We start from the raw sequence: 57,671 nt of genomic DNA, 5'->3' as shown, positions 1-57,671 counted from the left end.
GAAGAATACATGAATGACGCACAACGTGCGCATTTCAAAAAGATTTTAGAAGCATGGCGTTTAGACCTTCGTAATGAAGTAGACAGAACAATGAACCATATGCAGGATGAAGCGGCAAACTTCCCTGATCCGGTTGACCGTGCTGCGCAAGAAGAAGAGTTCTCTTTAGAGTTGCGCACCCGTGATAGAGAAAGAAAACTCATCAAGAAAATCGAAAAAACACTTAACTTAATCGAAGAAGATGACTTCGGTTACTGTGAGTCGTGCGGCATTGAGATTGGTATTCGCCGTCTTGAAGCTCGTCCAACTGCCGACCTATGCGTAGACTGTAAAACGCTGGCTGAAATTAAAGAAAAACAGAACGGCCGCGCTTAATTACGGTATATGCATAACGAAGCATTGTCCATTTCAAGGGGCTATCGAGGCCGATTTGCCCCTTCGCCTTCTGGCCCACTACACTTTGGCTCACTCGTTGCCGCCCTCGCAAGTTATCTAGACGCTAAAGTACATCAAGGTGCTTGGCTTGTGCGTATGGAAGACATAGATAAACCCCGTGTCGTGCAAGGTGCTGACAATGTCATCTTAACTGCGCTTGAAAAGTTTGGTTTACATTGGGACGAACAAGTTGAGTACCAAAGTCAACGTCACGCGCTTTATCAAGACATCCTATCACAGCTTAAACCCGATCTTTACGCCTGTAACTGTACGCGTAAAATGATCAAACAAGCGGGTGGGCTGTATCAAGGCCATTGTAAATCACTGACACTGGACTTTAATGATCATGCTATTCGTTTAACGCAAACGCATCCGGTTTATCAATTTACTGATTTACTGCAAGGTCAGGTACATGTGCCTCACGATTTGGCCAACGAAGACTATATTGTCAAACGTCGCGATGGCTTATTTGCCTATCAGTTAGTGGTTGTGGTTGATGATATCGAGCAAAAGATCAGTCGCGTTGTACGCGGTGCCGATTTATTAGAGCCCACAGCAAGACAGATTAGCTTGTTTAAACAACTCGGTCACACAGTGCCAGAGTATGCCCATGTACCTTTGGCTGTTACAGAGCCCGGCTTTAAGCTCTCAAAACAAAACCATGCCCCTGCCATCAATATCGATGATCCGCTCCCTGAATTATTACAAGCGCTAAGCTTTTTAGGGCTTAGCGTCACTGATGATATGAAACTCAGTAATGTTGAAGAAATTTTGGCTTGGGCAAGCACACAGTTTTCTCTTGCCGTTATTCCACAAGTGCTCGAAAAAAGCATCAAACTATAACAGGTCGCAATTCAAGCACACTCACACCAAATAACGACACAATAAACCCATTATTAGATCAGTTTATTTCTACTCCTAGCTTAATTTTTTAGTGACGCTAGTATATTATTAGCCACTTTGATTTTACCTATATAAGCTGAGCTGTGGTTAAGAGATTTACTAATTTATTGATATTGAATTAGTAAACGTTTTTTCAAGTCTGCAGCCGGAAACTTTTAGGGATAACAAGGCGAATTTACGCGTCAATAGCTGGCCTATTGCAAGTAAATTCAACGTAGTTAGCGTTAAAAGTAACCGCTGGAGATAGATTTATTATCCAGAGCTCAGGTTATTTAATAGGTTACCAACAGAGCGTTTTAGGAGACGGGTCATTATTTCCAAGCTAATTAACATGTGCAAAAAGTGGGTCAAGCCAGACTCAGCAGATGCACACCATACAACCTCGGCCACACCCGCTTTAATCACTCGTGCCGAGCATGGTATCTCGCGCAAACAATTTAGCCCGAATGCCATCAAAGTTTTGTATCGCTTGAAAGATGGTGGCTATGACGCTTACCTCGTTGGTGGTTGTATTCGTGATATTTTAATGGGGATCCAGCCAAAAGATTTCGATGTTGTCACCAATGCTACGCCAGAAGAAATAAAAAAATTATTTAGAAATTGTCGCCTTATCGGCCGCAGATTCCGTCTGGCACACATCGTTTTTGGTCGAGAGATTATTGAAGTCGCCACCATGCGTGGTCACCATGAAGCCGATGAGCGCAAAAATGCGACCAGCCAATCAAGTGAACATGGCCAATTGCTCCGTGACAATGTATACGGCAGCATTGAAGAAGACGCTCAACGTCGCGATTTCTCTATAAATGCACTTTATTACTCGATTAATGACTTTAGCATCCATGATTTTGCACGTGGTGTCGAAGCTATTAACGCGCGTAAAATTGAACTGATTGGCGACCCTGAAACCCGTTACCGTGAAGATCCGGTGCGCATGCTTCGCGCTGTTCGCTTTGCAACCAAACTCGACATGGAAATTGCGTCAGGCACGAAAAAACCTATTTATGAGCTTGCTGATTTACTGGGTAATATTCCACCTGCGCGCTTGTTCGAAGAAACACTAAAACTATTTTTAAATGGCAAAGCGGTTGAAAACTACTTACAGCTTCGCGAATTTGGCTTATTCAAACAGCTATTCCCTGCACTAGATGAAATCTTAGAGCAGAGTGAAACCGGCTTTGAAGCGCGTTTTATTGAGCAAATGTTTGCCAATACCGATACGCGTATTAATCAAGATAAAAAAGTCACGCCAGCGTTTGTCTATGCCGCGCTACTTTGGTTCCCGCTGCAACAACGTACTCAACAGATTATTGAACAACAAGGTATGTCAGAATTTGACGCCTTCAATCAGGCGATGAACCTAGTTTTAAGTCAAAACGCCCAGCATGTGTCTGTACCAAAACGCTTTACGTTAGGTGCGCGTGATATATGGCATATTCAAATGCGTTTAGACAAACGCTCAGGTCAACGCGCTTATCGTTTAAGCCTTCAGCCTCGTTTTAAAGCCGCTTATGACTTCTTGCTGCTGCGTGTAGAAAGTGGGGAAGACGCTCAGCAAGCGTTAGCTGATTGGTGGACTGAATACTTAAAATCAGATGTCACCGGTCAAAAAGAGCTGGTCAAAAACTTAGGTCAATCTGATGGCAAAAAGCCGCGTCGCCGTTACCGCAGAAAGCCAAAGAAAAAAACAGGTGATGCATGATCCCTGTTTATATTGGCTTAGGCGCCAACCTTGAAGCACCTGTTGCACAGCTGCACAACGCGGTTAAAGCCCTAAGTACACTTGCTAACTGTGAGCTTGAAAAAGTTTCACAGTTTTATTCATCTAAGCCTATGGGGCCGCAAGACCAGCCTGATTATGTTAATGCCGTCGCATTACTCAATACCAGACTTGCACCAGAAGCTCTGCTTGATGAATTACAACGTATTGAACTTGAACAAGGTCGTCAGCGTAAAGATGAACGCTGGGGCCCAAGAACCCTAGACTTAGATATTTTGCTATTTGGCGAGCAAACCGTAAGCACAAAGCGCTTAACCGTGCCGCACTATGGTCTATGTGAACGTGAGTTTGTGGTATATCCACTATTAGAAATCTCACCTGAACTAAAGCTGCCTAATGGCTGCACACTGGCTGACATTGCTCAGCAAGTGCCACTCAATGGTTTAACGCCATTAGAGTTGAATTAAATTAACCCCAAGAGGAACAACATGGCTAAAGTGACCGTCTCTACACTGGCTAAAATGAAACAAGAAAAACAAAAAATTACCGCATTAACGGCTTATGATGCGAGTTTCTCTCAGCTTTTTCACAACCAAGGTGTTGATGTTGTTTTGGTTGGTGATTCACTGGGTATGGTTTTACAAGGCGGTGACGACACGCTTGCTGTCACCACCGATGATATTGCCTATCACACCAAGTGTGTTCGCGCTGGTTCAAAAGAGCTATTTGTAATAGCTGATATGCCATTTATGAGCTATGCCAACGTAGAGCAGTCTTGTAACAATGCTGCACAATTGATGCGTGCAGGTGCAAACATGGTGAAGTTAGAAGGTGGTGAGTGGTTACACGACAGCATTCGTGCGCTTACTCAGCAAGGCATTCCAGTATGTGGTCATTTAGGCTTAACACCGCAGTCTGTTCACGTATTCGGCGGTTTTAAAATTCAGGGCCGTGAGTCTGAGCAAGCAGATAAAATGGTTGCAGACGCGCAAGCACTAGAAGCTGCTGGCGCACAACTACTCGTCATTGAGTGTATTCCTTCTGCGCTGGCTAAGCGCATCACTGAGTCTGTAAACATTCCTGTGATAGGTATTGGTGCTGGCAAAGACACCGATGGCCAAATCTTAGTGATGCATGACCTTGTGGGTATTTCAGCGGGTTACATTCCTAAGTTTTCGAAAAACTTCTTAGCCGAAACAGGCAACATGCACGATGCCGTTAAAAAATACTGTGATGATGTAAAATCGGGTGCCTTCCCTAGTAGTGAGCACGAGTTTAACTAATGCAGTCAGTCAGTGAAATAAAATCGCTTCGCAGCCAAATTAAGGCTTGGCGTCAACAAGGCTTAAGTATTGCGTTTGTGCCAACCATGGGCAATCTTCATCAAGGCCACTTTTCACTTGTTGAAAAAGCAAAAACGCTTGCGGATAAAGTAGTTGTAAGTATTTTCGTCAATCCAATGCAATTTGGTGCCAACGAAGATTTAGACAGCTACCCGAGAACATTAGACGCCGACAAACAAGGCCTTGCTGAAATTGGTACTGCGCTTGTGTTTACCCCGACCGTTGATGTTATGTATCCAAATGGGTTAGCTGCTCAAAGTTATGTAGACGTACCTGATATTTCTATGGGTTATTGCGGTGGTGCCCGTCCAGGTCATTTCAAAGGCGTAGCAACCGTCGTCACTAAACTGTTCAACATGGTACAACCAGACTTTGCTTGCTTTGGCGAGAAAGACTTTCAACAGCTACAAGTCATTCGCGCCATGGTTCGAGACCTGTCTATGCCAATTGAAATCATTGGTGTACCAACACAGCGAGAAGTATCTGGACTGGCGATGAGCTCTCGTAATGGTTACTTATCTGAGCAAGAGAAAGAAACAGCCAAAGTGTTGTATCAAACGTTGTTAAATGCGGGTCAATCGCTTGAGCAAGGTAATAAAGCATTCGATGCGATTGAGCTAGAAGCGAAACAAGCACTTGAACAAGCTGGTTTGAAACCTGATTACTTTAGCATTGCTGAAAAAGACAATTTAAAACCTGCTACACTTGAAACTAAAGAGTTTGTTATTCTTTCGGCCGCTTTCTTAGGTAAAGTGAGACTGATCGATAACTTACAAGTTTCTGCGTAGAAGGATAATTAAAAATGAAAGCTTTGCTTATTGTCGTCTCTGTATTATTAGTTGGCTGTGGGGCAACCAGTAGTGAACTCAATCAATGTGCACAACAAAATTATCAATGTGAAAGTAACTGTGCGCAACGTCATACAGAAAACACCTTAGGGCATCAGATCTGTAGCAATGAGTGTATTGACGACTACAACAGCTGTAAGGCCGAAACCGAAGCTTTACTCAACAAGCCTTTAAATTAAAAAGGTTGCTACCAATTCTTGTTTAAGCTATTTGATATTATTCAGACACAAAAAAACCGCTGAACGTCAGCGGTTTTTTTATTCTATGCGCCTAAATTATAGAAGACCTAACTTCTTCATTTCAGCAGCAGCAACCTTGCTAGGAAGTGGTACATAACCATCTTTCTCTACGATTTGCTGACCTTCTTGAGAAAGTACCATCTTTAAGAATTCAGCTTCGATTGGTGAAAGCGGCTTGTTAGGGTGCTTGTTCACGTAAACATATAGGAAACGTGATAGTGGGTATTTGCCTTTAGAAACGTTATCTAAAGTTGCATCTACGAACTTATCACCTTTTTTCGCTAGTGGTACAGTACGAACACCCGAAGTCTTATAACCAATACCTGAGTAACCAATAGCATTCACTGAAGAAGAGATAGACTGTACTACTGATGCAGAACCTGGTTGCTCGTTTACGTTGTTTCGGAAGTCACCTTTACATAGTGCTTTCTTTTTGAAGTAACCATAAGTGCCCGATACAGAGTTACGACCATAAAGCTGTACGTCTTTACCCGCCCAGTCACCGTTTAGGCCAACATCACCCCAACGGTTGATTTCACCGTCAGCACCACACTTACGTGTTGAAGAGAAGATTGCATCAACTTGATCAATACGTAGACCTTTGATTGGGTTATCTTTGTGTACAAATACCGCTAATGCATCGATTGCTACACGCACTTCAGTTGGCTTGTAACCGTAGCGCTTTTCGAACGCTTCGATTTCTTTTGATTTCATCTTACGGCTCATAGGACCGAAATTTGCCGTTGCTTCAGTTAAGGCCGGTGGCGCAGTTGAAGAACCCGCTGCTTGAATTTGGATATTTACGTTAGGGTAAATACGCTTATATTCTTCAGCCCAAAAAGTCATCATGTTTGCAAGCGTATCAGAACCTACAGATGAGAAGTTACCTGAGATGCCACTTGTTTTATTGTACATAGGTAGCTTTTCATCTAAAGCTGATGCTGGTGTTGATAAAAGAGTTGTTACCGCTACACCCATTGCAGCTACTAAACTTTTAAATTTCATTTGGGTTTCTCCAGTTGTTCGTCCCAATTAGTTAACGAGGTTCATTTTGCAGCGATTAAATGACAGTTAAATTACTTAAAAATGACACTTTTATGACCACTGTTTTATTTATTGTCATAATCAGCAATGCGTGTTTTTGGAAAAGCAAAAGAAAAACAAGAACCTTTACCTACTTCACTGCTGATATCTAAATGTGACTCATGACGCGTTAATACATGTTTAGTGATGGCTAAGCCTAAACCTGAGCCGCCGGTTTTACGACTTCTTGCCTTATCAACTCGATAAAAGCGCTCAGTCAATCGATTGATATGCTCAGGGGCTATACCATCACCATTATCAGTCACAGAGAAATACGCCTGCTCATCTTTTAATTGCCATTGCACATGAATATTGCCGTTTGGTTTAGTGTAGTGAACCGCATTGAACACCAAATTCGAAAACGCGCTGCGTAATTCATCCGGTGCACCGACAATATCAAGATCAGAGTCAACATCGAAACTGATCTCATGTCCTTTTTCTTTATTGAGTGAATTCGCTTCGGTCGCAATCAGTGCCAGCATATCAGGCACTCTAACCGGTTTGTCATTATCGTATTTACGTGCCCCTTCTATACGAGAAAGTGACAGTAATTGATTGACCAAACTGTCCATGCGATGGCATTGCTCAATCATGGTTTGATGTGCTTTTGCCCACATTGACGGTGGTGGCAGATTCTCTTCGTCCATCATTTCTAGGTAGCCAGTCACCACCGTAAGCGGCGTACGAAGCTCATGAGATACGTTGGCAACAAAATCTTTGCGCATCTGCTCTAACTGCTTCAGCCGAGAAATGTCGCGAACCACCATCATAAGCTGACCCGCATAAGGCATTACCCTAAACTCAAGGGTTTGCTCTTGATTATGCGATACCTCAAGTTCTAATGGCTCATCGAACTTTTGCTTGTTCATGTATTTAGCAAATTTTGGATCCCGCACTAGGTTATCTAAGCGCTGACCATGATCGGTTGGCCACTGTAGTCCTAACACTTTTAGTGCAAGCTGATTACACCAAATAATGCTTAAGTCTGTTTGTAGAACCACTACAGCATCAGGGACCGCTTCAGCACCTTCACGAAAACGACGGATCAGCTCAGCCAATTCATTGCGCTTTTTACGGTTACGATGTTGGAGGTGGTAGATCCCTTCGAAGATCTGCTCCCACGCGCCCTCACCCTCCGGCGGATTAAAGCTACGTTGGTTGAGCAACCAATCACTGAGTCGATAGAGTTGGTGATAATGCCAAAGTAACAGTGCGAGCGCGCCTAAAAACAGCAAGATGAAAGGTGCGCCAATTAAAACGCCCACTAAAGCCAGTGGTATAAAATACAAAAACAGGCGTTTAACTAACGCCTGTTTATTTATTACTCGATACATAAATACAGTGTATCCAAAGCTGAGTGCTTACATTTTACTTGAAAAACGGTAACCAGCACCGCGAACAGTTTGCACTAGTCTATCATGACCTAATGGTGCAATTGCCTTACGCAAACGTCGAATATGCACATCAACAGTGCGATCTTCAACATACACGTTAGTGCCCCAAACATGATCTAATAATTGCTCACGGCTGTAAACACGTTCAGGGTGTGTCATAAAGAAGTGTAATAAACGGAACTCTGTTGGACCCATGTCTAACTCATTACCCGCCGATGTGACTCGGTGTGAAATAGGATCTAAACGCAAGCCGTGCACCTCAATGGCTTCTTCAAGTGAGGTTGGAGACACACGACGAATAACCGCCTTAATACGTGCCATTAATTCTTTAGGAGAGAAAGGTTTAGTCACATAATCGTCTGCACCAACCTCAAGTCCTTTTACTTTATCTTCTTCTTCACCGCGTGCAGTTAACATGATGATTGGGATCTGGCGAGTAAAATCGCTTTGCTTAAACTTTTTCGCAATTTGAATACCGCTGCCGCCCGGAAGCATCCAGTCTAATAAGACCATATCAGGGTATGGCTCTACCATTGCAGCCATAGCCGAATCATAATCTTCAGCTTCTATTGCCTGAAATCCATTTTGCTCCAATACGAAAACCAACATTTCTCTGATTGGTGCTTCATCATCAACTACAAGTACTTTACGTGACATTCCCACAGTTCTCTTCGATTTACCCAAGTTGGTTTCATTATTATGACTTAGTATGACAGTTTTATGAAAAAATAATCCGATCTTAAAAAGAAATATTTATCAGGTCATATAAATGACAAAATACATTATTCCATAAAGAACAATAATTTATGGAAATTGACCTAATGAGCTCTCCTCTATTTTCGATATATTTAATCACGGCTATTTTTACAGTTGTTTACTTAACACCAAACTGAGCTGATCGGATCACGCAAATACGTACTGATTAAATAGAGATCAAATTTTGACTAAGTAGTGCACGGAGAGATCAGTTTTATACCAAGAGTAGTTGTATTAAGGATCTCAATTTGGATCTTGTTACACAGTTTTGGGGCTGTTTTGAGTGCAAATCACTCGTTAAGTTAGTAAGAAATCGATCCCAGATCGCATAAGTTGGTAAGATCATGATCCTCAACATCGGGAATTCAGATCTGAATTAGTAAAATACTGATCCAAAAAAGCCCCAATACTGGGGCTTAATATAAAATCAGCTAGACTTGGTTATTACTTGATCTGTGGATCAAGCTCGCCTGATAAATACTTCAAGTGCATGTCGTCTAGTGAGATTGGTTTGATCTTCGCTGCATTACCCGCAGTGCCAAACGCTTCATAACGCGCCACACAAATCTCAGTCATCGCTTTCGTCGCTTCAGCTAAGAATTTACGTGGGTCAAAGTTAGACGGGTTATGCGCTAGGTGACGACGGATAGCACCCGTTGATGCTAATCGTAAGTCTGTATCAATGTTTACCTTACGCACACCGTACTTGATGCCTTCTACGATTTGATCGACTGGTACACCGTAAGTTTCAGGGATCTCACCACCAAACTCATTGATTACTGCTAACCACTCTTGCGGTACAGAAGAAGAACCATGCATAACTAAGTGAGTATCAGGGATACGAGCGTGGATCTCTTTGATGCGGTTGATTGCTAAGATGTCACCTGTTGGTGGACGTGTGAACTTGTAAGCACCGTGTGATGTACCACACGCGATTGCTAACGCATCAACGCCTGTTTTCTTTACGAAGTCAGCCGCTTCTTCAGGATCAGTTAATAGTTGGTCTTCAGTTAATTTACCTTCTGCGCCAATGCCATCTTCTTCGCCAGCTTCACCTGTTTCTAGTGAACCAAGTACACCTAACTCACCCTCAACAGAAACACCACATGCATGCGCCATTTCAACTGTACGACGTGTAACGTCTACGTTGTATTCATATGAAGAAGGTGTTTTACCATCTTCCATTAAAGAACCATCCATCATCACTGATGAGAAACCTAATTGGATAGAACGCTGACATACACCTGGAGATGTACCGTGGTCTTGGTGCATAACAACAGGGATATGTGGCCACTCTTCAACAGCCGCTAAAATCATATGACGAATGAAAGGTGCGCCTGCATAAGCACGTGCGCCTGCAGAGCCTTGAACGATCACTGGGCTGTTTGTTTTATCAGCCGCTTCCATGATGGCACGCATCTGCTCTTGGTTGTTAACGTTGAACGCTGGAACGCCGTAACCATGCTCTGCTGCATGATCAAGAAGTTGACGCATACTGATTAAAGCCATTTTGCTTTCTCCAATAGTCGATAGCCTTTGCTATCTAGTTTGAACGGATATATCGAAAGTAGCCTTTCGCTTGTTGCTACTGATTTTTTATTTACCTTAATCTGAGTGAGAGTGATTAAGATAAAAAGGCCAGCAAAAGCTGGCCTGAAAAACTGTTACGCGTTTGCTCTTTTCTCAAGCATAGCAACAGCTGGTAGTTTTTTCCCTTCTAAGAACTCTAAGAAAGCACCACCGCCCGTTGAAATGTAAGAAATTTCATCTGCCACGCCATATTTGTCGATTGCTGCTAGCGTGTCGCCGCCACCCGCAATTGAGAAGGCATTAGACTTTGCAATTGCATTGGCAATCGCTTCTGTACCATTACCAAACTGGTCAAATTCGAAAACGCCAACTGGGCCATTCCACACAACCGTGCCTGCATTTTCAATGATTTTAGCTAGAGTTTGCGCTGTATCAGGACCGATATCGAAGATCATGTCTTCATCAGATACTTCAGTCACATCTTTGATAGTCGCCACTGCTGATTCAGAGAACTCAGTACCTACAACGACATCTGTTGGTACTGGAATGTCACCATCGTTTGCACGCGCTGCTGATGTTAATTTGTTTGCTTCGTCGATTAAATCAGCTTCGAAAAGCGACTTACCAACAGGGTGACCTGCTGCCGCAACGAAAGTGTTCGCGATACCGCCACCAGCAACTAGCTGGTCAACCACAGTTGATAATGAATCAAGTACAGTTAGTTTAGTCGATACTTTAGAACCACCTACAATCGCCACAAGTGGACGTGCCGGGTTATCAAGTGCTTTACCTAGTGCATCAAGTTCAGCCGCTAACAGTGGGCCAGCACAAGCAACTTCTGCAAATAAGCCAACGCCATGCGTAGACGCTTGAGCACGGTGAGCCGTTCCGAAAGCATCCATCACGTATACGTCACATAATGCAGCAAGCTGTTGAGCTAGTGCTTCGTCGTCTTTCTTTTCACCGATATTAAAGCGTACGTTTTCAAATACAACCACTTCATTGTCGGCAACTTCAACGCCATTTAGGTAATCTTTTTCTAAACGTACGTTTTGTTCTAACGCTTCGTTTAGGTAGTCAACCACTGGCTGAAGTGAGAATTCTTCATTGTATTCGCCCTCAGTTGGACGACCAAGGTGAGACATCACCATCACTTTTGCACCTTTTTCAAGTGCAAGTTTAATAGTCGGAAGTGAAGCGCGAATACGCGCATCAGACGTTACTTTGCCGTCTTTTACTGGCACGTTTAAATCTTCACGAATTAAAACACGCTTGCCTGATAAATCTAGATCCGCCATTTTGATGACTGACATTGATGTCTCCTTTAAGAACGATACTGGGTAATAGCTTTGTTGTTATTTAGCGGCCATCATGGCCTCAGCGGTGTCGAGCATACGGTTCGCAAACCCCCACTCGTTATCACACCATACTAAAAGTTTTACTAACCTTTTATGACTTACGCGTGTTTGCGTGCCGTCAATGATACAAGAATGTGCATCATGGTTAAAATCTACCGACACCAAAGGCTCTTCGGTATAACTTAGAATATTTTCTAATCGGCCTTGTGTATTAGCCTGAATTGCTTGATTTATTTTATCTAAATCAACGTCTTGATTTAGCGTAACACTTAAATCCATGGCCGTCACATTTATCGTCGGAACACGTACAGCGATGGCTTCAAAGCGACCTTCAAATTTAGGCAAGATACGCTCAATACCACGGGCTAATTTAGTGTCGACTGGAATAATTGACTGACTCGCTGCACGAGTACGGCGCAAATCACTGTGATACGCATCGATCACCTGCTGGTCATGCATAGACGCATGAATAGTCGTAATAGCACCTGATTCAATGCCGAAGGCATCATCAAGCACTTTGATCACAGGTACAATACAGTTGGTTGTACAAGAACCATTAGAAACAATAGTGTGTTCAGCTTTAAGCTCTTCTTCGTTAATGCCATACACTATGGTTGCATCAACATCTGCATCGGCAGGTTGAGAGAATAACACTTTTTTAGCACCTGCATTTAGATGTTTTTTAGCGTCTAAACGACTGTGGAACACACCAGTACACTCAAGTACCACATCAACTTCTAGAGCCTGCCAAGGTAAATGAGCCGGATCTGACTCACTAAATAGTTGGATTTTATCGCCATTTACTTCTAAGAAAGGCGCATCATGCGAAACCGAGTAAGCAAAACGACCGTGAGAGGTATCATATTTAAGTAAATGCGCAACGGCTTTGGGATCGGCTAATTCATTAATAGCCACGATTTCAATATCTTGACGGCGACCTGATTCGTACAATGCACGCACAACATTGCGTCCAATACGACCAAACCCATTTATTGCCAGTTTTATTGCCATTAAGTTGTGGACCTAGCTAAATGCAGAGACAGGAAATTAATACAGTTCCTCAAAATAGCTCACTTAATTTAGAGGATTGGTATAACTTCCTAAAAGATGGGGCTATTGTAATCGACATAGGCAAATTATGTATACACTTGCGCGAAAAAAAATCTTACATCAAGGCCGAAAGTTTAAGTGGCTTACCCGCCCCAATTTTATTTATTAAGACTAACAACAACTCGGCAGTTGCTAAGGCATCGGTTAGTGCATTATGCACCTCATAGTCTGGTAGTTGATAACGAGTGCGACAATTAGCCAAAGTCAGGCTGTCCTGATGTAATTCGGTGTTTTGCTTTAACTGACGCCTTTTCTCAATTTGCATCGTGTCAACAATGGCCAAAGGGAGTGCCTCTAAACCTAACGCTTTGCTATTTAATCGGATAAATCCCCAGTCTAAATAAGCGTTGTGGCACACTAATACCTTATCGTGCAAAGCGTCACATAGTTCAGTCATTAACGCCTCAAGAGATACCCCTTCATTAAGCGTTTGCTCATCGATACCATGATAAACCGGACTCTGATCTAGCTGCTTCACATCACTATTGATTATGTGCATCGCGCTTTTTAATTGAATTCTGTCACTGCACATAGTTACCCAAGCCGCTGATACAATTTCATGTACTTTAGGATCAAGCCCTGTGAGTTCAAGATCTAAAACTACAAACTCCACTTCATCGAGTGACTTGCCTTTGGCTTTTAAATAGCGAAATGCTTTTTGTACTAACTTCTGCATTTACAAGCTGCCTCTGGCAAACTTAAACGCACAGGCTTGTTGCGCTTGCTTAATTAAATAAAACGCTTCTTTCAATTGATGCTTCTCAAGAGAAGTTAACATTTCAGGGTCGATACAGTTGCCCGGCAAGCCCTCTTTATTCAATTGGGTTTTGAGTCGCAATTGCGTCAGGTAGCGCCAACAATCTTTGAGGTTATAAATATCTTTAGCGCTTATGAGATTAAATTTAGTCAGCGCATCCAGACGTTCAAGGGTATTGGCCCGCCTTACTCCCGCTTTTAGTGCATAGAGCCTTGCAATATCATTGATGATCACAACACCGCGCTTTTTCAGATCTAAATACTTATGCTTAGACTCACTCTTCTCAAGTTTAAATTGCTGGAACAAACCAATCGGTACAGAGTTCGCGTTAATATCTGTGGCCATGGCCGCAAAGAAGAGTTCATTTTTGCTAATTCTTTCAAGCGACACACATAAGTCACTGTATAGCTCATTCGAACCATCAATAAAGCGCAAATCAAAAAAGATCTTACAGTTCAACATCGCCTGCGGCGTGGGTGATTTGATCCACTTAAAAAATCGCTCTGACCACTCATTTAAGGTGCCGCAACACTCAGGGTTGCTTGCCATAATATTACCTGGGCAACGCTTAATACCGCATTCAACGAGTTGTTCACAAACAAACTCACCCATTCCTTTGAAGTAAGCTCTTTGCGCTTCGGTTAAATTGTTCGGTAGTAATAAGCCATTGTCTTGATCTGAATGCAAAGTTTGCTCTTCACGGGCTTGTGAACCAAAGCAAATAAAACTAAACGCACATGGCGCTGTACCATGCTCTTGCTGATAAATGCGAATTAATCGACTGGTCAATGCATCGGTCAGACCACTTAATAGCTTGCCCATGACCGAGATATCATCAATGTTATGAGAAAAGCTCTTTAATAATGCAGGGATCTCTTGCGCATACAGGCGTAACTGCTGAACCGATGTCGCTTTATAAATGCGACCAATAAGTTGTACCGGATCGCTTTTTTGCTGACGTAACAAATCTGTACTGGTCAACATACCGAGAGGCGTGTAATTTTCATCGAGCACAGGCAAATGATGTATGTTGTGTTTAAGCATTAAATGCAAAGCAGAAAATACTCGATTGTTTTCGAAAATGAATTTTGGCTTAGCCGTCATCACCTGATTAATTGCCATATTAGGATCAACATCCTTGGCCAGAACCCGATTACGCAAGTCTCTATCTGTGAGCACACCGATAAGACTCTCTTGCTCTGTGACCATAATGGAAGAGACCCCATGCTCACTCATTTTCACCGCGGCATCACGAATTGATGCATCCGGCCCGAGTGTTATCGCCTTTCTGGTCAATAGCTCACTGATTTTTTTCTCAGACCAGTTATCACTTTTTTGCTGATAATGAGAAGACAGCAAGCGATTAGCATGAGCGCGCACAAAGTGTTGTTCGAATGCCTTATATTCACGACGTAAGTAATCAAAGCTAGTTTGATTTAAGATATAAATTAAGCCGGGGGTCGACACTTCGATGCGATTTTGTATGGCATCGCCGGTTAATAAAGACGGAAAGCCAAAATAGTCACCTTCTGCGATTTGCGTGATCACTTCTTCTTTGGCATTGACCAGATCATATTGACCTGAGCGGACTAAGTATAAATTTGGCTCAGTAGATTTTAGCCACTGTGACTGATTGTCTTTGTTTAAATAAACAATTTCTAAATGGGACACAAAATAGTGGGTCGCCGCTTCTGGTAATTGGCTAAATGGCGCCTGTAAGGCAACAAATTTTGCGACTTCAGCAACTTCTGGGGTCATGCTCTACTCCTAAGTCACCCGCCTATAAACAACTACAATAAAAGAAAGAAATGTTAGTGTTTACGCTTAGGTATGAATCGTTTTAGCAAAATGCAGCTATCAAACCGAATTTTTTAGAAATGTAAAAACAGCACTTTGCTAAAACGAATAAAAGCCCAGCCTTGTCGGCTGAGCTTTGTGCTTATTCGCTCAAATATTAGTGGGCGTGTGCCTCACCTGAGCCTTTAGGGTTACGAATACTATCAACCATGTCTTGCACTTCTTTTGGTGTTTCAGCAGTTAGTTTAAGAACAACCGCAGCAACGATGAAGTTAACTAGCATACCGATGATACCAATACCTTCTGGAGAGATACCGAATAACCAGTTTGCTGGTGCATTAAGCTCAGGACTAATAAACTTGAAGTAAATGATATAAGCCGCTGTGAAGCCAATACCTGTGATCATACCTGCAATCGCACCTTCTTTATTCATCTTCTTAGAGAAGATACCCATGATAATTGCTGGGAAGAAGCTCGCTGCTGCTAGGCCGAATGCAAATGCCACAACTGAAGCCACGAATCCTGGCGGGTTGATACCGAAGTAGGCTGAGATTGCAATCGCTGTCATCGCCGCCAAACGCGCTGCGAGTAACTCTTGCTTATCACTGATATCTGGTTTTAGTGTACGCTTAAGTAAATCATGCGATACCGAGGTTGAAATTACCAGTAGTAGACCCGCTGTGGTTGATAGTGCTGCTGCAATACCACCCGCTGCGACCAATGCGATAACCCAAGCAGGCAGATTCGCAATCTCTGGGTTTGCCAGTACCATAATGTCTCGGTCAATGTTCACTTCGTTAGCACTGTTTGGATCTGAGATCTTACCTGCAGAGTAATTCATTCTACCGTCACCATTCTTATCTTCGAAGGTGATAAGGCCAGTTCTTTCCCAGTTTTTAACCCAAGTTGGTGCTTCTTCGTAAAGTGTTCCGTTACCATCTTTACCATTAATCGTATCAATCATGTTTACACGCGCAAATGATGCAACCGCAGGGGCTGTCGTATAAACAATCGCGATGAATACAAGCGTCCATGCTGCTGAGATGCGTGTATCTTTTACTTTCGGTACTGTGAAGAAACGAACGATTACATGAGGCAGACCCGCTGTACCGACCATAAGAGCGGCAGTGATAGCGAATACATCGATCATACTCTTAGAGCCTTCGGTATATTGCGAGAAGCCAAGCTCGGTACTCAGTCCATCAAGTTTATCGAGCATATACACACCCGAGCCATCGGCTAGAGTTGCACCGAAGCCTGTTTGCGGTAGTAAGTGGCCAGTCATCATTAGAGAAATAAATACAGCTGGTACTAAATACGCAAATACTAATACACAATACTGAGCAACCTGCGTATACGTGATACCTTTCATACCACCTAATACAGCATAGAAGAATACGATAACCATACCGATGTAAACACCGGTCTCAATGTCTACTTCTAAGAAACGAGAGAATACAACACCTACACCACGCATCTGACCGGCAATGTAAGTGAAACAGATAAAGATTGCACACAAGATAGCTACTACACGGGCAACTTGAGAGTAATAACGATCTCCTATGAAATCTGGTACCGTAAATTTACCAAACTTACGAAGATAAGGTGCTAAACAAAGCGCCAGTAGTACATAACCACCAGTCCAACCCATTAGGTAAACACCACCGTCGTAACCAGCGAAAGAAATAATACCCGCCATTGAAATGAATGATGCTGCACTCATCCAGTCTGCGGCTGTTGCCATGCCGTTTGCCACAGGTGGTACACCACCGCCAGCAACATAGAATTCTTTTGTTGAACCCGCACGAGCCCAAATTGCGATGCCGACATAGAGCGCAAAGCTCAAGCCAACAATAATAAAGGTAAGAATCTTAACATCCATCTTCGTGCTCCTTATTCATCTACGCCGTATTTTTTATCAAGCGTATCCATTTTGAACACGTAGACAAAAATCAAAGCCACAAAGGTGTAAATTGCGCCTTGCTGTGAAAACCAAAAACCTAATTTGAATCCAAAGAAGCGGATCTCATTAAGTACATCTACCAGTAAAATGCCAAAACCAAATGACACTACAAACCATATTGTTAATAGCTTAAACATGAGGCTCAGATTTTCTGACCAATATGCTTTTGCTTGTTCTTCGTCTTTAAAAGCCATTTTTGTTGTCCCCTATCACTTGCCAATGAATTGGCTGTGTTGGTGTTAATCGTCACTATCTACATTAGCAACGCCCTTACAAGTTGGAATTGCTACCTTAGTCGTAACAACAAGTTAACGTTTACGTAAACTGCAGATTGACACACTTAAAACATCAGGTTTAACTATATTTAACAAACACTTAGCAAATTAAACGTTCGCATTTTGAGCAAAAAAGGCATTTTTGGGATGGTATGAGACATTAGTCTAATTTAGCCAGAGCAATAAATACAAAATCTATAATAAACAGTAAGTTAAACATTGAATTGCGATACAAAAAGGATTACAAAAAAAGCAAATGTGATAAGGTTATTTGGTCGACAATAAAAAAGATAAGACTATGAGCGCTGCACTGATATTTGTTTCTCTTTGTTATATAGGGGTTTTATTTTGGCTGGCAAACTGGGGAGATAAAACCACCCCCCGTGCGCTAAAGTTTAGCCATCATCCTTTTGTATACGCATTGGCACTCGGCATTTACTGTACATCATGGACTTACTATGGCGCCGTGGGTACTGCTGCGGCGAGTAGTTGGCATTATTTGCCTATTTTATTAGGGCCCGCTTTATTATTTTTATTCGGACAAGGTTTTTTAAGAAAACTGGTATTAGTCAGTAAAAAACAAAATATCACCACCATTGCCGATTTTATCTCTGCCCGCTACGGCAAACGACAAACCACAGCCGTCATGGTTACCATGATAGCTTTGTTGGCGACCATTCCTTATATCGCGCTGCAACTAAAAGCGCTGAGTTCTAGCTTTTTATTACTGCAACAAGATGAGCAACTCTCTGGTACTGTTTTAGCGCTTACTGGTACTTTGATCATCGCCCTGTTTGCTATATTTTTTGGTACACGAAAAGTCGACGTTACCGAATACCGTTCAGGCTTAATGCTGGCCATTGCGTTTGAATCTATTATTAAACTGTTAGCACTTGTTGCAGTGGCAGCTCTGGCATTAGTCGCACTTTATAATCAGCCAAAACATAGCTTAAATTTACTCACCCATTGGCAAGACTTTAACTTTAGTAGCTTCAATTTTATTGGCCAGAGCCTGATCGCGGCTGCGGCTATTATCTGCCTGCCCAGACAGTTTCATGTGACTGTCGTAGACAACCAAGATAGAAAGCACTTACTTACAGCTAGATGGGCTTTTCCTTTATACCTTATGTTAACTGCAGCGATGATCATCCCGATTGCGACTGCTGCTATTCATCCGAATATTGGCTCTCATTTGGCGGCAGACAGTTTTGTACTGGCACTGCCTATTTCAACCGGCCACCCAATTCTCACGACCTTTGTCTTTATCGGTGGGCTATCTTCGGCAACTGCGATGATCGTTGTAGCAACACTCACACTCAGTACGATGTTGTCGAATGATGTGGTATTGCCATTGGTACTAAAACGCCGTTTTCACCGCGCCCCTGCGTTGGGTAATTACAAATCTTCCATTCTCTTGATCCGCCGCTTTATCATCGCCGCCATTTTATTATTGGCTTATTTATACCAACAACACTTTGGCCATGGGGAATCACTGGCAAGTATGGGTCTTGTGGCGTTTTCATTAGTAACCCAATTATTACCTGCCATAGTCGGTGGTTTATATTGGCGTAAGGGTCATGCTTATGGTGTGTATGCTGGCTTATTAGCTGGATTCATCTGTTGGACACTGTTTTTAATGATGCCCATGGTTGATATGGGTTTTTCTCTCAACTTTGAAGCAAGACAAACGCTCATCACCCAGGGCACTTTAATTGCCTTATTTGCAAACATCAGTTGCTACATTAGCTTCTCATTAGGTGCCCATGAGCGTTTAATCGATAAAATACAAGCCGCAGCCTTTGTCAATCCACGTGAAGAAGCGGCTTTGATTAAACGCATGAACAAAAACGTCAAAGCAACCGTGTATGACTTTAAAGTGCTATTACAGACTTTCTTAGGTGTTCAGCGTTCACAACAACTGCTTGGTCATTATACGTTATTGCATGATATTGATGACAATAACGCCTATCCAGATCCTGAGTTTATCGCCTATTGTGAACGAGCCCTCACCGGGGTTTTGGGAGCCTCGTCTGCGCAAGCGCTTATTCATACCGTTGCCTCTGGCAAGCAAATGGCATTTGAAGAAGTCGTTAACTTCTTTGATGAAACTACCCAAGCGCTTCAATTTAACCAAAACTTACTCTACACCTCGCTCGAAAACCTCTCTCATGGTATTTCTGTTGTAGATAAAGACCTTAACCTCGTTGCTTGGAACAAACGTTATGCTGAGATGTTTAATTATCCTGAGGGCTTTTTAGAAGTAGGCCAACCAATAGAAGAAGTCATTCGTTTTAACGCAGAGCGTGGCGAATGTGGCCCAGGTGAAATAGTTCGCCTTGTTGAAAAACGTGTTCAACATTTAAGAAATGGCACACCACACCACTTTATTCGCCACCGTCGTGATGGCCAGGTGTTTGAAATGACGGGTAACCCACTACCTGAAGGCGGATTCGTGACTAGTTTTAGCGATGTCACCATGCACATCGCCACACAAAACGCTCTAGAAGAAATTAACATGGATCTAGAAAACCGCATCGAAGCGCGTACTCAAGAGATCCGAAATATAAATAAAGACTTAGAAGCACAAATAGACTCGAGAATTGAAACCGAGCACGCCTTAATCGCTGCGAAAAAAGAAGCTGAAAAAGCCAATGACAGTAAAACCCGCTTCTTAGCACTCGCCAGCCATGATATTTTGCAGCCACTCAACGCTGCCAGATTATACTCTGCTGCTATTGATGCCAATCATCTTTCACATCAAGATAAAAGTAACTTTGATAAGCTCAACGACTCGCTCGATTCTACCGTTCACCTGATGTCATCTTTACTTGATATTGCCAAACTAGAACAAGGGGCCATGCAGCCAACCCCAAGACATTTTAGTATCGATGATATTCTCTGCCCACTTGCCAATGAGTACGCGATTTTATCGAGCGAAAAAGGCCTTAAATTGAAAGTCAGAAGCAATCAAAATATTGTTCATAGCGATACCACATACTTGCGCCGCGTGATCCAAAATTTAGTGTCGAATGCCGTAAAATACACAGACTCAGGCAAAGTATTGATTGCTACTCGAAAGCGTAAACATGGCTTATTGGTCGAGGTGTATGATACGGGCCCAGGGATCAGTGAATACGAACAAGCAAAGATATTTAACGACTTCTACCGCATACACTCAAATGACAATAAAGGCGTTGGTTTGGGTTTAGGGGTCGTAAAACGTCTATGTGACCTGTTGTCCATTGTTTTAGAGGTGAAGTCTATCCCCGGTAAAGGGAGCCGTTTTAGTGTATTAATCCCACATGGTGATGCTAATTTAGTGGCGAGGAAAACCCTCACAACTTCCAGCATGCCACTTGGAGATAATAACGCTAAGCTCAATGTCATCGCCGTTGACGACGACCCTAAAAACCTAGAGGCCATGTCGAGTTTATTAGCTAAGTGGCAAACTAACTACGATCTATTTAATGATGTTGATTCGGTACTTGCACATGCTAAATCAAATAAAGCCCCTGATTTAATCCTCATGGACTATCAGTTGGGTACTGAATGTGACGGCATCACTTTAATCAAAACTTTGAGAGAAATATGGCAATCACAGGTGCCCGCAGTGCTTATTACCGCTGTACGCGACCAAGAAGTTAAAGCTGAAGTAAAGGCTTTGAACATTCATTATCTATCAAAACCGGTAAAACCGGCAAAATTGAAAGCGTTAATGAATTTTGGCCGTTAATAAGCATGAGTTAGCTATTTTCATTCCTCTGTAATAAAGCTAGAGTGACTATTCGACTTTGCAGAGGAATGAGGAAATGCAAACAATACTAACCACACAATGTGATGACGATGTTGGTCTGATCGCGAAAATTACCGGGCTCTGTTACGAGCATAACCTTAATATCACCCGTAACAATGAATTTGTTGATAAAGAAGCTAAACGCTTTTTTATGCGCACCGAGTTAACCGGAGAACCCAGTGAGGCTTTTCTTGAGCAATTAAAAAGTCAGTTGCCTTCTGGGGCCAGAGTTGAGCTCTTTGACGAGTCAAAAAGAAAGGTGGTTTTACTGGCCACAAAAGAAGCGCACTGCCTTGGTGGTGTGCTACTTAAACAATACGAGCAAGCGCTTAACATCGAAGTACTGGCTGTCATTGCCAATTATCCAGATTTAGAAAAGCTGGTGTCTGGCTTTGATATCCCTTTTCATTGTATTTCACATGAAGGGTTAAGCCGTGCAGAACACGATAAGCTCGTTGGGGATGCTATTGCACAGTATCAACCTGATATTATTGGTCTTGCCAAATATATGCGTATTTTGTCGCCTGAGTTTGTTGCACGCTTTGAGAACAAAGTGATTAATATCCATCATTCTTTTTTGCCAGCGTTTATTGGCGCAAAACCTTATCATCAAGCATTTGAACGCGGCGTAAAAATAGTCGGTGCGACCGCACACTTTGTGAATAATGAACTCGATGAAGGGCCTATCATTGCGCAGAATGTGACGCCTGTGACCCACATACACAATGCTGAAGCCATGGCAAAGATTGGCCGAGATATCGAGAAGACTGTGTTCTGTAATGCCTTACAGCTCGCTACTGAGCACAAGTTGTTTATCAACGGCAATCGGACTGTGGTATTTAGCTAACCAAATACTCAGATTAGCTAGAATATTGAAGAGCTTGTTACATCTCAGTATTGTCCACTGTGACAAGCTTTTTTGGGCTGTGCACCAAGACACTCCTTGCCTAGTGCATTAAAAATCTTCTATCGCATAGCCGCTATATTTAACTCACTGCTTCTACGGGTTCTAATTGTAGTTTTGAAGCAATCAGTACAGCTTGAGTACGGTTATAAACGCCTAACTTTCTAAAAATAGCAGTAATATGTGCCTTTACTGTCGCTTCAGAAATATGTAATTCATAGGCAATTTGCTTATTCAGTAAACCTTCGTGTAGGTACTGTAAAACTTTATATTGTTGTGGCGTGAGTGAAGCAACTTGTTGTGCGAGCTCTCTGTCTTCATTTTCAACATTGGCTACTTTATCTTTTATATTTTCTGGTAACCAAGTTTCTCCTTCGAGCACGGTTTCGATACCTTGCGCGATATCTTGTGTTGAGGAAGCTTTCGGAATGAAACCCATGGCGCCGTAGGCCATTACCTTAGAAATGATGCTGAGATCTTCACTGCCTGATACAACCACAATAGGCAGACTTGGGTAATCTTCACGAATACGGATAAGACCGTATAAATCACCGCTGCCGGGCATATGTAGATCAAGTAAAAGTAAATCTAACTCGTCTTGCTCTGATAACACAGCAAGGGTACTGTCAAAACTTTCAGACTCGAAAACGGTTAAATCTTCAAACTGACTTTGCAATGCGCCTTTTAAAGCTTCCCTAAATAAAGGGTGATCATCCGCAATTAAAAACTGATTCATGCTTTTCTCCTAAAAATTCGGCTGTCATCTGAAAGAGGACAGCCGATATAGTACGATTAGAATTTAATGAAATTCAAGTTTTTAGCGTTCTATTAACGATTTAAACGATTTTCTATTAATTCATCTACTACAGTAGGATCGGCCAGTGTTGACGTATCACCTAGCTGTTGGTGCTCATTTGCGGCGATCTTACGTAAAATGCGGCGCATAATCTTACCAGAACGTGTCTTAGGTAGACCCGGTGACCATTGGATCATATCGGGAGAAGCAATTGGGCTTAACTCTTTACGAACCCAGTTACGTACTTCTTTGGTTAACTCATCGCTTACTAGCACACCTTCATTCGGTGTAATGTAGACATAAATACCTTGGCCTTTAATGTCATGCGGGTAACCAACTACGGCAGCTTCTGCTACTGCTTCGTGCGCAACTAGGGCACTTTCGATTTCAGCAGTACCTAGGCGGTGGCCTGATACGTTTAGTACGTCATCCACACGACCTGTGATCCAGTAATAACCATCTTCATCACGACGACAACCATCACCAGTGAAGTAAACGCCCGGATAAGCTGAGAAGTAAGTTTGTTCGAAACGCTCATGGTCACCATACACGGTACGTGCTTGTGACGGCCAGCTATCAAGAATAACTAGGTTACCTTCTGCTGCGCCTTGAAGTGTTTCACCTGCAGCATCAAATAGAGCCGGAGCAATACCAAAGAATGGACGTGTTGCCGAGCCTGGCTTCATGTCTGTCGCACCAGGTAGTGGCGTGATCATGATGCCACCGGTTTCAGTTTGCCACCAAGTATCTACGATTGGGCATTTGCTGTTACCAATGCGCTCGTGATACCAAGTCCACGCTTCAGGGTTGATTGGCTCACCTACTGAACCCATGATACGCAGTGAATCACGCTTTGAACTCGCTGTTGGCTCATCGCCTTTCGCCATTAGAGCACGAATAGCCGTTGGCGCAGTATAAAGAATGGTTACATTGTGCTTATCAACCACCTCACCAATACGACCTGCGCTTGGGTAAGTTGGTACACCTTCGAATACAACCTGAGTACAACCATTAGCTAACGGGCCGTATGCCATGTAGCTGTGACCGGTGATCCAACCCACATCGGCTGTACACCAGTAAATATCGTCTTCTTTAATATCGAACACATATTCATGGGTCATCGATGAATAAACTAGGTAACCACCGGTTGTATGTACAACACCTTTTGGTGTGCCAGTCGAACCAGAAGTATAAAGAATGAATAATGGGTCTTCGGCATTCATTGGCGTTGGTTCACATTCAGCTGGTACATCAGCTGTTAACTCATGCCACCATACGTCATGACTTTGCCAATCAACTTCACCACCCGTTAGTTGATGCACAACAACATGCTCAACTGTGGTTACGCCATCTTGAGAAACCGCTTCGTCAACATTGGCTTTAAGCGGAACTGTATTACCACCGCGACGACCTTCATCAGATGTGATAACCACTTTTGCGCCAGAATCTTTAATACGATCTGCAATTGCTGATGGTGAGAAACCACCGAATACCACTGAGTGGATAGCACCAATACGGGCACAAGCTTGCATTGCATAAATAGCAAATGGCGTCATCGGCATATAAATCGCAACGCGATCGCCCTTTTCAACACCTAGCTTTTTAAGGCCGTTGGCAAGTTTTGCTACTTCGTCATGAAGCTGTTGGAACGTAATATTTTCGCTATGCTCTGGGCTGTCGCCTTCCCAAATTAGTGCAACTTTATCTGCCTTGTCTTTAAGGTGACGGTCGATACAGTTATAAGAAGCGTTTAGCTCACCATCTTCATACCAATTGATGCTGATGTGACCTTTATCGAAAGAGGTGTTTTTAACTTTTGTATAAGGGGTTGACCAATCAAGGCGTTTACCGTGTTCAGCCCAAAATGCTTCAGGGTTGTCGATAGACTGTTGATATAAAGTTTCATACTGGTCGTTATTAACTAATGCATTGTTCTTGATAGCTTCAGGAACCGGATAAATGCTTTGTGACATAGTCATCTCCATATTAATTTACTTGCCCTTGGGCTTTCATCAAGGATCACTCAGGCGTTGCAGTTTAAGAATTAGACCTTAGTTGTATAAAGGTTAAAAAACAAACACAGATCATTTTTTGCAATAAAGTGCCTAAAATAGAACCAAACAGTACAACCCTATATTAAATAAATGAAAAATACAGCGTAAAATACGATTAACCACTATTTTTATAGACGAAATACTGCCACGAATTATTAATGGTCTGTGAACTGTTTGTTTATTATTCCACCTTAGTCGTATAGACCAAAGGCTAATTGAGCAAAAAGCGACCATCAACAACAGTGGGTATGAACTCTTATTCATGACAGCGTCGTTGCAATTTACAACGTAGCTTTAAGGAACATCAACTATGACAACTAAAAGTGTAGCAATTAAAACCCTTACAGCACTAGCAGTATCAAGCGCTCTAAGCCTACCCGCTCTAGCAGGTACCATCGAAGACACCAAAGTAAGCTATGGCGGTTACGTTAAGCTCGACGCTATCTGGAGTGACTTTTCTGACGGCACCTTAGGCGCACAACACATTGGCCGTGACTTCTATGTACCTGGTACAACACCTGTATCTGCTTCTAGCAGTGAAGATGCGGTATTTGACATGCATGCCCGTCAATCTCGTTTTAACTTTGGCACCGCCACTAAACTTGAAGATGGTAGCACCATTAAAACGAAAATCGAGCTAGACTTTATTGCCTCAACGGGTGGTAATGAGCGAGTGAGTAACTCTTACTCTCCGCGTATTCGTCAAGCATTTGTTACCTATAAAGGCTGGTTGTTTGGTCAAGCTTGGTCAAACTTCCAAAATGTCGGTGCACTACCTGAAACACTTGACTTTGTAGGCCCTGCGGAAGGTACAGTATTCGTTCGTCAAGCAATGGCGAAATATACCAGCGGTAACTTCTCATTCTCAGTAGAAAATCCAGAAAGTACAGTCACCACAGCTGATTCTGGCCGTGTTGTAACAGACGATGCATCTATGCCTGATTTCACAGCGCGTTATACACACAAAGCAGATTGGGGTAATTTTGTACTTACCGCGTTAGCCCGTCAGCTCACGTACAAAATTGGCGCGGCTGATGAAAGCGAAACATCATTCGGTGTGAGTGCATCAGGTCGTGTGAACTTTGGTAAAAATAACCTGAAGTTTATGCTCACTCAAGGTGCTGGCCTTGGCCGTTATGTGGGTCTAAACGTTGCCAATGGTGCCGTTTATGATGGCTCTAACCTTCATACCATCGACTCTACATCAGGTTTTGTTGCTTATCAGCATCACTGGAATGACAAATTCCGCTCAACTTTCTTATATTCATTCTTCGAAGCGGATAATGTAACTGATGTACTAGGTGCGGGCTATAACCCAACTAAATCAAGCATGAGCTACAGTGCTAACTTACTTTACTCTCCAGTTAAAAAGCTGACTTTTGGTGCTGAATATAAAGTAGGTACTCGTGAGACTGAAAGTGGTGTGGATGGTGATTTAAACCGTATTCAAATGTCTGTGAAATACGTGTTCTAAACTCCCGACTTGTCCATAGCTAGCTTTCTAAATAGGAAAGCTAGCAAACTATGGGCTAAATTTTTTAGCGGCATTATGCCGCTTTATTTTTTCTTTTTACTTTGTTTTTTTACATCGAAAACACAAATTACTCTTCGACTAGCTGCTCACTTCTGAAAAAGCCATTTTCATCAGACAATAAATCAACCAGTTCAGGCAACACTTCATCCATGGTCTTTTTTAGTGTCCAAGGCGGGTTGATAACCATCATACCTGAAGCCGTCATTCCATGAACATCAGTATCGGCACTGGTTGCAAGCTCAAATAATTGAATGTTTCTAACGCCTGACTCTTTTAAAGTTTGCTCCATTAAATCAATACGCTCTCTATCTACAACCGGATACCAAATCATATAGGTGCCAGAGCTAAATTTTTTATGCGCCTTAATTATCATCTTAACGGCATGCTGATAGTCGGTTTTAATTTCATAAGGTGGGTCCATTAACACGCAAGCTCTTCTTGAAGCAGGTGGCACTAAACCTTGTAAACCTTTAAAACCATCTTCGCCTTTTACACGGAGAGATTTTTTATGCTGAGTGTTTTTCTCAAGTAAAGTTAGATCTTGTGGGTGCAATTCAAAGAACCAACCTTTGTCTTGGCGACGTAAAAACTGCTCTGCCACTTTTGGTGAGCCTGGGTAAAACGATAATGACGCTTCGTTCATACCTTTAACCAGTTCGACAAAATCTATAATTGCTTGGTTTTGGCCTTGGTAGTGCCAAAGCTTACCAATGCCATCTAGATATTCTTGTGTCTTTTGCGAATCGGCGCCTGCTAATTCAAAAAAGCCAGCACCAGAATGCGTATCAATGTAATCAAACGGCTTGTCTTTTTTAGTCATATATTCCAGCACTTGTGCCAGAACAAGATGTTTGATGATGTCAGCAGGATTACCCGCATGAAATGAATGTCGATAACTCAGCATAATTGCGCCCAAAAGTGTTTACCTGAGCACTTACTCAGGTTTGAAGATAACAGTTTGTATTATCGCCTAATTACCCTCAGATATAAACGACACTGCTCAGAGAAATATAAAATTAAGAAGAGCTCAACTTTTTAAAATAGTATTTATTACATGTATTCGAGCTGAATTTACCTAAATATGACCAAATAATGACAAAATGCACCGCAAAGCTAGGTATTTGCTAGCATCCTTAGTCAGTTTGTTTTACATTTGTACCATATATAACAGTCAATAGAGCGCCTTTATGAACAACGAAACTCTCCCAAAACTCGAACAATTGATTGATGAACTGATCAACCAAAATAATCGTTTAAATAACGAACTTTCAGAGCTTAAAGCTCAAAATGAAAAACTAGTTGATGAAAATGAAACTCTTCAGCTAGAAGTACTTGAAAGTGAAGAAAAGCAAAAAGAGACAAGCCAAACTTTATCTGGCCTGTTGAGCAAGCTACAGAGTGCAACTCAGGCTAGCTAATGTCGCAAAAAACCAATCAAGTTGAAGTGAGCCTGCTTGGCAAAACACATCAATTTGCCTGTACTGAGGGGCAAGAAGCCGCGCTCCTCGATGCTGCAGCCTTGCTTAATAGTACGGTAGAAGAAATGAAGCAGCGCAGTTCTATACGCACTGAGCACAACGCATTACTGATGGCCGCATTGCACCTGTGTCACGACTTACAAGCACAGAAAACTGCACAAGAAAACTTAATCACAAAACTTTCTTCTCATCTAGCAAGCAGCGAAGAGTAATTCACTTTCATCAAATCGCATAATCGGTTAAATTACGTGCAATATTGAATAGCATGGTAAACCTCTACTTTGATTATGCGATTTTACTTCGCCCTATTTTTTATTTTCGCTTCATTTTCAGCCCCAGCAACACAATGGCTAAAGGTCGATGAAAAGACTTTTCTAATCGCACCGCCTACCAGTGCTCGCTATCTGACTAGCAATCAGGCGGTTTTAATAGGTCAAAAATGTGCAGCCATCATTGATGCCCATGGAGACTTTAGCGCACTTGAGCACTTTGCAAACGAAGTAAGAAAACGTATACCTAAGCCTATTTGCTATTTATTCAGCACCAGCAGTGATGAAGAACAAATCTTAGGGATGACGCTGCTAGCGAATGAATTTCCTGATGCGACATGGCATGCACCACGTCATGTTTCAATGCATTTCAATGAATACCAAAGCGCCTTAAAAGATAAACTTTCGCGATTTGAAAAAAGCCTACAACTCAGTCAATCTCGATTAGAAACACACTCTAATGCTCAAATGCAACAACGGCTAAATAAAGCTAAGGCGCGTATTGAGAAGTGGCAAAGTACAGCATTTTCTTCTCCTACTTTATTAAAGGCTGCTCAAGTGACTCTAGATTTAGGTGAGCATTCTCTTGTCGTAGCAGAAATCGAAGGGGCGACACAAGGCGGCCTAAGTATTTTAAGTCATCATAATTCAGGGTTGTTTGTTGGCTTAACAGCGAACCCTATTCCCTATGTGCAGAACAGTGATTTAGAGGCTTGGCTAGCAACAATCAAAAAACTACGAAACTCTGAAAAAGTGACTTGGTTACTACCAGCACAAGGTAAGCCATATAAACTCAAAGCGTTACAAAAACCAATTTCCTTCTTAGAGGCCGCAATCAACAGCGACTCGATGGTGATGCCAGAAGCATTACTGGCAATGTACAAAACGGATGAGCTCACACAAACTCGGTTAAGATTAATGTATGAGCTGGCTAAAAACAAACAGGTGCAAAAAATGCAAAAGCAAGGGACAGTGCTATAATCTGACAGGGAGCATGGGTATGAATATACATTTAAGACGCATTTTATTGTGTATTGGGTTGCTAGTACTAACAGCATGCCAAAGTACCTCTATACCTCATCAAAACGCCCCAGCTGAACCTCATGAAATTGCGGCGCTGTTTAACCAATCTACGCCTGAATATAAACCCTATCAAGCAGATAAAAAAACACCAGAAGACATACACTCCAGTATTACACCTGAAGTTAGACCTATTGTTTACGACGATCTTTGGCAAGAAATAATTGCCAGTTTAGCCTTTGACATAGTGCCGACACCTCGCTTGCAAAAACGCATTGACTGGTATTTGAAACAGCCCGATTACTTGTTAAAAGTGAATAAGCGTGCAAAACCTTATCTGTTTCATATTGCCGAAAAGATAAAGCAAAAAGGCTTACCCATGGATATGGTGTTACTGCCTTTTGTTGAGAGTGACTTTCGCCCTAAGGTGCATTCTAGTCAAAGTGCTGTGGGCATTTGGCAGCTAATGGATAGCACCGCCTATCACTTTGGCGTAACAACCGATGAGTGGTACGACGGCAGACAAGACGTGTTAGCCTCAACCGATGCCGCCCTAGATTATTTAGTTTACCTTTACCAACGCTTTAACGGTGATTGGTTACATGCGCTCGCAGCCTATAACACCGGAGAGGGCCGAGTAAAAAAAGCGATTCGAAAAAGTAAAAAGCAAGGCAAGCAAGGTTATTTTTGGCAACTCAAACTCCCTTCTGAGACCGCCGATTACGTACCTAAACTACTCGCTTTAAGCTATTTGCTTCAGGCCAAGCACCCAAATTTCAAGGTACCTAAGCTGCCTAACTATGCTTTAACCAGTGAAGTCGACTTTGCCCAGCGTTTTGATTTTTCAGTACTTGCCTCACTCACAGGGGTTAGTAAAAAACAACTCCACCAGCTAAACCCCGGCTACCTGCAACACCAAAGTGCCCCAGAAGGTCCTCATAAAGTATTGTTACCCCTGACCGAAAAACAACTTTGGCAAAGTGACTTTTTTCAAAACTACTTTAGCCAAACCTATACCGTGGTTAAAAATGATACCTTTTATGGTTTAGCGCGTCGCTTTAATACTACGGTCAATGCACTTATGGCACTCAATAATAAGCAAACGAGTCTTTTAAAAGTTGGTGAAGTACTAAAAATAAAAAAAGCACAGCCACTCGACAACTTAATGCTTGAATATCAAGTAAGCCCTTATCTGGCCCAAGAAGAAAAACAGCCAGTGTTAACCATGGAACATGAATACATCATTCAAAATGGCGATTCTCTTTGGGAGATCAGCAAAAAATTCAATGTACCCGTAAAAGATTTACTGACATGGAATAACCTAAAAAGCACTAGCTTGCTAAAACCTGGTAAAAAGCTATTACTGCATTTACCCAGACCTGCACAAACACCTAAAAAGCCTGAACCGAAAAAGTTTCTTTCTGAGCTAGAGCAACTCGTAAAGCCGAATACTTCTCCTTAACACTCGCACTAAATGCTTTGCTCACGTAAAATGTGCGCCAAACTGAGATAAGAGAGAAAAACATGCAAATTACTAAAGATACAGCTGTTGAGTTTCACTACACGTTAAGTGAAGCAGGTGAGCAAATTGAAACAAGCACAAATGCTGAGCCATTAACTTACCTTCACGGTACTGAAGGCATGCTACCAGGTCTAGAAGCAGCGCTTGAAGGCAAAGCCGCAGGCGACAAATTCAGTGTGACACTTGAGCCTAAAGACAGCTATGGTGAGTATCAAGAAGGCTTAATTCAACGTATTCCTATTAAACACTTACAGGGACTTGGCAACAACAAAGTATGGAAGCCGGGCATGAGTGCCATTGTTGAATCAAATCAAGGTCGCCATCAAGTAAGCATTGTAAAAGTTGGCCGTTTTAACGCAGACTGTGATTTAAACCACCCTTTTGCAGGTAAAACACTGACATTTGATGTTGAAGTGGTATCTGTACGTGAAGCGACGGCTGAAGAGTTATCTCACGGTCATGTTCACGGCGAAGGCGGCTGCGGTCACTAATTTCAGGTTATTATTATGAATAAAGTTGCCATCGTAACAGGTGGCAGCTTTGGCATCGGCCTCGCCGTTGTTGAAAAGCTGCTATCAGAAAACTACCAAGTCTTTAACCTCGATATTGCCCCTTCTGAGGTTGGCAGTTTCGTAGAGTGTGACGTTAGTTGTGTCGAAACAGTCAAGCGTTGTATAGCTGAAATTATTATGCAAACAGGTCGTGTTGACGCCCTAGTTTCGAATGCTGGCAAACATTTAAGCGCCACCATCGAAGATACCGACGAAGCCACGTTAGACGCGCTATTTAACTTGAATGTCAAAGGCGCTTACGCAGCCATTCAAGCTGTTTTACCCAGCATGAAAGCACAAAATAATGGCGCGATTGTGTTAATGGCATCCGACCAAGCCATCATAGGTAAACCGAACTCGTTTGCGTATAACCTGACTAAGTCGTCATTGGCTTCAATGGCAAAAACCACGGCGCTTGATTACGCTAAGTTCAATATTCGCGCCAATGCAGTGTGTCCAGGCACAATAGAAACCCCGCTATTCCATCATGCCATTGATAAGTACTGTGCCAAAAGTGGTGCTGACAAAGCAGAAATCGTGGCTGAAGAAGCGCAACTACAACCATTAGGTCGATTGGGCCAAGCCCATGAAGTTGCGGCTCTCACTGCATTTTTACTGTCTGATGATGCTAGTTTTATCACAGGAAGCTTACAAAGCATCGACGGGGGCTACACTGCACAATGATGCAGATAATTGATCCACACTTACACTTTTTTGACTTAAGTTTGGGTCAATATCATTGGCTCACTCAAGGTGCAGGTCCTAACTGGCCAAATCTAGAGCGAATAAAACAAAACCACCACTATGCTGATTTAGCCAATACTGAATTTTCAGTACACAGCTTCGTGCACATAGAGGCTGGGTTTAATAATGCAAAGCCAAGTGCTGAGCTTGCATGGCTTGCGAGTAGTACGCCTGAACACGTCCCTTTTAAGGCCATCAGCTATATTCAAATAGACTGTGAACCTGATATCTTTAAACAACAGTTAACTGAGTTACTATCAGCACCTAACTTTATTGGTATTCGTGATATTACCGAAGGCCAAGATTATCTTAGGTTATTGTCTGATAACACCAAAACAAACTTGAAAACGCTCGCTGAACACGGCTTAGTCTTTGAAGCGCAATTTGAGCTTTGCCATCTTGATGCTGTAAAAGCATTGCTCAAAAGTGCCACACTGCATCCTAATTTTAAGATTGTTATTAATCACGCTGGCTTTATTGATAACCTGCATGATTACACAAGCGCACTCTCATTATTAAGAGATACAAATAACATCTTTATTAAGTTTTCTGGTCAGGAACACTGCGCAGATGCTTTAGACTCAAAAGCTAAATTAACGCTCTTATTAGAATACTTTGGCGAAGATAGAGTGATGTTTGCTTCTAACTATCCCGTTTGTTTAATGCGAGAGTGTTATTTAAAAGTGTGGCAAGGTTATAAACTGTTAGTGAACGACTCAACGCTTTGGCACAAACTCAGTTTTGCGAATGCCGAGCGATTTTATTTCGGCTAACCAAAATCAAGCTACACTATGTTGGCAGTTTATTTTGACGCTCTGATCCTAACTAAGTCATAGGCCTTTAAACTAGGCACAATGGCTTGTAAGCGCGCTTCTGTTTCATCTAGTGAGTTTAAGCACTCACAGTATTCTTCGGCTTTATCTTCAAGCTGTTTCGCTTTCTTTTTTAGAGATTTATCGATTTCTTTGGAGATGATCTCCATACGCTGGCCCATGTCTGTAATGCGATCTTCAATATTACCTTCGCGAGATTTAAAGGCATCTCCGAGTGACACTAGAATTGAGCCTAGTGAGCCATGAATTGCAGAATGGATCTTTTGACTGATCTCTTGAGTAAAGAAGTCGTCAATTTTAGACAGTGACTGAGGCGCGATAAAAAAGAAGTCATCTCCGCGTTTGAACTTGTCCATCAGCGCACGTTCGACATATTGCAGCTGAGTCTTTAATACTTCCGGCTCCTTGTCTGACATACCTTCGACAATTTGTTCAATGGCACTTAAACCTAGGTTTACACCATCTGTAGCAAGACTCACAAGCTCTGGAACCGTATCGCGTATGCCCAGTGCGTATTCTTTCAAGACCTTGGTTTCTTCATCACTGAGTTGAATATAGTAGCCTTTAATAAGCAACTGTTCGTCGTTATTGATTTGCACACGAGTTTGGCCTTTATCGACGATGCGGATCACTGAATCAGTGATGATCAGGCCATGATCAAGCTCAACATCACATTTATCACTGGCCCAAACTGAGCCAGTAAACAGCGTTGTTATTAACAGTGATTTAAACAAGTGTCGCAAAATAAAGCCCCATCAAATTAAGGCGCACAGATTAGCAAATTCTCTTATGAAGCTAAATCTATTTTGCGTAACGCACCAGCCTTAATCGACCAGTCTGCGTTTTTTTGAGATACCTGTTCTTGCCATCAGAGACTTGGAACGTCCAGGCATATTGAGGCTCAAGCGTCACCGTCGTGCTAGACCAGTAATCTCCCTCTTCACCACTGATTAATTCGTTACTAAAGAGAAATACACCTAGCTCAAGTTGAGGCAATGCAGGCGATGCACAACTGTGATCAATAATACTTGCAAGCTCTTTAATGTTAGGCACATGCCAGTCTGTAAAGCCTGCATGACTATTATCGTTAGCCTCTAATAGTGCTTGTTGCCAAGTAAGTTTCTGTGTACTGCCAATACAGGTTTTATTATCAGAATTATAATTAAGCCCAACTTCGCATTGTTGCCACATGAGACCCGTGCTTCTGTCTAATACGACACCTTCAGCCTCATCAATTTCAAAACGATCGCCTGGCTCAATAAAGCCAACCGGATTGGTGGCTTCACTAATGCATACTTGAGCTGAAGCACTTATGCTCATAAATAAGACCGGCAGTAATAAAGTGTATTTAGTTACCATTATTCGACACCTCTCTGACTAGTCGGATATAAGCCTTGGTAGACTGTTCTAATTCAACCGTTTCACCTGTCAGCATATCAAAAGCATACGCTTCAATTAGGTTAGAATTATTGGTTGCACCTTCAATACTTACCTGTGAAGTCCAGTAAAAGCTGTTGCTATTCCATTGAGAGTTAGCTATAGCAGGAAAGTAATTAGGGTCTAACACATAAGAGCTTCCTGATACTTCACCATAATTAAAGATGCCCATCAGCTCAGTGAAAGTCGGTAAGCGCCAGTTTCGACCTCCACAATAGTTTGTCGCGTTTACATCATCAATATACTGTTGTGTATCACAATAATTATTATTAGGGCATGTTGATACATTCGTCCCTCGCGTACCGTTCGGGTAATTCGTTAAAAACCAGGTATAGGTATTTCGTGTATCGCGCAGTGGTGTATTTGGAGGAGTCGCAGTGTTTGGCTGTTTTACCTCCCAAATCAGCCCTGTGTTGTTGTCTTTAACACAGCTAAAATTACTGGTTGAACTATCGATAATAGGTCTTGCATTCTCATCTAGCTTAGTAAAATCGAAAGATGCAAGGCCGGCACCTGTTTTTCCCTCATTCTGCACAAAGCTATCTCGGCCTTGCTCAGCGTCTTGCCTAGGGAAAACATCACTTTCACAGTCTATAACAGTTTCACTGTCAAAACAGCGTTGTTGACCCGTGTCGTTTAAGTTTTCGCCCACAGCCCGTCTTTGCACACTTACTTCCATACTGTCTTTGTCGGTAAAGCCGCCGGGCTCAGTCACCGTCACTTGAAACTTTAACTGCGAAGCGACATCGACATCTGGCGCGGTAAAAGTGGTTTGGCATAGGCTTGGGTCTGAAATTAAGTCGTCAAGCTGTGTATTAAGGCGCTCTAGTTGCTCCCATAAACAGCTATATTCTCCGGTAGATGATAAGCTTCCCGATGCATCTAACTGCCCTTTATCAAACTCAATCACTTTGATGTCTTCACCTGCATCAGCAAATACCACTTGCGCATTTTTGTATAAGGTCAGAGAAAACTCTGTACTACTCTGACCACCTTCATCATCGGTGAGTGTAAGTTTAAAACGAGCGGTTTCATTAGCTGATAATAGCGGATGTATAAAGCTGAGTGTCACTTGATCGTTGCGTTCAAACGTGAGCGTAGGGCCACTCACTTGTTGCCAAACATACTCAATGATTTTGCCGTTTTCATCAGGATCCGTTGATGATTCAGCACTGAGTGTTACTTCATCTTTGTATTGTAAAACATCCCTATCAGGTGCAATTTTCTCAATAAGAGGGAGAGGAAGTTGGTTTCTAGAACCTATAGCGATAGTCACCGTATCAGAAACTAATACACCACTTGGTGATAGGTACTCAACTTTAATCGTGGCTGAGGTGTCTGTTTTTACATCTGGTGCTGCAAGTTTTAGCTCTTTACCTTCTTGCGGAAACCCCTCCAAGGCGGGACCTTCCATCACTTGCCAAGTATATGTACCGCCAGCAGGTGAGCCTATGGCTGAAAGCGTAAACTCAGCTTTTTCTTCAACACTGAAGTCACTGCCAGCGTTAACACTGGCATTTTCAACGGTATCATTGGAGTCGGAGCTTCCACCGCCACACCCTAAAAGTAAAAAACTCGCTACAACACTTAGAGATGCTCGACGCAACATAGACGCTCCTAATAGAATTAGAGATAGCTATCTTGATGTATACGCACAAATAATTTTGTTCCGATTTTACTGTAATCGACTTTGTATTCGCGACCATCAAGCGCTTGGATAAACAACAAACGTTTTACTTCCCCAAAAACATCCGCACTTGCGACTTGAACAACTTCCAAATAACGCTCTTTACCTTCGCGTCGGTTTCTTGGCAGCTCTTCTTTAAATGGAATTAATCCATTTGCCGTTACTTTAATTTTCGGGTGTGCCTCACCATTTACAATTACTAGGTCGAGCTTCTTCTCTTTATGAATAATGGTATTACGACCACTTTTAATAAAGGCTCTATCTGTACTCATGAATCGTTCCTGTTACTTCTTGCAACGGTGGCCTGTTTATCTAGCAATTCTTGGACCACCATTTCTGGATTTAATTTCCAGTGGTTCAATAGGTTTGAAAAATCCCATATATCCCTGTCTAACACATTTGCAGGCAACAGCAAATGATAACCCGTCAACGTGTGTAAATGTTGCATCCGATTTGCGAACATGGCGATTAAACCGGTATAAGTTTGACCCGAGCCCGCTTGGAACTCACTTGGTTCAACAAGCCATTTTGATGGGCAGGAGCCGGATTTGCAATGCATTTTAACAGCTTGTAAAAAAATATGCCGCTGTTCAATTAATAATTTGCACGCTAATCGCGGGTGTAAGTCGTTTAAGAAGCTTGCTTCATCTTTGAGCTTTATCCCAACAGCATTCAATTCAACTTGTTCAAAGCCATCGCTTGCTATGGGAACCCCAATAGATGATATGTTAGATTTACCGACGCTCCACTCACCAACTTTATGATAGTAGGTAATTTTTCTATGATCCAATTGAAAACTATAGAAAGGCTCACGGCTTTTCAAAAAGCCTAAAATCACCGCCATAATCGCGGTAGCCACAAATACGATCTCGATAATGTTAATGGGCGTTGCCCTAAGTGTCACAAACAACATAACAATAGCGATGGCAACACCACCCACCAGCATAAACTCGATACTAAATCGGTTTGCAGAAGCCCTTAAAAAAACATGTTTCGTTGATTCAGCCATTGTAGAAACCAAAATAAAAGATGAACATCAAAACTGTCCAAACAACAAGTTTTCTAATTTTCTCACATCGTGGACACTTTTTATCTGGTTTCATCTTTACATCCATAAAATATAATCGGTACAAGCACATAACTAAGATTTAATTTTCGTTCAACACACAAATTAATACGACCATAATCATTTTTCGATCGTATAAAGCTTGTAAACTGAGCTCATCATTAGCAGTGGTCGAACAACATGTATAACAAGCAGTCAGGTAAAGTTCTTTTTCCCGTTTTAATTTTAATTCTAATCGCAATTAGTGGTTATTTTTATTTACCAGTAAGTCACAGTAAAACTGGACCTTCGTCTCGTCCTGCAACCCAAGTTGCTGCGCATACCGTCAATACTGACATAAAAAGTATCAATATTGATGCTGTAGGTACAGCACGAGCAAACCAAGCTATCAACATCATCAGTGCACAAAGTGATTATGTAGAAACGCTTACTTTCAAAGATGGGGAATTTGTAAAAGTGGGGCAAGTGCTTGCCACCCTTCGCGACAAACAAGAACGCTTAACCGTCAAAGAGCTGAAAATTAATTTAAAAGAGCAACAGCGTCAGCTAAAGCGCTTACAGGAACTTGCTCGATCTCAATCAGCAGCGCAGTCTCAATTAGAAGAGCAAGCTTCTGAGGTAGATGCTCTGCAAACAAAACTCGCCAATGCTGAGTCAAAACTGCAGGAGATGGTTATAAAAGCTCCATTTTCAGGTGTTTTAGGCAAGCGTTTAGTCGATATAGGTAGCTTCGTAAATAGTAACACCCCCTTCACCACTTTAGATGATATCAGCGTTATCAAGGTTGATTTTCAGGTGCCTGAAAAATATTTGGCTCAATTGACCCAAGGTATGCTCGTCTCTGCAATTTCAGACGCTTACCCTAATGCACCGTTTACAGGTGAAGTGACGCATATTGAACCGCGTATCAACCAAGCGACACGCAGTGTATCTGTCACTGCGAGTTTTGAAAATGATGCCAACCTTTTACGCCCAGGTATGCTAATGCAAGTAGCACTGGAGCTAGGTCGTATTGAAGCGCTCATGGTGCCAGAGAAAAGCATTATTCCACGCCAAGATAACCATTTTGTGTATATCATCGATGCTGAAAATAAAGCACAGCAAGTCAAAGTCGAGTTACTTGAACGTTTTCATGGCTGGGTCGCCATTAAAAGTGGTTTAGAAGCGGGTCAGCAAGTGATCACCGAAGGCACCATTAAAATTCGTCCTGGCTCTTCAGTAACGACACAGGGGTGATCGAGTGAGAATTACAGATACTGCGGTAAAACGCCCCGTTTTTGCAATTGTAATCAACCTACTGTTACTTACATTCGGCATCGTGGCATTCACCATGTTGCCACTTCGAGAGTATCCAGATATTGAAACGCCAATCGTCAGTGTTTCTACAAGCTATACTGGCGCTTCAAGTGAAGTGGTAGAAACCAAGATAACGCAAGTGCTCGAAAATCGTATTTCAGGTATTGAAGGCATAAAAAGCATTACTTCATCCTCTCGCAATGGCCGATCAAACATCACCATTGAGTTCAATATTGACCGAGATATTGATGCGGCAGCAAATGACGTTCGCGAGCGGGTTTCACGTGCACTAGATAGGCTTCCAGAACAAGTTCGCCCGCCAGAGGTATCCAAGTCTAATTCAGATGAGAGCCCAATTGCTTGGTTTGTTCTCAACAGTACCTCCATGAACACACTAGAATTGTCTGACTACGCTCAGCGCTATATTGTTGATCGCCTTGCGGTGGTTGATGGTGTTTCTAACGTGCGCATTGGTGGTGAACGCCAATATGCCATGAAGATTTGGCTAGACAGAAAAGCCATGGCGGCGCGCGGCATTACGTCAAGCGATATAGAGCAGGTTTTACGCCGTGAAAACGTGGAACTCCCTGCAGGTGAAATTGAATCTTTTGATAGAGATTTTTCTGTACGTATCACCCGTAGCTACAAAACCCAAGAAGACTTCAATAACCTTGTCATTAAACGAGGCGAGCAAGGCTACTTAATTCGCCTTGGAGAAGTGGCTGATGTATTACTCGAAGCCGCTGACAACGAAAGTACCTTCCGCGGAAATGGCAAAAACATGGTCGGTATGGGTATTGTAAAGCAAGCCAAAGCCAACACCCTCGAAGTAGTCGATAATGCCCGTAAGGAACTAGAGAAAATTAAACGCAATCTGCCTGAAGGCACGACTATTCAGGATAGCTATGATTCTTCTATCTTCATCCGCGAATCAATTACCGAAGTTTATCGTACGCTTGCAATTGCTATGGGCCTAGTTGTCATTGTTATTTTTATCTTCTTAGGTAATATTCGTGCGACTTTAATCCCAGCAATCACTGTGCCCGTTGCACTTATCGCTACCTTTATGTTCTTACTCTCAATGGGTTATTCAATCAACTTACTCACTCTATTGGCTCTGGTATTAGCCATAGGTTTAGTCGTGGACGATGCCATTGTTATGCTCGAGAACATTTATCGCCGTATCGAGCTTGGTGAGCCGCCACTTTTAGCGGCATTTAGAGGCGCACGTGAGGTCGGTTTTGCCATCATAGCAACAACACTTGTACTCGTTTCTGTGTTTGTGCCCTTGGTGTTTATGGATGGCCGAATTGGCGCACTCTTTACTGAGTTTGCCATGGCAACCAGTGCCGCTGTGGTGTTTTCTAGTGTTACTGCATTAACTCTCTCTCCTGCTTTATGCTCTAAAGTACTTAAGCCTAGTAGTAGTGAAAGTCGCTTTACCCAGTGGATGGATAAACAATTTACTAAGCTCGAAAATGGTTACCGTAAAGTACTACAAGATAACTTAAACAGACGCTTCAGCTTGTTGGCTGTATTGGTTTTAGCAGGTTTTGCGACTTATACCCTCATGAAACAAATTCCATCTGAACTTACACCAAGAGAAGACCGCGGTACTTTCTTTGTGATGATGAATGGTCCTCAAGGCGCGAGTTACGAAAACAACGCTGAAAATATGGCAAAGATTGAAGAACGACTACTGCCATATGTAGAAGCGGGTGAGCTCAGCCGTGTGCTAGTGCGTGTTCCGGGTTGGGGTGGTCGTGGTGGTGTTGCCATCGTAGGTATGCCAGATTGGGACGAGCGTAAACGTTCAACTTGGCAGGTAATGGGAGAGATCAGTGGCAAGATGCGCGAAGTCACCGATGTGCGTGCTTTTGCCATTATGCGCCGAGGCATTGGCGGCGGCGGTCAGTCACGTCCTATCGAGTTTGTACTGCAAGGTAACGATTACGAAGAGCTAGTCGAATGGCGAGATAAAATCTTAGCCAAAGCTCGCCAGAACAAAGGGCTTGTGCGTTTAGATCATGATTACAAAGAAACCTTCCCACAGTTTTTGGTCAGCATTGATAAATTAAAAGCCGCAGACTTAGGTGTGTCGGTAAGTGATATTGGTCGCACCCTTGAAACCATGCTAGGTCAACGCCGCGTTACTACCTTTATTGACCGCGGTGAAGAATACGATGTGATTTTGAAAGGTACTAAAGCAGATTTTGCAGCACCTAATGACATTGCTGATATCTTTGTAAAGTCGCGTACAGGAGAATTGATCCCGCTAGATAGCTTAATCAGTGTGACTGAAGAAGCCACAGCCTCACGTTTAAATCGCTACAACCGTATGCGTGCTATCACCATCACTGCAAACCTTGCGGATGGGTATACCTTAGCTGAAGCATTAGATTTCTTAAACACGGTTGCTGCAGAAGAAAACCACATTGACGGCGCAGTTGATTACAAAGGTGAATCTAAGCTGTTTTATGAAGGTGAGTCGGCCATGACTTACGTATTCATACTCGCTTTAACTGTTACTTTCTTAGTCCTTGCCGCTCAGTTTGAAAGCTTTGTACACCCACTGGTGATCATGCTAACGGTACCGCTTGGGCTGGTTGGCGCTATGTACGGGTTATTTATCACCGACAGCAGCCTTAATATATACAGCCAAATCGGTATTGTGATGCTGATTGGTTTGAGTGCTAAAAATGGTATTCTCATTGTTGAGTTTGCTAACCAGTTACGCGACAAAGGCATCGAATTTGAGCAAGCTTTAGTTGATGCAGCCGTGCAACGCCTGCGCCCTATTATCATGACGTCACTGACGACGGTAATGAGTGCGATCCCGCTGGTATTTGCGACAGGCCCAGGCTCAGAAAGTCGCATGGTTATTGGTGTGGTTATTTTTGCAGGTGTAAGCGTGGCAACTATACTGACGCTATTTATTATTCCTTGCGCTTATTCATTACTGGCGCGTAAGACTCAATCACCTGAGTTCTTAAGCCAAAAAATTGCTGAACAAGCACGCGCTTTAGAGGAGAAAAATCATGGCTAACATTGCAACGGCAACCTTTGCCGGTGGCTGTTTCTGGTGTATTGATGCGGCGTTTCGCCGCGTCAAAGGCGTTCATAAAGTTGAATCTGGCTACATGGGGGGTCAAACCGATGATCCTACCTACAAAGATATCTGTACGGGCATGACCGGCCATGCTGAAGTGGTTCAGCTCAGCTTTGATGCTGATGTTATTAGCTACAGCCAGCTATTAGATATGTTCTTTACCTTGCACGACCCAACTCAATTAAACCGTCAAGGTAATGACGTGGGCACGCAATATCGTAGTGCAGTTTTCTATCACGATGACGCACAAGCTGAACTGACTGAGCAAGCCATCAAACAGTTGCAACCTCATTTAGCCGAGAAAATTGTCACTGAAGTAACGCCTGCGGTAACTTTCTACTCAGCTGAGCAGTATCACCAAGATTACTTTAACGAAAACCCAAATCAGGGTTATTGTAGTGTGGTTGTAGCCCCTAAAGTGGCAAAGTTTAGTCAAAAATATGCACACCTACTCGATGAGTAAATTTGCCTCTAATAAATAACAAAAAAGGAGCGTTAAGCTCCTTTTTTAATATCTACAATCCAGATAGGTATTAACTATCTTTATTACGACTCTCTTTAGAGAAAGCACGTAACTTACGCTTTTGCGATAAGGTCATCTTGTTGCTGCGACCTGCATATGGGTTATCACCTTCTTTAAATTCAATCTTAATCGGTGTGCCCATAACGCCAAGCGCTTTACGGTAGTAATTCATTAAGTAACGCTTGTAGCTGTCAGGTAAGTCATGTACCTGGTTACCGTGAATAACAATACGTGGCGGGTTGTAGCCACCTGCGTGCGCATACTTTAACTTCACACGACGACCACGTACTAGCGGCGGCTGGTGATCTGCTTGCGCCATGTCCATGATACGACGCAGCATTGCTGTACTAATACGCTTAGTCGCAGACTCATAGGCTTCGTCTACAGACTCAAATAAGTGACCTACACCCGTACCGTGTAGTGCCGAGATAAAGTGTAAACGAGCAAAATCGATGAAACCTAAACGACGGTCTAACTCAGTTTTGATACGCTCTTTCACATACTCGTCTAAGCCATCCCACTTATTGATGGCAATAACCAGTGAACGACCTGCATTTAACGTAAAGCCTAATAAGCTTAAGTCTTGATCAGAAATACCTTCACGCGCATCAACCACCAATAACACTACATTGGCATCTTCAATGGCTTTAAGCGTTTTGATCACTGAGAACTTTTCGACTACATCGCTGACTTTTTTACGCTTACGTACACCTGCTGTGTCGATCAGGACGTATTCTTTGTCATTGCGTGTCATCGGGATATATACAGAGTCACGTGTCGTGCCCGGCATATCGTAAACAATCACACGCTCTTCACCTAGAATACGGTTAGTAAGCGTAGATTTACCAACGTTAGGACGACCAATAATAGCTAATTTAACAGGCTTATCTTCAAAACCTGTTTTACCGTCTTCCAGCTTCTCGCCATCTTCACCTTCAAGATAAAGCTCAGCTAAGCTTTCGTCATCTTGCTCAAGTTCTTCAGCTTCGGCTGCAAGTTCTGCGATAACAGGCTGTAAAGTGTGATCTAATAACTGAGTAACACCACGACCATGCGCTGCCGCAATTTGGTGAACATCACCCAATGATAATTGATAAAACTCAGCACAATGAGAGTCTGCGTCAATGCCATCGGTTTTATTAGCAACGATAAAGCATTTTTTCTCTTGTTTACGTAAATGCTGCGCAATAGCCTGATCGGCTGCGTTCATACCTGCACGGGCATCTACTAAGAATAAAACAATATCCGCTTCTTCAATGGCCAGCAGAGATTGCTCTGCCATTTCGGTTTCAATCCCTTCTTCGCTTCCATCGATACCACCCGTATCAACAACGATAAACTCATAGCCATCATAATTCGCTTGGCCATATTTACGGTCGCGCGTTAGGCCAGGAAAGTCCGCTACTAACGCATCACGAGTGCGTGTTAAACGGTTAAAAAGAGTGGATTTACCCACATTAGGTCGCCCAACAAGAGCGATCACCGGAAGCATAGACTACCTCATCAATAAACAACAAAAGGCTTCGCAATGCGAAGCCTTGAAAAAATGCATTAATAAATTAATGGTTATGGAATTTTAACCGCGCTAACTTCACCGTCTCGGGTTATCACAATTAATTTATCTTCTGCTACAACAGGCTCTACATAAAAGCCTGAGCTATCAAAACTTTCTCGAGAAACTAGATCACCAGTTTGCTTATCTAACCAGTGCAAGTTACCTTCTTGATCACCTACAGCTAAATAATTACCAGCAACAGCCGGTGCTGTTAGATACCAGCCACGAAGACCTGACTGACTCCAGCGCTCAATACCTGAGTCTTTGTCTAACGCGTAAATAATGCCGTCACTGTCGACGACATAAATCACATTGGCTTCAATGCTCAAGTCGCGGTAACTGCTGTACTCACGTTTCCAAACTACATTACCACTGCGTACATCAACCGCTGCTAAGTTACCATTATAGGCGATAGCGTAAGCAAATGCGCCTACAACGATAGGTTTAGTATCAACATCCACTAAGCGCTCAAATTCAGAGGCACCTTTTGCAGTGGCAACTTCTGCGCTCCATGCCGAGTAACCATTTTCAGCGATTAAAACCGTTAACTTACCGCTTTCTTCACCGAACAACACACCACCATTTGCAGAGGTTGGAGAGCTCAAACCACGAAGCGTTAATGGAGGTACTTCTTGTTCATGGCGCCAGCGCTCTTCGCCTGTATCTGGGTGAAGTGCCAATAGTTTACCAGAGCCCAGATTTACATAAACAAGACCATCACCTGCTGCTGGAGACGATAATGCTTCACCCGGTACGGCTTTACGCCAAACGATCTCACCGCTTTCACGATCAAGTGCAATCACCTCACCATGCTCCGAGCCTATGTATAGTTTGCCATAAGCCTGTAAAATACCGCCCGACAATTTAGCACTGTCGTTGTCTGCCCAAGGCCAGAAATTGACGTTTTTACGAACATCTGTTTCCCATAGGGTCTTACCAGACTCAGTTGAAATTGCTTCGACTTCACCATTTCTCGCTGCCACAAATACAGTGTCTTTGTAGACAACAGGCGTTAAACGAGAGAAGTAATGCTCTACGCCATCACCCACACCGTTCGTCCAGTCAACTTGCGTTTCGAATTGGTTTACAATTTCAGGTAAAACAATTTCTTCTTCATCATCGTTCGATGAACAACCTAGCAAAGACGCCATACACAACGCCAATGTGGCCATACTTAGCTTTTTCATCGGAACTACTCCTAAGCTGCTGGCTGGGCTGTGGCTAAATTGTCCAACTTAATCTGTAGTAGGCTGTTATTGCCTTCTGTTGACTCAGCAAGCGCAGCTTCATATTCAGAGCGAGCGCTGTCTTTGTCGCCTTTTGCAAGGTATACATCACCTTTTACTTCCGCAACCTGTGCTTTAAAAGCCTCAGGTGTTGTTTGTGATAATGTTTTTAGCGCCGCATCATATTGTGTAAGCTGTGCTTGTACACGCGCTAAACGTAAGATGGCAGTGGCTTTTAGTTCTGGGTTTTGAACATTGTCTTGTAACCAAGTTAGTTTAGTCACCGCTGTTTCAAACTCTCCCTTTTCAACCGCTTCTTTAGCCGCAACAAATGCCGCCAACGCCGCATAATTTGAGTCACCATTTTCAGTAATGAATGAGTCAGACTTAGTCAGAACTTCACCACCTTCAACTAACTCGTTGTAAGCGTTTGAAGCAGCTTCAGCAGAGGTGATCTTGCTTTGGTTATAATATTTCCAACCGTATAAGCCACCAAGACCAATGACGATACCTAACGCAAGTGAAACGCCGTTTTCACGGAAAAATCGTTTTATTGCTTCTGCTTGTTGTTCTTCTGTTGAGTAAATTTCCATACAGTCCTCTTATACTGCTAAGTCTGCTAACAGTGTTTTTACCTCTTCTAGGCTCACTGTGACTTGTTCTTTTTCTTCTCGCAGATATTTCACGGTTACCTTGCCTTCAGCAAGTTCGCTTTCACCTAAAATTAGCGCAACTAGCGCGTCGCTCTTATCTGCACGTTTTAATTGTTTCTTGAAGTTACCGCCACCACAGTGCACTTGCACTCGTAGGCCTGTAACATCTGAACGTAATTGCTCTGCAATCACTGGCGCTTGAATACTTGCGGCATCGCCCATAGCTGCAACATACACGTCTGCATTACGGCGAATTTCACCCACGCTTTCTAACGCTTGAAGTAATAGAACTAAACGTTCCATACCCATTGCAAAACCAACCGCTGGGGTTGCTTTACCACCTAGCTGTTCAACCAGGCCGTCGTAACGACCACCAGCACATACCGTGCCTTGTGCACCTAGACTTTCCGTTACCCACTCAAATACAGTGCGGTTGTAGTAGTCTAAGCCACGTACTAGCTTTTCATTAACTTGGTATTCGACGCCTGCTGCGTCTAAACGTTCACATAAATTTGCAAAATGTGCTTTTGATTCTTCATCTAAGTGCTCAGATAGCTTAGGCGCATCTACTAAGATAGCCTGTACATCTGGATTTTTGCTGTCTAGCACACGCAGTGGATTTGAGTACATACGACGCTTAGAGTCTTCGTCTAATTTATCGATGTGCTGCTCTAAAAACGCCACCAGTGCATCACGGTACTCTGCACGCGCTTCATTTGAACCTAGAGAGTTCAGCTCGAGACGAACATGATCTGAAATACCAAATGCTTTCCACAAGCGCGCAGTAAGTAAAATCACTTCAGCATCGATATCAGCAGTCGCAATACCAAACGCTTCAAGGCCAAATTGGTGGAATTGACGGTAACGACCTTTTTGTGGACGCTCGTGACGGAACATAGGACCCATGTACCAAAGACGCTGCTCTTGGTTATACAATAAGCCGCCTTGGTTACCCGCACGTACACACACTGCCGTACCTTCAGGGCGCAGTGTTAAGCTATCGCCGTTACGATCTTCAAAGGTGTACATTTCTTTTTCAACGATATCGGTTACTTCACCAATAGAGCGTTTAAATAAGTCGGTAGATTCAACAATTGGGAAACGGATCTCTTGATAACCATAAGACGCCACCGTATCACGTAATACTGCTTCTACTTTCTGCCAAACTTGCGTATCACCTGGCAGACAATCGTTCATACCACGAACTGCCTGAATTTGTTTTGCCACTGAAAATCCTAAATCAATCTATTTGCTAAATGCGAGTGCCACACACAGTGCGCATTGTGGGTAAAGGAGTCAAGTATTATACCCAGCTCGCGTAAAACGTAAACGACAGAGCAAAAGATCTGCAGGATATTCTTTGCTCTGTCGGTAATTTTTAAAAATTATTCGACGATTTTGATGTCTATCGCCGGCTGTGCTTGCTTCTTAGCAACGAAATCGCGTACCTGCTCTTCAAGCTGCTCGACGATATTGTCGTTATCAATACGCATCTTTTGACGCTCACCATTGATATACAAACCAGAACGGCGGTTTGCACCAGCAAGACCGATGTCACTGATCAGTGCTTCACCAGGGCCATTCACAACACAGCCAATCACTGACACTGAAATTGGCTCAATGATGTCTTCAAGGCGCTCTTCAAGTTGATTCATGGTGTTGACCACATCGAATTCTTGACGAGAGCAGCTCGGGCAGGCAATAAAGTTGATACCACGAGAACGAATACGCAGTGATTTTAAAATATCAAAGCCCACTTTGATCTCTTGTACCGGATCGGCTGCTAACGAGACACGAAGGGTATCACCGATACCTTCAGCTAGTAACATACCTAGACCAACCGCTGATTTAACTGAGCCAGAGCGGAAGCCGCCCGCCTCTGTGATACCAAGGTGAAGAGGTTGATCAATTTCTTTTGCCAGTAAACGATACGCACCAACCGCTAAGAATACATCTGACGCTTTTACAGAGACTTTGAACTGGTCAAAGTTCAAACGCTGTAAGATTTCAACATGGCGCATCGCTGATTCAAGTAAAGCTTCAGGCGTTGGTTCACCATACTTTTCTTGTAAATCACGCTCTAAAGAGCCGCCATTCACACCGATACGAATTGGAATATTACGTTCACCCGCAGCATCTACCACGGCACGAATACGATCTTCACTGCCAATGTTTCCAGGATTAATACGTAAACAATCTGCGCCGTACTGCGCCACTTTTAGTGCGATACGGTAGTCAAAGTGAATATCGGTAACAAGTGGAATATCAACTTGCTCTTTAATGCTCTTGAAAGCTTCGGCTGCATCCATAGTTGGCACTGATACACGAACGATATCTGCTCCAGCATCTTGAATGGCGCGGATCTGCGCAACGGTCGCATCGATGTCCATGGTATTGGTGTTCGTCATTGACTGTACGGCAATTGGTGCGCCATCACCAATAGGCACGTCACCTACATAAATACGGGTCGACTTTCTACGTTTAATTGGAGATTCTGAAAACATGACGGTTACTCTGTTAAGGGTAATTTAAATTTAGCTGAACGATTGCGTGGCAATGATGATAAATCAACTGATTGACCATCTAGCTCTACATCAACCTGCTGATGACGGCCTAACACCACAGAAAACGGTGCAACGCCCTGCACTGTCATGGTGTATCCGGCTTTTTTAACGCCAAAAGCAATACGCTCTGATGAGGCATCAAAGATCTCTACCCAAGAATCGTCTTTGAAATGCATCACAATCGTATTTAAATCTGGTGTACTGCTTGTCTCTTCGACTGTTGCTTGTTCGGCTTCTACTACATCTAAAACTGGTTTGTCAGATTCGGCTTTTTCCATGGCAGGCTCAACCGCATCCTCAGCGATTAATACAACATCAGAAGGCGCATCGCTTTCTTCGCTGTTTTCTGTAACCGGCGCTTCGCTTTCAGGTACAGCGCTCTGTACTTCAGGCACGATAACATCATTTTCATTCGATGTGGTTTGCCAATACATAAAACCTGACGATCCTAACACTATGGCCAAGATCACATAGCTAACGAGCATTAAACGGCTATCATTGGCCTCTTTTTCTGTGCGACGTGAAAAGCTTTGCATACTTTTATTTTCAGCCACGCTTTCAGGTGCCTGAAACAGTGCCAAAGTTTGCGCTTGATCTAATTGCAATAGCGTACAGTAAGCCTTGATGTAGCCTTTAACGAAGGTGATTGGACCAAGTGACGTATAATCATCTTGCTCAAGTTTGGTGATATGCTTTGGGCTTAGCTTTAACCTATCCGCCACGGCTTCAATGGTTAAATTCGCATCTTTTCTTGCGCTTGCTAGTACTTGCCCCAAAGACGCTTGTTGCTCAGTTGATTCTGGGCTCATTTCATTCATAAAGTATAACTACTCGGATCTACAATCAGTAAACTATGTCCAGCCGCTAGTTCAACGTCTGGTGTTAATTTGTTCCATCGCATCAAGTCACCAATCTGTAATTGGTAATCGGTGGCGATATTATACAAGCTATCCCCATCTCGAATGACGTGGGTGGTAAGCGGATTATTTAAATATACCTGCTGACCAATCTGTAAACGGTCTGATTCTTTCAGCTTGTTCCATTTTAACAGACTTGCCATTTTGACATCATATTTAACCGATAAACTAAATAAGTTTTCACCCAACCCAACTTTATGCACTGGCACATTTGGTAGATTCACTTCTGGATTTAACAAAGGTGCATCAACTGATAAAGGTTTAGCTGTAAGAACTGGGGCATTATTCTCTGCTATTTCTCTGAACCTAACCTGACTTGGATCTGGCTGATAGAACTGCACTTGACCTTGGGCTGGTTGCACCGCTGCTTTCTCACCAAAAGACACCACTCTAACTTGATTTTTTGGCGTTTCAATAAGCTGAGTAGTCGCTTGGTTTTTCTCTTCAACCACAGGGGCGTTTGTCGTGTTTGTAGGCTGATTTGACTGAGATTGCAGTTTAACCACTGAAGCGGTTTGTAAACCGCCACGCAATGACACGGCCTCACTTGTAGTTGTTCTATTTGTGCTTATGACAGCAGTAGGCTGAGCTATTTCACTATTGTGATTACTTTCTCGTTTAGGGGCTTTCTTGCGGGTAATTTTTATCTTAGGCTGAGCGTTATAAACCGTCGGTGACTGCTCAGTGATTTCTGCCACCTTGGCTTTTCTATATTGCTCACGCAATGCATCAAATTCGCTATTGTTGTATTCTTCTTTAATAATCGCTTGCGCTTGATAAGATTGCGGATAAGTCTGCACTAAGGTTGTGGCGATTTTCTGAGACTGTTCTAAATGCCCCATCTCTTGATGTAGCAAGTACTCTAAAAACAAACTGCGCGATGAAATGAAGCCATTTTCAGTGTAACGTTCTAACACACGCAATGCCTGATGCAAGTCACTCTTGGCATAATATAAACCTGCTAGAGAAATTAAAGCACTTTTACTCTGGCCATCGTGTTGAACTGCACTATTTAAATAATCGAGGGCTAACTCAAACTTATCTTGCTTCACCGCACATAAAGCCAAATTTTCATAACTTTGCGACACACGTAAATAGCCGCGAGTATCTATCGCTTTTAATAATTGTGCCCTCGCTTCATCGTACTCGCCGATACGGCATAAAAACGTACCGTAGTTGTTCAGAGTATTTGGATCGTTTGGTACTAGCTTGAGTGCGGTTTGATAAGACGCTTTAGCCTGTTGGAACTCTTTTACTTGCTCGAAGTAATAAGCCAGCGTGTAGTGTACTTCAGGTAATTTAGGGGCAAATTTAGCTGCACGCTCAAGATTAAACTTAGCTTGCGTATTATTGCCCGCTTTTAGATATTCTAATGCCAAACTAATACGCGTTCTTGCTGCTTCTAGGTTATTCATTTCTGAATTCACCACAGGGCTATTTTTAGTGACGCTGTGTGTTTCTGTTACACAGCCACTTAAGCCTAATAACGCAAATGGAATTACCCAATAAGAACGCATGTATCACCTTGATAGTATGAAATAATAAGGACCTATATTACCTAAAAGCCCCTATCTTTCATCTATTTTATGTAAATAACTTCAGCAATAAATGATTGCCGAATGTTCTTTAACCTGAGCTTTGGTTAAGAGGTTTACCAACATATTAATATTGAATAGGTTAACTTTTCAGTCTGCAGCTGCTACTTTCAACGCTCAGGTTAATTACTCACATTCACAGCAATGGCGTTATCTTCGCGCTGCTGTTTTTTCATAATACGTTTGGTACGGTCAACTACATCGCCAACTAGCTGGCCACAAGCTGCATCAATATCATCACCACGGGTACGACGAACAATACAAGTTAAACCAGCGGCCTGGAGTACTTTTGAGAAGCGATCGATACGGCTGTTGCTTGAACGACCATATTCATTACCCGGGAATGGGTTGAATGGGATCAGGTTAATCTTAGACGGTGTACCTTTTAGTACTTTAACCAGCTCATGCGCTTGATCTGTACTGTCGTTTACGCCTTGTAGCATAACGTACTCGATGGTGATGTCTTTATTGGCTTTTGAACCATCAATATAACGACGACATGCCGCTAAGAACTCTTCAATTGGGTACTTTTTATTAATTGGTACTAACACATCACGTAGGTCATTGGTTGGCGCGTGAAGAGAAATAGCTAGTGCCACGTCAATTTTCTCTTTAAGAATATCAAGCGCAGGCACAACGCCTGAAGTACTGAGTGTTACACGACGCTTAGATAAACCAAACGCCCAGTCATCCATCATCAGTTCCATCGCAGGAACGACATTGTTGATGTTAAGTAATGGCTCACCCATCCCCATCATAACCACGTTAGTGATCGGGCGCTTAGTGCTGTCACCATTGTGTAGGCCAATATCTGTCGCCACTCGCCATACCTGACCGATGATCTCAGATACTTTTAAGTTACGGTTGAAGCCCTGCTGCGCAGTTGAGCAAAATGTACACTCAAGTGCACAGCCCACTTGTGAAGAGACACACAGTGTTGCGCGGTCTTTTTCTGGGATCCAAACAGTTTCTACTTCTTGGCCGCCTTCTAAGATCATTGCGTATTTAATGGTGCCATCACTGGCAACTTGCTTAACTGAAATTTCAGGCGCTTTAATTTCGCACTGTGCTTGTAACTTAGCACGTAGCTTTTTATTGATGTTGCTCATATCGTCGAAGTTATCGATGCCGAAGTGATAAATCCACTTCATTACCTGATCAGCGCGGAACGGTTTTTCGCCAAATGTAGCGAACAACTCACGCATCCCCTCGCGATTCAAATCAAGTAAATTAATTTTTTTCTCTGTAGTGGCCATGAAGCAACCTCGATAAAGTGACGGTACGAAATTAAAAAGACGACGTATTGTATAAAAACCAACCAACACACTCAAACATTGTTGATGATTTTGCAAAAATAGTTATTAAAACTGACTTTGCAAAAGCAGCAAGGACTAAAAAAGGGCCCGAGAGCCCTTCTTTACTCTGCTCGATTCGCGATTAGCGAGTACGAGGACAGATTTCTTCTTCAGCGAAGAAGTAAGCGATTTCGCGAGCAGCTGACTCAGGTGCGTCAGAACCGTGTACCGCGTTCTCGTCGATGCTGTCAGCGTAGTCAGCACGTAAAGTACCAGCTAGTGCTTCTGCAGGGTTAGTAGCACCCATAATTTCACGGTTCTTAAGAACTGCGTTTTCACCTTCAAGAACTTGAACCATTACTGGACCAGAAGTCATGAAAGAAACTAGTGCACCAAAGAAAGGACGCTCTTTGTGCTCTGCGTAGAAACCTTCAGCTTTCTCTTGAGAAAGGTGAACCATTTTAGAAGCAACGATCTTAAGACCAGCAGATTCGAAACGGTTGTAGATTGCACCGATGTGGTTTTTAGCTACCGCATCAGGCTTGATGATTGAAAAAGTACGCTCTAAAGCCATCTTCTTAGCTCCAATAATAATTGTTGAATATTAACGGGCGCGAATTATACGCGTTTTAGCGCTAAAAACCTACTAGATCTTGATCCTTTAAAAATTTCGAATAGATCAGATTTCAGCGAAAAACCATGATCTGCGTCAAACATGACAATTTCATTAACCTTTATACTGCGCCGCTTTTTAATTTCACCTGAAATTTTACCGTCACTTTTGACCGAAACAGCTGACCAGCACTCAGTTCAATGTAAGAGGTTTTTACTATGTTTGTTCCAGAGCTTTTATCCCCTGCAGGTAGTTTAAAAAATATGCGTTATGCATTCGCATATGGTGCCGATGCCGTGTATGCAGGCCAACCACGTTACAGCTTACGCGTGCGTAACAATGAATTTGATTTAGCCAATTTAGAATTGGGGATTAACGAAGCCCATGCACTCAATAAAAAGCTCTATGTGGTTTCAAACATCGCGCCACACAATAAAAAAGTACAAACCTACTTAAAAGACATTGAGCCTGTCATTGCCATGAAGCCCGATGCGCTCATTATGTCTGATCCGGGTTTAATCATGCTAGTGCGTGATAAGTGGCCTGATATGCCGATTCACCTTTCAGTGCAAGCCAATGCGGTTAACTATGCTTCTGTTCAGTTTTGGGCGAAACAAGGTATTGAGCGGGTAATTTTATCGCGCGAATTATCGCTTGAAGAGATCGCTGAAATTCGTGAGCTGTGCCCACAAACCGAACTAGAAGTATTCGTTCACGGTGCATTATGCATGGCCTACTCTGGTCGCTGCTTATTGTCAGGTTACATCAATAAGCGCGATCCAAACCAAGGCACCTGTACCAATGCATGCCGTTGGGAATATGACGTTAAGCCAGGTAAAGAAACTGAAACCGGCGATGTCGTGCATAAATTCGACCCTCAATCTGTGATCCCTACACTGGGCGAAGGCGCACCAACGAAAGAAGTTTTCATGCTAGAAGAGCAAGGTCGTCCGGGCGAATACATGCCTGCATTTGAAGACGAACATGGTACGTATATCATGAACTCGAAAGACTTGCGTGCGGTCCAGTATGTCGACCAACTGACAAAAATGGGCGTGCACAGCTTGAAGATCGAAGGTCGTACTAAGTCTTTTTATTATGTAGCACGCACAGCACAAGTTTACCGCAAGGCAATTGATGACGCAGTGGCGGGTAAACCATTCGATCCTAACCTAATGCGTACCCTTGAGAACTTAGCACACCGTGGTTATACCGAGGGCTTTTTAAAGCGCCACGCTCACCAAGATTACCAAAACTATGAATATGGCCACTCTGTTTCTGACAAACAGCAGTTTGTGGGTGAAGTATTAGGTCGCTTAGACAATGGCTTGGTTGAGATTGATGTTAAGAATAAATTCTGTACGGGCCACAGTCTTGAGCTCATGACACCGCAAGGCAACATCAGCTTCAACCTTGAGCACATGGAAAACAAAAAAGGCGAGAAAATTGATGATGCAAAAGGCTCTGGTCACATTGTAAAAATTCCATTGCCTGAAAACATCGATTTAGATCACGCTATTTTGATGCGTAACCTGAACGATCAAGAAGATACGCGTAACCCATTTAAAAAGGCCTAAATCATGGCGCTGTTGATCAATTCAAAATGCATCAACTGTGATATGTGCGATCCTGAATGTCCCAATGAGGCCATTTATATGGGTGAGAAAATTTATGAGATTGATCCAAATAAATGCACTGAGTGTGTCGGCCATTACGACACGCCCACGTGCGTAAGTGTTTGCCCGATCGATTGCATAAAGCCCGATCCCAGTCACAAAGAAGATTTAGATGCCTTGGCTGAGAAGTTTTTGCGGCTCACAGGTCAAGATAAATAAAAACGGAACCCCAAAAATAATAATGGCGCCCAATGGGCGCCATTATTATTTCTTCGATAAATTATAACGAAGCAATAGATTAGCGAAGTGCTTTTTCAACTTGATCGAAATGCGCAATCACTTCGACAATTTCAAGTTCAGCGTCTTCATAGGCCGATTCAAACTGCATACCTTGCGAGGCCATTGCTTGCACAGTTGCAGGGTGAACCAATAAATCTTTTGCGTGGTAGCACACTGGCGAGTCGTATTTAGGTAACTTACCGTCTTTATGGTAACCAGATTCAATTTCTTCTAGTGGCAACGTTGGAATAACATCAGCAGCTTTGTCTAATGCCGAAAGGTAGCTGTCACATGCAGGATGTTTAGCCGTGAATTCAGCTAATAATTGACGAGAGGTCGCAACAAGTTGCTGTGAGCTTTGCTCAAGTTTTTGAGACGCTTCGTTGGCTCTGATCTCACCAAGTAAGCTTTGTGCTTGTTGCTTGTAGGTGTCTAAGTTGGTTACTTTGGCTGATGCAGCTTCAGTCGTTTGTGTTTGTTGCTCAACCTGCTCTGAACATGCTGTTAGTGCAAGGCTTGTAAGTAAAATTGCCAACCTAGATTTCATGAGAACCTCGTAATTATTATTGAAAACAATTCTCATTATACTCTTTAAAGAAAAGAATGAAATATCATTGTCATAAAATTATGAGGTTTTCTTTATTCTTCTAAATTCAGCGAATTTAGATAACTTTTAGATGCCTTACTTACCCTTACAGGTATTGGCCATAATCGCTTTTTGCGCTTGTGCTTCTTTCTCATTGTTATTTGATTTCGCCACCGCGTAACTGATCTTCGCATCGTTACACTTGTCTCTAAGTTCTTTATCCATCAAATACAGTTTATCTTTTTGTGCCTGTGCAAGTCCTTCTGTGCCTACATACTCAGAGCGTTCTTCAGGTGCTTTATCTTTTTCGTATGCTTCACCTTCGTTTACCTTGCAACCTGATAATACAAAGGCCAAAGGTAATACTGCAATCAATAAGCTTTTCATAAATTTACCTATTTTAAATACTTTTCTTGATTATAACTGATTTGATGCAATTACAAAGGAAAGGTTCAAAAGTTGCTTTTCAGACAATAAAAAACCGCATATTTGCATATGCGGTTTTTTTAAAGAAAACATTGGTTTTCTTAAGGCATGGCGTCTAAGTCCGCACCTTCTTTTTCAACTTCTACCGGTATTAAATCTTCTTTGCTTACACCCATAGCAACAGCAACCGAGCTTGCAACATAAACAGAAGAGTAAGTACCAATGAACACACCGAATAGTAGCGCAGTTGCGAAACCATGAATGGTCTGGCCGCCCCATACGAATAGCGCAATCAATACTAAAATAGTCGTGATTGATGTAACTAACGTACGGTTTAGTGTTTGCGTGAGTGAGATATTGATGATCTCAATGGTGTCATCAATACGCACTTTACGGAAGTTCTCACGAATACGGTCAGATACAACAATGGTATCATTCAGTGAGTAACCGATAACCGCTAAGATTGCTGCAAGGATCGTCAGATCAAATTCTAGGTCTAATAATGAGAAAAGACCCATAGTGATGATCACATCGTGGAAAAGTGCCGCTACCGCACCGATGGCAAAACGATACTCAAATCGAAATGCAACATACATCAAGATACAGATAAGTGCGGTGAGCATGGCTAAGCCACCCTGCTCTTTTAAGTCTTCACCCACACTTGGGCCAACAAACTCAATACGACGCATTTCTACACTGCTGTCCGCTTGCTTAAGCGCGGCAATCAATTGGTTACCAATCGTCTCAGCTTTAACATCACTACCGCGAGGTGCTAAACGAACCAGTACATCTTGGCTCGAACCAAATAACTGTACTGACGCATCAGCAAAACCATTTTCAGCTAAGACAGAACGGATTTTTGCCAGATCAGCTGGCTGTGAAAAACCAACTTCAACTGCTGTACCACCAGTAAAGTCTAAACCAAAGTTCAATCCACGGATTGCCATAGACGCAATTGATGCCAGGATCAATAACGCAGAAATCGCCATAGTAATTTTGCGTGCTGACATAAAGCGGATGGTGTCATTTAATTTTAATAACTGCATATCCGTCTCCTAGATTGAAAGCTTATTAATACGCTTGCCACCGATCACTAAATTGATCACAGCACGCGTACCGATAATAGCTGTAAACATCGATGTGATGATACCAATTGCAAGTGTTACAGCGAAGCCCGCGATTGGACCTGTACCTACCGCAAATAAGATAACGGCTGCAATCAGTGTGGTGATGTTGGCATCGAAAATGGTGCTAAATGCACTGTCATAACCTTGGTGAACCGCTTGCTGAGGGCTGCGGCCATCAGCCAATTCTTCACGAATACGCTCAAAGATAAGTACGTTCGCATCTACTGCCATACCTACCGTTAGTACGATACCGGCAATACCAGGTAATGTCAGAGTCGCACCAGGGATCATCGACATAACGCCAACAATAAGCACTAGGTTAGAGGCAAGTGCAATGTTAGATACCAGACCAAAGCCTTTGTAGTACAACAACATAAATGCCAGTACAAAAGCAAAACCAAGTACCACTGCTGTCATACCTGCTTCGATGTTTTCCTGACCTAGGCTTGGACCTACTGTACGCTCTTCAACGATTTGAATTGGCGCAACTAATGCACCTGCACGAAGTAGTAAACTCAGGTTATGCGCTTCAGCTGGATTGTCGATACCAGTAATACGGAATGAATTATTTAGGCGTGATTGAATCGTCGCAACGTTAATCACTTCTTCAACCTTTATCGGTGGAAGTGCTTTACCATTTTCGTCTTTCTTACCTGATGGCTTGTATTCAATGAATACTGTCGCCATACGCTTACCCACAGCACGTTTAGTGAAGGCACTCATTTTAGCGCCACCTTTGCTATCAAGGTTGATACTCACCTGAGGGCGTGAGTACTCATCCATACCCGATTGTGCGCCGGTAATGTGAGAGCCGCCTAAAATAACACGTTTCTTCAATACTACTGGATAGCCATCTTTGTGCATGATCACTTCAGTGCCCGGTGGAACACGGCCCTGCGCAGCAGAGCGCACATCCGCGTTTTCATCTACTTCACGGAACTCAAGGGTTGCCGTTGCACCTAAAATTTCTTTAGCACGGGCAGTGTCTTGAACACCTGGTAGTTGCACAATAATACGTTCTGCACCTTGCTGTTGAACATTTGGCTCAGCAACACCTAACTGGTTAATACGGTTACGAATGATGGTTTCGTTCTG

Annotated in this window: 53 protein-coding genes (2 of these 53 cut by a window edge); 22 read left to right on the top strand and 31 right to left on the bottom strand. The window is 42.8% G+C overall.

Going from position 1 to position 57,671, the window contains the following annotated elements; translation table 11 throughout:
* The 7 genes from dksA to C1E24_RS06330 form a co-directional block, all read left to right on the top strand.
* Positions 1-375, top strand: the 3' portion of a protein-coding gene (dksA, locus tag C1E24_RS06360; RefSeq protein ID WP_138479827.1) for an RNA polymerase-binding protein DksA. The gene continues 69 nt to the left of window position 1, outside the view; only the last 375 of its 444 coding nucleotides appear in the window; its start codon lies off the left edge, out of view; it ends in the stop codon at positions 373-375.
* Between the two features lie 9 nt (positions 376-384).
* On the top strand, positions 385-1,278 hold the full coding sequence (gene gluQRS / locus C1E24_RS06355; protein ID WP_138479825.1) for a tRNA glutamyl-Q(34) synthetase GluQRS: 894 nt from the start codon (positions 385-387) through the stop codon (positions 1,276-1,278).
* A gap of 391 nt (positions 1,279-1,669) precedes the next feature.
* Positions 1,670-3,037 carry a polynucleotide adenylyltransferase PcnB gene (gene pcnB, locus C1E24_RS06350; RefSeq protein WP_138479823.1) on the top strand — a complete coding sequence of 456 codons (1,368 nt, stop codon included), beginning with the start codon at positions 1,670-1,672 and terminating at the stop codon, positions 3,035-3,037.
* Positions 3,034-3,522, top strand: coding sequence for a 2-amino-4-hydroxy-6-hydroxymethyldihydropteridine diphosphokinase (gene folK, locus C1E24_RS06345; protein ID WP_138479821.1), 489 nt, complete (start codon positions 3,034-3,036; stop codon positions 3,520-3,522). Before pcnB ends, folK begins: the two co-directional genes overlap by 4 nt.
* 21 nt (positions 3,523-3,543) lie before the next feature.
* The gene (gene panB / locus C1E24_RS06340) at positions 3,544-4,338 is read left to right on the top strand and encodes a 3-methyl-2-oxobutanoate hydroxymethyltransferase (RefSeq protein WP_138479819.1); all 795 of its coding nucleotides are present in this window, start codon (positions 3,544-3,546) and stop codon (positions 4,336-4,338) included.
* On the top strand, positions 4,338-5,186 hold the full coding sequence (gene panC, locus C1E24_RS06335) for a pantoate--beta-alanine ligase (protein ID WP_138479817.1): 849 nt from the start codon (positions 4,338-4,340) through the stop codon (positions 5,184-5,186). The genes panB and panC overlap by 1 nt, the downstream gene beginning before the upstream one ends.
* 14 nt (positions 5,187-5,200) lie before the next feature.
* Positions 5,201-5,425: a hypothetical protein gene (locus C1E24_RS06330; protein WP_138479815.1), complete on the top strand. Its 225-nt coding sequence runs from the start codon at positions 5,201-5,203 to the stop codon at positions 5,423-5,425.
* 96 nt (positions 5,426-5,521) lie between these two features.
* On the opposite strand, the gene C1E24_RS06325 is transcribed toward C1E24_RS06330, so the two are convergent.
* From C1E24_RS06325 to C1E24_RS06280, 10 genes are all read right to left on the bottom strand, one after another.
* Positions 5,522-6,490, bottom strand: a complete 969-nt coding sequence (locus C1E24_RS06325) for a PstS family phosphate ABC transporter substrate-binding protein (protein ID WP_138479813.1) — start codon at positions 6,488-6,490, stop codon at positions 5,522-5,524.
* Between the two features lie 104 nt (positions 6,491-6,594).
* Positions 6,595-7,902 carry a phosphate regulon sensor histidine kinase PhoR gene (phoR, locus tag C1E24_RS06320; RefSeq protein WP_138479811.1) on the bottom strand — a complete coding sequence of 436 codons (1,308 nt, stop codon included), beginning with the start codon at positions 7,900-7,902 and terminating at the stop codon, positions 6,595-6,597.
* 27 nt (positions 7,903-7,929) lie between these two features.
* Complete coding sequence (phoB, locus tag C1E24_RS06315; RefSeq protein ID WP_138479809.1) at positions 7,930-8,619, bottom strand: phosphate regulon transcriptional regulator PhoB; 690 nt, start codon at positions 8,617-8,619, stop codon at positions 7,930-7,932.
* Positions 8,620-9,162: 543 nt separating this feature from the next.
* Positions 9,163-10,227, bottom strand: a complete 1,065-nt coding sequence (gene fba, locus C1E24_RS06310; protein WP_058028826.1) for a class II fructose-bisphosphate aldolase — start codon at positions 10,225-10,227, stop codon at positions 9,163-9,165.
* Positions 10,228-10,382: 155 nt separating this feature from the next.
* Entirely contained in the window at positions 10,383-11,561 is a 1,179-nt protein-coding gene (locus C1E24_RS06305; RefSeq protein WP_138479807.1) for a phosphoglycerate kinase, read from the bottom strand.
* Positions 11,562-11,603: 42 nt separating this feature from the next.
* Positions 11,604-12,617 (bottom strand): erythrose-4-phosphate dehydrogenase, encoded by a 1,014-nt coding sequence (gene epd, locus C1E24_RS06300; RefSeq protein ID WP_138479805.1) that lies wholly within the window; start codon positions 12,615-12,617, stop codon positions 11,604-11,606.
* Between the two features lie 154 nt (positions 12,618-12,771).
* Positions 12,772-13,392, bottom strand: coding sequence for an exonuclease domain-containing protein (locus C1E24_RS06295; RefSeq protein ID WP_138479803.1), 621 nt, complete (start codon positions 13,390-13,392; stop codon positions 12,772-12,774).
* Complete coding sequence (locus C1E24_RS06290) at positions 13,393-15,231, bottom strand: DUF294 nucleotidyltransferase-like domain-containing protein (protein WP_138479801.1); 1,839 nt, start codon at positions 15,229-15,231, stop codon at positions 13,393-13,395.
* Between the two features lie 196 nt (positions 15,232-15,427).
* On the bottom strand, positions 15,428-17,152 hold the full coding sequence (locus tag C1E24_RS06285) for a sodium:solute symporter family protein (protein WP_138479799.1): 1,725 nt from the start codon (positions 17,150-17,152) through the stop codon (positions 15,428-15,430).
* Between the two features lie 11 nt (positions 17,153-17,163).
* Positions 17,164-17,427: a DUF4212 domain-containing protein gene (locus C1E24_RS06280; RefSeq protein WP_138479797.1), complete on the bottom strand. Its 264-nt coding sequence runs from the start codon at positions 17,425-17,427 to the stop codon at positions 17,164-17,166.
* 379 nt (positions 17,428-17,806) lie between these two features.
* Here C1E24_RS06280 and C1E24_RS06275 point away from each other — a divergent pair, with 379 nt between their 5' ends.
* Together C1E24_RS06275 and purU are read left to right on the top strand one after the other, a co-directional pair.
* Entirely contained in the window at positions 17,807-21,241 is a 3,435-nt protein-coding gene (locus C1E24_RS06275; RefSeq protein WP_138479795.1) for a PAS domain-containing hybrid sensor histidine kinase/response regulator, read from the top strand.
* Between the two features lie 76 nt (positions 21,242-21,317).
* Complete coding sequence (gene purU, locus C1E24_RS06270; RefSeq protein ID WP_138479793.1) at positions 21,318-22,148, top strand: formyltetrahydrofolate deformylase; 831 nt, start codon at positions 21,318-21,320, stop codon at positions 22,146-22,148.
* 139 nt (positions 22,149-22,287) lie between these two features.
* On the opposite strand, the gene C1E24_RS06265 is transcribed toward purU, so the two are convergent.
* Together C1E24_RS06265 and acs are read right to left on the bottom strand one after the other, a co-directional pair.
* Entirely contained in the window at positions 22,288-22,941 is a 654-nt protein-coding gene (locus tag C1E24_RS06265) for a response regulator transcription factor (protein ID WP_138479791.1), read from the bottom strand.
* A 92-nt stretch (positions 22,942-23,033) separates the two neighbouring features.
* Positions 23,034-24,974 (bottom strand): acetate--CoA ligase, encoded by a 1,941-nt coding sequence (gene acs / locus C1E24_RS06260; protein ID WP_138479789.1) that lies wholly within the window; start codon positions 24,972-24,974, stop codon positions 23,034-23,036.
* 391 nt (positions 24,975-25,365) lie between these two features.
* On the opposite strand from acs, the gene C1E24_RS06255 reads away from it, so the two are divergent.
* The gene (locus tag C1E24_RS06255; RefSeq protein WP_138479787.1) at positions 25,366-26,529 is read left to right on the top strand and encodes a DcaP family trimeric outer membrane transporter; all 1,164 of its coding nucleotides are present in this window, start codon (positions 25,366-25,368) and stop codon (positions 26,527-26,529) included.
* A 127-nt stretch (positions 26,530-26,656) separates the two neighbouring features.
* On the opposite strand, the gene C1E24_RS06250 is transcribed toward C1E24_RS06255, so the two are convergent.
* Positions 26,657-27,493: a 23S rRNA (adenine(2030)-N(6))-methyltransferase RlmJ gene (locus C1E24_RS06250; RefSeq protein WP_138479785.1), complete on the bottom strand. Its 837-nt coding sequence runs from the start codon at positions 27,491-27,493 to the stop codon at positions 26,657-26,659.
* A gap of 283 nt (positions 27,494-27,776) precedes the next feature.
* On the opposite strand from C1E24_RS06250, the gene zapB reads away from it, so the two are divergent.
* From zapB to C1E24_RS06215, 7 genes are all read left to right on the top strand, one after another.
* Positions 27,777-28,007 carry a cell division protein ZapB gene (gene zapB, locus C1E24_RS06245; protein WP_058028813.1) on the top strand — a complete coding sequence of 77 codons (231 nt, stop codon included), beginning with the start codon at positions 27,777-27,779 and terminating at the stop codon, positions 28,005-28,007.
* Positions 28,007-28,279: a cell division protein ZapA gene (locus tag C1E24_RS06240; RefSeq protein WP_138479783.1), complete on the top strand. Its 273-nt coding sequence runs from the start codon at positions 28,007-28,009 to the stop codon at positions 28,277-28,279. The genes zapB and C1E24_RS06240 overlap by 1 nt, the downstream gene beginning before the upstream one ends.
* A gap of 69 nt (positions 28,280-28,348) precedes the next feature.
* Positions 28,349-29,317, top strand: a complete 969-nt coding sequence (locus tag C1E24_RS06235) for a hypothetical protein (protein ID WP_171040806.1) — start codon at positions 28,349-28,351, stop codon at positions 29,315-29,317.
* Positions 29,318-29,336: 19 nt separating this feature from the next.
* Complete coding sequence (locus C1E24_RS06230) at positions 29,337-30,818, top strand: LysM peptidoglycan-binding domain-containing protein (protein ID WP_138479779.1); 1,482 nt, start codon at positions 29,337-29,339, stop codon at positions 30,816-30,818.
* 62 nt (positions 30,819-30,880) lie between these two features.
* Entirely contained in the window at positions 30,881-31,369 is a 489-nt protein-coding gene (locus C1E24_RS06225; protein WP_138479777.1) for an FKBP-type peptidyl-prolyl cis-trans isomerase, read from the top strand.
* A gap of 15 nt (positions 31,370-31,384) precedes the next feature.
* Positions 31,385-32,113 (top strand): SDR family NAD(P)-dependent oxidoreductase, encoded by a 729-nt coding sequence (locus tag C1E24_RS06220; RefSeq protein ID WP_138479775.1) that lies wholly within the window; start codon positions 31,385-31,387, stop codon positions 32,111-32,113.
* Positions 32,110-32,946, top strand: coding sequence for an amidohydrolase family protein (locus C1E24_RS06215; protein ID WP_138479773.1), 837 nt, complete (start codon positions 32,110-32,112; stop codon positions 32,944-32,946). The genes C1E24_RS06220 and C1E24_RS06215 overlap by 4 nt, the downstream gene beginning before the upstream one ends.
* Before the next feature lie 29 nt (positions 32,947-32,975).
* Here C1E24_RS06215 and C1E24_RS06210 read toward each other — a convergent pair whose 3' ends face one another.
* From C1E24_RS06210 to C1E24_RS06190, 5 genes are read right to left on the bottom strand one after another with little or no spacing between them, the layout of a single operon-like run.
* Positions 32,976-33,752 carry a YggN family protein gene (locus C1E24_RS06210; protein WP_431188318.1) on the bottom strand — a complete coding sequence of 259 codons (777 nt, stop codon included), beginning with the start codon at positions 33,750-33,752 and terminating at the stop codon, positions 32,976-32,978.
* Positions 33,753-33,807: 55 nt separating this feature from the next.
* The gene (locus C1E24_RS06205; protein ID WP_138479769.1) at positions 33,808-34,365 is read right to left on the bottom strand and encodes a DUF1566 domain-containing protein; all 558 of its coding nucleotides are present in this window, start codon (positions 34,363-34,365) and stop codon (positions 33,808-33,810) included.
* A complete protein-coding gene (locus C1E24_RS06200) occupies positions 34,355-36,052 on the bottom strand; it encodes a DUF1566 domain-containing protein (protein ID WP_138479767.1) in 1,698 nt (565 codons plus the stop codon). The genes C1E24_RS06205 and C1E24_RS06200 overlap by 11 nt, the downstream gene beginning before the upstream one ends.
* 17 nt (positions 36,053-36,069) lie before the next feature.
* Positions 36,070-36,402: a hypothetical protein gene (locus C1E24_RS06195; RefSeq protein ID WP_138479765.1), complete on the bottom strand. Its 333-nt coding sequence runs from the start codon at positions 36,400-36,402 to the stop codon at positions 36,070-36,072.
* Positions 36,399-37,139 carry a DUF2982 domain-containing protein gene (locus tag C1E24_RS06190; RefSeq protein ID WP_138479763.1) on the bottom strand — a complete coding sequence of 247 codons (741 nt, stop codon included), beginning with the start codon at positions 37,137-37,139 and terminating at the stop codon, positions 36,399-36,401. Before C1E24_RS06190 ends, C1E24_RS06195 begins: the two co-directional genes overlap by 4 nt.
* Positions 37,140-37,376: 237 nt before the next feature.
* Here C1E24_RS06190 and C1E24_RS06185 point away from each other — a divergent pair, with 237 nt between their 5' ends.
* Genes C1E24_RS06185 through msrA form a run of 3 tightly spaced genes read left to right on the top strand, consistent with a single transcriptional unit; the run spans position 37,377 to position 42,064 of the window.
* On the top strand, positions 37,377-38,432 hold the full coding sequence (locus C1E24_RS06185) for an efflux RND transporter periplasmic adaptor subunit (RefSeq protein WP_138479761.1): 1,056 nt from the start codon (positions 37,377-37,379) through the stop codon (positions 38,430-38,432).
* A 4-nt stretch (positions 38,433-38,436) separates the two neighbouring features.
* Positions 38,437-41,538 (top strand): efflux RND transporter permease subunit, encoded by a 3,102-nt coding sequence (locus C1E24_RS06180; protein WP_138479759.1) that lies wholly within the window; start codon positions 38,437-38,439, stop codon positions 41,536-41,538.
* Complete coding sequence (msrA, locus tag C1E24_RS06175) at positions 41,528-42,064, top strand: peptide-methionine (S)-S-oxide reductase MsrA (protein WP_431188317.1); 537 nt, start codon at positions 41,528-41,530, stop codon at positions 42,062-42,064. Before C1E24_RS06180 ends, msrA begins: the two co-directional genes overlap by 11 nt.
* Before the next feature lie 70 nt (positions 42,065-42,134).
* Here the strand turns inward: msrA and der are convergent, their stop codons facing one another.
* The 9 genes from der to ndk all read right to left on the bottom strand — a co-directional run bounded on the left by der (position 42,135) and on the right by ndk (position 52,503).
* Positions 42,135-43,616: a ribosome biogenesis GTPase Der gene (gene der / locus C1E24_RS06170; protein ID WP_138479755.1), complete on the bottom strand. Its 1,482-nt coding sequence runs from the start codon at positions 43,614-43,616 to the stop codon at positions 42,135-42,137.
* Positions 43,617-43,690: 74 nt separating this feature from the next.
* On the bottom strand, positions 43,691-44,866 hold the full coding sequence (gene bamB / locus C1E24_RS06165) for an outer membrane protein assembly factor BamB (RefSeq protein WP_138479753.1): 1,176 nt from the start codon (positions 44,864-44,866) through the stop codon (positions 43,691-43,693).
* Positions 44,867-44,877: 11 nt separating this feature from the next.
* Positions 44,878-45,498, bottom strand: coding sequence for a YfgM family protein (locus tag C1E24_RS06160; protein ID WP_138479751.1), 621 nt, complete (start codon positions 45,496-45,498; stop codon positions 44,878-44,880).
* Positions 45,499-45,507: 9 nt separating this feature from the next.
* Positions 45,508-46,785 (bottom strand): histidine--tRNA ligase, encoded by a 1,278-nt coding sequence (gene hisS, locus C1E24_RS06155; protein WP_138479749.1) that lies wholly within the window; start codon positions 46,783-46,785, stop codon positions 45,508-45,510.
* 158 nt (positions 46,786-46,943) lie between these two features.
* Complete coding sequence (gene ispG / locus C1E24_RS06150; RefSeq protein WP_138479747.1) at positions 46,944-48,062, bottom strand: flavodoxin-dependent (E)-4-hydroxy-3-methylbut-2-enyl-diphosphate synthase; 1,119 nt, start codon at positions 48,060-48,062, stop codon at positions 46,944-46,946.
* 5 nt (positions 48,063-48,067) lie between these two features.
* Positions 48,068-48,931 carry a RodZ domain-containing protein gene (locus tag C1E24_RS06145; protein WP_240721954.1) on the bottom strand — a complete coding sequence of 288 codons (864 nt, stop codon included), beginning with the start codon at positions 48,929-48,931 and terminating at the stop codon, positions 48,068-48,070.
* Positions 48,932-48,936: 5 nt separating this feature from the next.
* Positions 48,937-50,556 carry a type IV pilus biogenesis/stability protein PilW gene (gene pilW, locus C1E24_RS06140; protein WP_138479743.1) on the bottom strand — a complete coding sequence of 540 codons (1,620 nt, stop codon included), beginning with the start codon at positions 50,554-50,556 and terminating at the stop codon, positions 48,937-48,939.
* 200 nt (positions 50,557-50,756) lie between these two features.
* Positions 50,757-51,890 carry a bifunctional tRNA (adenosine(37)-C2)-methyltransferase TrmG/ribosomal RNA large subunit methyltransferase RlmN gene (locus tag C1E24_RS06135; RefSeq protein WP_138479741.1) on the bottom strand — a complete coding sequence of 378 codons (1,134 nt, stop codon included), beginning with the start codon at positions 51,888-51,890 and terminating at the stop codon, positions 50,757-50,759.
* 181 nt (positions 51,891-52,071) lie between these two features.
* Entirely contained in the window at positions 52,072-52,503 is a 432-nt protein-coding gene (gene ndk / locus C1E24_RS06130) for a nucleoside-diphosphate kinase (protein ID WP_058028790.1), read from the bottom strand.
* Between the two features lie 257 nt (positions 52,504-52,760).
* Between ndk and yegQ the strand changes: the two genes are divergently transcribed.
* Both yegQ and C1E24_RS06120 read left to right on the top strand, forming a co-directional pair.
* The gene (yegQ, locus tag C1E24_RS06125) at positions 52,761-54,119 is read left to right on the top strand and encodes a tRNA 5-hydroxyuridine modification protein YegQ (RefSeq protein ID WP_138479739.1); all 1,359 of its coding nucleotides are present in this window, start codon (positions 52,761-52,763) and stop codon (positions 54,117-54,119) included.
* Positions 54,120-54,122: 3 nt separating this feature from the next.
* Positions 54,123-54,377: a YfhL family 4Fe-4S dicluster ferredoxin gene (locus tag C1E24_RS06120; protein WP_138479738.1), complete on the top strand. Its 255-nt coding sequence runs from the start codon at positions 54,123-54,125 to the stop codon at positions 54,375-54,377.
* 79 nt (positions 54,378-54,456) lie between these two features.
* On the opposite strand, the gene C1E24_RS06115 is transcribed toward C1E24_RS06120, so the two are convergent.
* The 4 genes from C1E24_RS06115 to secD all read right to left on the bottom strand — a co-directional run.
* The gene (locus C1E24_RS06115) at positions 54,457-54,984 is read right to left on the bottom strand and encodes a hypothetical protein (RefSeq protein ID WP_171040805.1); all 528 of its coding nucleotides are present in this window, start codon (positions 54,982-54,984) and stop codon (positions 54,457-54,459) included.
* Between the two features lie 135 nt (positions 54,985-55,119).
* The gene (locus tag C1E24_RS06110; protein WP_138479734.1) at positions 55,120-55,410 is read right to left on the bottom strand and encodes a hypothetical protein; all 291 of its coding nucleotides are present in this window, start codon (positions 55,408-55,410) and stop codon (positions 55,120-55,122) included.
* 140 nt (positions 55,411-55,550) lie between these two features.
* The gene (gene secF, locus C1E24_RS06105) at positions 55,551-56,495 is read right to left on the bottom strand and encodes a protein translocase subunit SecF (protein ID WP_138479732.1); all 945 of its coding nucleotides are present in this window, start codon (positions 56,493-56,495) and stop codon (positions 55,551-55,553) included.
* A 9-nt stretch (positions 56,496-56,504) separates the two neighbouring features.
* A protein-coding gene (gene secD / locus C1E24_RS06100; RefSeq protein ID WP_138479730.1) for a protein translocase subunit SecD crosses the window boundary here: on the bottom strand, positions 56,505-57,671 show its 3' portion. 693 nt of this gene lie beyond the right edge of the window; the window shows 1,167 of its 1,860 coding nt (coding positions 694-1,860); its start codon lies beyond the right edge, outside the window; the stop codon is at positions 56,505-56,507.

This window comes from Pseudoalteromonas phenolica (assembly GCF_005876835.1).
Lineage (GTDB): Bacteria > Pseudomonadota > Gammaproteobacteria > Enterobacterales > Alteromonadaceae > Pseudoalteromonas > Pseudoalteromonas phenolica_B.
Note: the sequence above shows the minus strand (reverse complement) of the source record. Positions and strands in the feature narration are given on the sequence as shown.

Excerpts from the sequence above, each read along its gene's own strand:
- epd (WP_138479805.1), bottom strand. The coding sequence starts at position 12,617 with ATGGCAATAAAACTGGCAATAAATGGGTTTGGTCGTATTGGACGCAAT.
- C1E24_RS06205 (WP_138479769.1), bottom strand. The coding sequence starts at position 34,365 with ATGGTAACTAAATACACTTTATTACTGCCGGTCTTATTTATGAGCATA.
- folK (WP_138479821.1), top strand. The coding sequence starts at position 3,034 with ATGATCCCTGTTTATATTGGCTTAGGCGCCAACCTTGAAGCACCTGTT.
- panC (WP_138479817.1), top strand. The coding sequence starts at position 4,338 with ATGCAGTCAGTCAGTGAAATAAAATCGCTTCGCAGCCAAATTAAGGCT.
- C1E24_RS06135 (WP_138479741.1), bottom strand. The coding sequence starts at position 51,890 with ATGGCCACTACAGAGAAAAAAATTAATTTACTTGATTTGAATCGCGAG.
- ispG (WP_138479747.1), bottom strand. The coding sequence starts at position 48,062 with ATGTTTTCAGAATCTCCAATTAAACGTAGAAAGTCGACCCGTATTTAT.
- C1E24_RS06265 (WP_138479791.1), bottom strand. The coding sequence starts at position 22,941 with ATGAATCAGTTTTTAATTGCGGATGATCACCCTTTATTTAGGGAAGCT.
- C1E24_RS06275 (WP_138479795.1), top strand. The coding sequence starts at position 17,807 with ATGAGCGCTGCACTGATATTTGTTTCTCTTTGTTATATAGGGGTTTTA.
- C1E24_RS06290 (WP_138479801.1), bottom strand. The coding sequence starts at position 15,231 with ATGACCCCAGAAGTTGCTGAAGTCGCAAAATTTGTTGCCTTACAGGCG.
- C1E24_RS06185 (WP_138479761.1), top strand. The coding sequence starts at position 37,377 with ATGTATAACAAGCAGTCAGGTAAAGTTCTTTTTCCCGTTTTAATTTTA.
- C1E24_RS06215 (WP_138479773.1), top strand. The coding sequence starts at position 32,110 with ATGATGCAGATAATTGATCCACACTTACACTTTTTTGACTTAAGTTTG.
- C1E24_RS06305 (WP_138479807.1), bottom strand. The coding sequence starts at position 11,561 with ATGTCAGTCATCAAAATGGCGGATCTAGATTTATCAGGCAAGCGTGTT.
- C1E24_RS06325 (WP_138479813.1), bottom strand. The coding sequence starts at position 6,490 with ATGAAATTTAAAAGTTTAGTAGCTGCAATGGGTGTAGCGGTAACAACT.
- phoR (WP_138479811.1), bottom strand. The coding sequence starts at position 7,902 with ATGTATCGAGTAATAAATAAACAGGCGTTAGTTAAACGCCTGTTTTTG.
- zapB (WP_058028813.1), top strand. The coding sequence starts at position 27,777 with ATGAACAACGAAACTCTCCCAAAACTCGAACAATTGATTGATGAACTG.
- pcnB (WP_138479823.1), top strand. The coding sequence starts at position 1,670 with ATGTGCAAAAAGTGGGTCAAGCCAGACTCAGCAGATGCACACCATACA.
- C1E24_RS06190 (WP_138479763.1), bottom strand. The coding sequence starts at position 37,139 with ATGGCTGAATCAACGAAACATGTTTTTTTAAGGGCTTCTGCAAACCGA.
- C1E24_RS06240 (WP_138479783.1), top strand. The coding sequence starts at position 28,007 with ATGTCGCAAAAAACCAATCAAGTTGAAGTGAGCCTGCTTGGCAAAACA.
- acs (WP_138479789.1), bottom strand. The coding sequence starts at position 24,974 with ATGTCACAAAGCATTTATCCGGTTCCTGAAGCTATCAAGAACAATGCA.
- secF (WP_138479732.1), bottom strand. The coding sequence starts at position 56,495 with ATGCAGTTATTAAAATTAAATGACACCATCCGCTTTATGTCAGCACGC.
- gluQRS (WP_138479825.1), top strand. The coding sequence starts at position 385 with ATGCATAACGAAGCATTGTCCATTTCAAGGGGCTATCGAGGCCGATTT.
- C1E24_RS06295 (WP_138479803.1), bottom strand. The coding sequence starts at position 13,392 with ATGCAGAAGTTAGTACAAAAAGCATTTCGCTATTTAAAAGCCAAAGGC.
- C1E24_RS06110 (WP_138479734.1), bottom strand. The coding sequence starts at position 55,410 with ATGAAAAGCTTATTGATTGCAGTATTACCTTTGGCCTTTGTATTATCA.
- der (WP_138479755.1), bottom strand. The coding sequence starts at position 43,616 with ATGCTTCCGGTGATCGCTCTTGTTGGGCGACCTAATGTGGGTAAATCC.
- bamB (WP_138479753.1), bottom strand. The coding sequence starts at position 44,866 with ATGAAAAAGCTAAGTATGGCCACATTGGCGTTGTGTATGGCGTCTTTG.
- purU (WP_138479793.1), top strand. The coding sequence starts at position 21,318 with ATGCAAACAATACTAACCACACAATGTGATGACGATGTTGGTCTGATC.
- phoB (WP_138479809.1), bottom strand. The coding sequence starts at position 8,619 with ATGTCACGTAAAGTACTTGTAGTTGATGATGAAGCACCAATCAGAGAA.
- C1E24_RS06200 (WP_138479767.1), bottom strand. The coding sequence starts at position 36,052 with ATGTTGCGTCGAGCATCTCTAAGTGTTGTAGCGAGTTTTTTACTTTTA.
- C1E24_RS06250 (WP_138479785.1), bottom strand. The coding sequence starts at position 27,493 with ATGCTGAGTTATCGACATTCATTTCATGCGGGTAATCCTGCTGACATC.
- C1E24_RS06230 (WP_138479779.1), top strand. The coding sequence starts at position 29,337 with ATGAATATACATTTAAGACGCATTTTATTGTGTATTGGGTTGCTAGTA.
- panB (WP_138479819.1), top strand. The coding sequence starts at position 3,544 with ATGGCTAAAGTGACCGTCTCTACACTGGCTAAAATGAAACAAGAAAAA.
- C1E24_RS06120 (WP_138479738.1), top strand. The coding sequence starts at position 54,123 with ATGGCGCTGTTGATCAATTCAAAATGCATCAACTGTGATATGTGCGAT.
- C1E24_RS06330 (WP_138479815.1), top strand. The coding sequence starts at position 5,201 with ATGAAAGCTTTGCTTATTGTCGTCTCTGTATTATTAGTTGGCTGTGGG.
- yegQ (WP_138479739.1), top strand. The coding sequence starts at position 52,761 with ATGTTTGTTCCAGAGCTTTTATCCCCTGCAGGTAGTTTAAAAAATATG.
- C1E24_RS06160 (WP_138479751.1), bottom strand. The coding sequence starts at position 45,498 with ATGGAAATTTACTCAACAGAAGAACAACAAGCAGAAGCAATAAAACGA.
- C1E24_RS06115 (WP_171040805.1), bottom strand. The coding sequence starts at position 54,984 with ATGAAATCTAGGTTGGCAATTTTACTTACAAGCCTTGCACTAACAGCA.
- C1E24_RS06285 (WP_138479799.1), bottom strand. The coding sequence starts at position 17,152 with ATGGATGTTAAGATTCTTACCTTTATTATTGTTGGCTTGAGCTTTGCG.
- C1E24_RS06280 (WP_138479797.1), bottom strand. The coding sequence starts at position 17,427 with ATGGCTTTTAAAGACGAAGAACAAGCAAAAGCATATTGGTCAGAAAAT.
- C1E24_RS06225 (WP_138479777.1), top strand. The coding sequence starts at position 30,881 with ATGCAAATTACTAAAGATACAGCTGTTGAGTTTCACTACACGTTAAGT.
- C1E24_RS06255 (WP_138479787.1), top strand. The coding sequence starts at position 25,366 with ATGACAACTAAAAGTGTAGCAATTAAAACCCTTACAGCACTAGCAGTA.
- ndk (WP_058028790.1), bottom strand. The coding sequence starts at position 52,503 with ATGGCTTTAGAGCGTACTTTTTCAATCATCAAGCCTGATGCGGTAGCT.
- fba (WP_058028826.1), bottom strand. The coding sequence starts at position 10,227 with ATGGCTTTAATCAGTATGCGTCAACTTCTTGATCATGCAGCAGAGCAT.
- C1E24_RS06220 (WP_138479775.1), top strand. The coding sequence starts at position 31,385 with ATGAATAAAGTTGCCATCGTAACAGGTGGCAGCTTTGGCATCGGCCTC.
- C1E24_RS06195 (WP_138479765.1), bottom strand. The coding sequence starts at position 36,402 with ATGAGTACAGATAGAGCCTTTATTAAAAGTGGTCGTAATACCATTATT.
- C1E24_RS06145 (WP_240721954.1), bottom strand. The coding sequence starts at position 48,931 with ATGAGCCCAGAATCAACTGAGCAACAAGCGTCTTTGGGGCAAGTACTA.
- pilW (WP_138479743.1), bottom strand. The coding sequence starts at position 50,556 with ATGCGTTCTTATTGGGTAATTCCATTTGCGTTATTAGGCTTAAGTGGC.